This is a genomic window from Pseudomonas sp. VI4.1 (assembly GCF_002029345.1).
Classification (GTDB): domain Bacteria; phylum Pseudomonadota; class Gammaproteobacteria; order Pseudomonadales; family Pseudomonadaceae; genus Aquipseudomonas.
This window is the reverse complement of the sequence record NZ_MULM01000163.1, coordinates 1-57671: the sequence shown is the minus strand read 5'-3', so window position 1 is coordinate 57671 and position 57671 is coordinate 1. Positions and strand designations below refer to the sequence as shown.

Sequence of the window (57671 nt, the reverse complement as noted above, 5' to 3'; positions counted from 1 at the left end):
CTGGCGGTGCAGAATGAAGCCGTTTCCAGGTACATCGATCTGGTTGCGCAACAGCCGGAGTCCGATCGGACACTGTTCAACGATTACCTGGACTATGCCGAGCAGCATCAGCAGGTGATTGCGCGGTTTGGGCGGTTTCCGCACAGGAATGCGGTGTTGGGAAGGGAGTCTACTGCTGAGGAGTTGGCGTTTCTCTCCAGGCCGGGCTCTCGGTTTTAGTTTTCGATTGCTGCTGATGCCGCCTTCGCGGGCAAGCCTCGCGCCTACAGGGCTAGTGCAGTATTTGATACCGCGCATAACCTGTAGGAGCGAGGCTTGCCCGCGAAGAGGCCGATTCAGACACTAGATCCTGAAACTGCCCACCAACTGTTTAAGCCGCGCCGCCTGCTGCTCAAGATCGGAACACGCACGCAAGGTCGCCTGCAAGTTCTCCACCCCTTCCTGATTCAGCGTGTTGATCTCGGTAATGTCGACGTTGATCGACTCCACCACGGCCGTCTGCTCTTCCGTCGCCGTCGCCACCGACTGGTTCATCCCGTCGATCTCGCCGATGCGCGCAGTGACGCTGCCCAGGCGTTCGCCAGCCTGATTGGCGATGCCGACGCTGCTTTCGCTCTGGCGCTGGCTGTCGGTCATGATGCTGACCGCTTCCCGGGCGCCCACTTGCAGTTCCTCGATCATCTTCTGCACTTGCTGCGCCGAATCCTGAGTGCGATGGGCGAGGTTGCGCACTTCGTCGGCGACCACGGCAAACCCGCGTCCGGCTTCGCCCGCACGCGCCGCTTCAATGGCTGCGTTGAGCGCCAACAGGTTGGTCTGCTGCGAGATGCTGGTGATCACTTCCAGAATCTGCCCGATGTTGACCGTGTTGCTGTTGAGCGTCTCGATGTTGCCGCACGAATCGCTGATCTTCGCCGAGAGCTGTTGCATCGCCGCGATGGTTTTATCCACCACTTGCTGACCATCCTCGGCCAGGCTGCGGGCATCGCTCGAGTGCTGGGAGGCGAGGGCGGCGTTCTGGGCGATTTCCTGGGCGGCAGCGCCCAATTCGTTGATGGCCGCGGCGACGCTGCTGGTGCGCGAGGCTTGCTGATCGGAGTTGAACATCGACGAGTTCGACGCGGCCACCACCCGCAAGGCCACTTCGTTGACCTGGCCGGTCGCCGAGGCCACTTCCCGAATCGAGCTGTGGATACGTTCGACAAAACGGTTGAACGAGGTGCCCAGCGCGCCGAATTCGTCATGGCCGTGGATGGTCAGGCGTTTGGTCAGGTCGCCTTCGCCTTCGGCGATGTCATGCATCGCGCGACCCATGGTCAACAGCGGCTGCATCAGGAAGCTGATCAACATACCCAGCAGCGCGATGATGATCACCACCGCGATCACCATGGCAATGATCGCCGAGGTGCGAAATTCGCTGAGCATCGCGAAGGCGGTTTCCTGGTCCAGTACCAGCGCGACATACCAGTCCGCCGACGGCACGCCGTTGACGTGGGTGAAGGAGATGAACTGGCGCTTGCCGTCGATCTCGACTTCTTTCATCCCCGGGCTGACTTTTGGCGTGCCGTTCGGGTAAGCGTCGACCAGACCCTTGAGTACCAGTGTGCTGTCCGGGTGGATCAGGATCTTGCCGTCGGCGCTGACGATGAACGCATGGCCGTGACCGCCGAAATTCAGCGAGTTGATGATGGCGCTGACACGGGACAGATCGATGTCTGCGCCGACGACGCCAATCATCTGGTTCTGATGCTTCACCGGGGTGGCGACGGTGATCACCAGTTTGCCTGACGAGGCCGCGATGTAGGGTTCGGTAACGATTGTCTGTTGCGCACTAGTGGCCGCCTTGTACCAGCCACGGGTACGGGGATCATAGTCCGCGGCGCGATTGCCGGCCGGAATCGAGAACATCACGCCATCTATGCCGCCGAAGTAACTCAGTTGGAAGTTGCTGGTGTAGGCCGGCAGGTCGATGGCGCGCTTGAGGCTGGCCTGGGCGCTGCCATCGACGGCGAGTTGCTGGGACAGCGATTGCAGCAACTGGATGCGGCTTTCCAGCCAGGTCTGAATATTGCTGGTGGTCAGGCTGCCGAGTTCCTGCATCGAGGCTTCGGTACTGCTGCGCAAGGTCTGGCGCTGGCGGTAGTCGTTGAACAGGATGAAACAAGCGAATGCAACGGCCACCACGAGGGCGGCAGCCAACAAGATCTTGTGGCTGAACTTCATGTTTCTGGTCATTAAATGATCTACCGCGGAGGGGGCTGGTGTAGGAGCAAGCTCGCTCCTACCTGTGTCGACTGGCCGGCGTCAAAGATTAGGCGTCTTTTGTCAAAATCGACGAAATATCCAACAGCAAAGCAAAGGGGCTGATTTTGCGGAAATAACCCAGACCAATGGCGAAACAAATAGCCGAACGGTCGGGGAACCACATGAGGGTTTTCTCTTCTAAGCTACTGCTTGGCAGACATGCCATTCCCCTTCGCCCCAGGAGCCACACCATGTCGCTGCGTTCCATCGCCCTGCTTTCGTTCTGCGTGTTGTTGGCTGCGTGCAGCAAGGTCAATCAGGAAAACTATTCGAAGCTGTCGGCAGGCATGCCCAAGGCCGAGGTTGAAACCTTGCTGGGTAAACCCGCCGACTGCTCGGGTGCGCTCGGCATGTCCAGCTGCACCTGGGGCGACAAAAACAGCTTCATCAGCGTGCAGTACGCCGGTGACAAAGTGCTGATGTTTTCCGGCCAAGGCCTGAAGTAATCCGGGGCTATACGCCCACGGGAGAAAAACAATGAAGCGGTTACTGATTTTACTTTTTGCCGGCCTGATACTAGCCGGCTGCGCCACTTCCGGCGAAGACCCGTTGGCGCCCAAGACCGTCGACAGTGTCAACCTCAAGCGTTACCAAGGCACCTGGTACGAGCTGGCTCGTCTGCCCATGTACTTCCAGCGCAACTGCGCGCAATCCGAAGCCCATTACACCCTCAAGCCTGACGGCAACGTGCTGGTGTTGAACCGCTGCCTGACGTCGGACTGGCAATGGGAAGAGATCAAGGGCACGGCGTCTCCGCAGGTGCCCGGCAAGACTGACAAGCTCTTGGTCGAATTCGACACCTGGGTCTCGCGTTTGCTGCCAGGTATGGTGAAGGGAGAATACTGGGTGTTGTACGTCAGCGAAGACTACAAGACGGCAATCGTTGGCGACTCGAGCCGCAAATATCTGTGGCTGCTGTCGCGGACTCCGACGGTTAACGGTGTAGTGCGTGAAGAACTGCTGAGCAAGGCGCGTCAGCAGGGCTACGACACCACGCGTCTGATCTGGCGCGCATCGGATGCGCAGATGGCCAAGACCTCGAACTGAGCACGCATATCCCCCCTGTAGGAGCTGGCTTGTGTAGGAGCTGGCTTGCCAGCGAAGGCGGTTTACCAGTCAACATCATCGTTGAACCTGATCGCCTCTTCGCTGGCAGGCCAGCTCCTACAGGAGGTTTGCATCAACCAGGGTGTTTGCGTCAGCCGAGGAGATCGCGCAAGACCTGGGTGAACGCTCGGTTGCTCTCTTCTTCGTCGGCATGACGCCCGTCACGCACAACCCACTGGCCATTGACCAGCACATCGCGCACCTGCCGATCACCACCGGCAAACAACCAACGGTTCAAGATCCCGTCACCACTGGCCGTCGCCAGGTACGGATCATTGCCGTCCAGCACCAGCCAATCCGCACGCTTGCCAACTTCCAGTGCGCCGATCGGCTGCCCCATTGCCTGAGCCCCGCCCTCCAGCGCCGCGTCATACAGCGTGCGGCCAACCATTGGCTGATCCGCGCCATACAACCGGTTACGCCGCTGATCACGCAGCCGCTGGCCGTATTCCAGCCAACGCAATTCTTCCACCACGCTGAGCGACACATGGCTGTCGGAACCGATGCCCATGCGCCCGCCCTGGGCCAGGAAATCCACCGCAGGGAAAATCCCGTCGCCGAGGTTGGCTTCGGTGGTCAGGCACAGGCCGGCAATGGCGCGGCTCTTGGCCATCAGCGTGACTTCTTCCGGGTTGGCGTGGGTGGCGTGGACCAGGCACCAGCGTTGATCGACTTCGGTATTTTCGTACAGCCATTGCAGCGGACGCCGGCCACTCCAGCCCAGGCAGTCATCGACTTCCTTCTGCTGTTCGGCGATGTGAATGTGTACCGGGCACTGTGGGTCGCTGGCTGCCAGCACTTCGCTGATCTGCTGCGGTGTGACTGCACGCAACGAGTGGAAACACAGCCCCAGCGACTGTGCCGGCTGTTGCGCCAGGATCGGCTGCAAGCGCGACTGCAGCTTGAGATAGTTTTCGGTGCTGTTGATAAAGCGCCGCTGGCCATCGTTCGGGGCCTGGCCGCCGAAACCGGAATGGCTGTACAGCACGGGCAACAGCGTCAGGCCGATGCCGGCGGCACTGGCAGCCTGGCTGATGCGCAGGGCCAGTTCGGCCGGGTCGGCGTAAGGCTGACCATTGCTGTCGTGATGCACGTAATGAAATTCCGCGACCGAGGTATAACCGGCCTTGAGCATTTCGATGTACAGCTGACGCGCGATGACGCCGAGTTGATCCGGGCTGATTTTTCCGACGAGGCGATACATCAAATCGCGCCAGGTCCAGAAACTGTCGTTCGGATTACCCGCCACTTCCGCCAGCCCGGCCATGGCCCGCTGGAAGGCGTGGGAGTGCAGGTTGGGCATTCCCGGCAGCAGCGGACCGCTTAGCCGTTCGGCGCCATCTGCGTGAGAATCGGCCTGGATATGGGTCAGGATGCCCTCGGCATTGACCTCAAGACGTACATTGTTGGCCCATCCACTAGGCAGCAGCGCGCGATCGGCAAAGAAGGCGGACATGGTTCAGCACCCCATCGTGTGTTATTTGTATATACATATACAGACGTTTGCCTGCCCGGTAAACTCCGGCAAGCTAGCAATCTCTATCAGATGAACAAGGATTACCCGTGCCGACTCCGCCAGCCACATTGCCGCCAAATGCCAATCTGAGCGCCAATCTGGGCGACAGTCCGGCGCCCTTGTATGCCCGCGTCAAACAAATGATCACCCAGCAGATCGACAGTGGAAACTGGCCGCCGCACTACCGCGTTCCGTCGGAAAGCGAGCTGGTCAGCCAGCTGGGTTTCAGCCGCATGACCATCAACCGGGCCTTGCGCGAGATGACCGCCGACGGTCTGCTGGTGCGCATGCAGGGCGTCGGGACCTTCGTCGCCGAGCCGAAAAGCCAGTCCGCGCTGTTTGAAGTGCACAACATCGCCGATGAGATCGCCTCTCGTGGCCATCGCCACGCCTGCAAGGTGATCATCCTTGAAGAAGAGGCCGCCGGTTCCGAGCGGGCGCTGGCGCTGGACATGCGTGAAGGCCAGAAGGTGTTCCACTCGTTGATCGTGCATTACGAGAACGATATCCCGGTGCAAATCGAAGACCGTTTCGTCAACGCACTGGTGGCGCCGGACTACCTCAAGCAGGATTTCACCCTGCAAACGCCCTACGCCTACCTGAATCAGGTCGCGCCGCTGACCGAAGGCGAGCACGTGGTCGAGGCGATTCTGGCCGAGCCGTCCGAATGCAAATTGCTGCAGATTGAAAAAGGCGAGCCGTGCCTGCTGATTCGTCGCCGGACCTGGTCCGGCCGTCAGCCGGTGACGGCCGCCCGTTTGATCCACCCGGGTTCGCGCCATCGTCTGGAAGGGCGCTTTCATAAGTAAGGGGCAAAGATGAGTCAGTTGAAAGTCTTGCGCGCGGCCGATTACCCGCGCATGCCGTGGAAAAACGGTGGCGGCAGCACTGAAGAAATTACCCGTGATGCCGGCGCCGGTCTCGATGGTTTCGGTTGGCGTCTTTCGATTGCCGATATCGGCGAATCGGGCGGCTTCTCGACGTTCGCCGGTTATGAGCGGGTGATCACCGTGCTGCAGGGCGAGGGCATGATCTTGCGCGTTGACGGCCAGGACACTCGGCCATTGTTACCGCTGGACCCGTTCGCCTTCAGCGGCGAGAGCCAGGTGTCGTGCGCGCTGCTCGGCGGGCCGATTCGCGATTTCAACCTGATTTATGCGCCGCAGCGTTACAGCGCGCGGTTGCAGTGGCTGGCGGGCGAGCAGCGGTTTTTCAGTTCGGCGGGTACGGTGTTGGTGTTCAGCGTGGCCGATGCGCTGGAAGTGAAGGTCGGTAACAACGCCTCACAACTGGATCGCCATGATTGCCTGCGACTGGACGGTAACGCGGGTTTGCTGGACGTCTCCGTGAACGGCCAATGCTGCGTGATTGAACTGACTGCACGCTGATCCATCACCCTGTCGCGGGCAAACATGACCCCCTGTAGGAGCGAGCTTGCTCGCGAAGGTCGCTAACGATAACGCGTTAAAACCAGATGCCCGCGGTGCATTGAGATTCTTCGCGAGCAAGCTCGCTCCTACAGGGGGTGATCTTTGCCCGCGATGTCGTTTCCCTCCCCCAAATCCGTTTCTTACAGCGCACCAACTTGTTACCGAACGCCCCAGCGTGGCGCAAAAACCATGCTCAAGTAACAGCCGTCACCCTCCCGCAAAAACTCCCCCGAAAAATTTCATCTTCGTCAGAGCCCTTGATCCAGGCCTCTTTCAGCCCTTTCAAAGCTCTTCTTGAATCCTCATCCAGCAAGTTGGCCGCATGATTGCATATGCTTGTATGTACAAGTAAAGACGTATGCGTATGAGTCACGAAGACTCGACCGGCGTCCACTGATTCGCTGGTGTGCCTTTCTGCTCACCGGCTTGCTCGCCCACTGGGTTGGTTTGGATTGATTGCTGAGGAGTTCTTTTCGTGACTGAGAATAAACCTACAAAGTTTCGTGACGTTGAAATCCGCGCAGCCCGCGGTAACAAACTGACCGCCAAGAGCTGGCTGACTGAAGCGCCGCTGCGCATGCTGATGAACAACCTCGACCCGGAAGTCGCCGAGAACCCTAAGGAATTGGTGGTTTATGGTGGTATCGGTCGTGCGGCACGCAACTGGGAATGCTACGACAAGATCGTTGAAAGCCTGACCAACCTGAACGACGACGAGACCCTGCTGGTGCAATCCGGCAAGCCGGTCGGCGTGTTCAAGACCCACACCAATGCCCCGCGCGTACTGATCGCCAACTCCAACCTGGTGCCGCACTGGGCGAGCTGGGAACACTTCAACGAACTGGACGCCAAAGGCCTGGCCATGTATGGCCAGATGACCGCCGGCAGCTGGATCTACATCGGCAGCCAGGGCATCGTCCAGGGCACCTACGAAACCTTCGTCGAAGCCGGTCGCCAACACTACAACGATGACCTCAAAGGTCGTTGGGTCCTGACCGCCGGCCTCGGCGGCATGGGCGGCGCTCAACCACTGGCTGCGACCCTGGCCGGCGCTTGCTCGCTGAACATCGAATGCCAGCAGGTCAGCATCGATTTCCGCCTGAACAGCCGTTATGTCGATGAACAAGCCACCGACCTCGACGACGCGCTGGCCCGCATCGCCAAATACACCAAGGAAGGCAAGGCGATCTCCATCGCGCTGCTGGGCAACGCGGCGGAAATCCTGCCGGAACTGGTCAAGCGCGGCGTGCGCCCGGACATGGTCACCGACCAGACCAGCGCCCACGATCCGCTCAACGGTTACCTGCCGGCCGGCTGGACCTGGGAAGAGTACCGCGCTCGTGCCAAGACCGAGCCTGCTGCCGTGGTCAAAGCCGCCAAGCAATCGATGGCCGTGCACGTCAAAGCGATGCTCGAATTCCAGAAAATGGGCATTCCGACCTTCGACTACGGCAACAACATCCGTCAGATGGCCCAGGAAGAAGGCGTGGAAAACGCATTCGACTTCCCGGGTTTCGTGCCGGCTTACATCCGTCCGCTGTTCTGCCGCGGCATCGGTCCATTCCGTTGGGCTGCACTGTCGGGCAACGCTGAAGACATTTACAAAACCGACGCCAAGGTCAAGGAACTGATCCCGGACGACGCGCACCTGCACAACTGGCTGGACATGGCTCGCGAGCGCATCAGCTTCCAGGGTCTGCCGGCACGTATCTGCTGGGTTGGCCTGGGCCTGCGCGCCAAGCTGGGTCTGGCATTCAACGAAATGGTGCGTAGTGGTGAATTGTCCGCACCGATCGTGATCGGTCGTGACCACCTGGACTCCGGTTCCGTAGCCAGCCCGAACCGCGAAACCGAGTCGATGCAGGACGGTTCCGACGCTGTGTCCGACTGGCCACTGCTCAACGCCCTGCTCAACACTGCGAGCGGCGCGACCTGGGTTTCCCTGCACCACGGCGGCGGCGTCGGCATGGGCTTCTCCCAGCATTCGGGCATGGTGATTGTCTGCGACGGTACTGACGAAGCGGCCGAGCGTATCGCTCGCGTGCTGCACAACGACCCGGCGACCGGTGTCATGCGTCACGCCGATGCGGGTTATCAGATCGCGATCGATTGCGCCAAGGAACAGGGGCTGAACCTGCCGATGATTACCGGCAAATAAAACAGGCCTTGGCTTGACGCAAAACCTGTAGGAGCTGGCTTGCCAGCGAATGATGCACCTCGGTGTGCCAGGAAGGCGCCTTCGCGAGCAAGCTCGCTCCTACAGGGATCACCAACCCAGAATAACAATCCACAGAGGTTGAACAATGGCTGTTAATGACGATCGTGCAGGCAACAAACCGTTGATCGAGAAACGTTCGATCGACTACATCCCGGAAGCGGAGAGACACGGTCGTCTGTTGAGCCAGTTCACCCTGTGGATGGGCGCCAACCTGCAAATCACCGCGATTGTCACCGGGGCCCTGGCCGTGGTGCTGGGCGGTGACGTGTTCTGGTCGTTGATCGGTCTGTTGATCGGTCAACTGCTCGGCGGTGGCGTAATGGCGCTGCATGCCGCGCAAGGGCCCAAGCTTGGCCTGCCGCAGATGATCTCCAGCCGGGTGCAGTTCGGCGTGTATGGCGCGGCCATCCCGATCGTGCTGGTCTGTCTGATGTACCTCGGTTTCACCGCAACGGGCACCGTGCTTTCCGGCCAGGCGCTGGGCCAGTTGTTTGGCGTCAGCGACAGCGTCGGTATCCTCATCTTCGCCAGTGTCATCGTGCTGGTCACGGTGCTCGGTTATCGGGTGATCCATTTCATCGGCCGTGTCGCCAGCGTCATTGGCGTGATTGCCTTCGTTTACCTGTTCAGTCGCCTGATGAGCCAGACTGATGTTGGCGCGCTCCTGCAAATCCGCCACTTCAGCTGGACCAGCTTTCTGCTCGCGGTGTCGCTCGCGGCGTCCTGGCAGATCGCCTTCGGCCCCTACGTGGCTGACTATTCACGCTACCTGCCGAGCAAGACTTCCTCGGTGAAGACCTTTTTCGCCGCCGGTGCGGGTTCGGTGATTGGCGCACAGGTGGCGATGATCCTCGGCGTGCTTGCCGCCGCCTCGGCCAACGGGCAGTTCGCCGGCCACGAAGTGGCCTACATCGTGGGTCTGGGCGGTACCGGTGCCACCGCTGCGCTGCTGTACTTCAGTATCGCGTTCGGCAAGGTCACCATCTCCACGCTGAACTCCTACGGCAGCTTCATGTGCATTGCGACCGTCATCAGCGGTTTCCGTGGTGACCTGAAAGTAACGCGCTTGCAGCGTCTGGTCTTCGTGCTGGTCATCGTCGGCACGGCGACCCTGATCGCGTTGCTCGGTCAGCACTCGTTCCTCGGTGCGTTCAAGTCCTTCATCCTGTTCTTGCTGGCGTTCTTTACGCCATGGAGCGCGATCAACCTGGTGGACTACTACTGCATCACTCGCGAGCGCTATGACGTGCCGGCGCTGGCCGATCCGAACGGTCGCTACGGCCGTTGGAACCCCCTCGGCATCAGCGTCTATGTCTTCGGTGTGCTGGTGCAACTGCCGTTCATCTCCACCAAGTTCTATACCGGTCCGCTGGTGGACGCTCTGGGTGGGGTGGATATTTCCTGGATCATCGGGCTGGTGCTTCCCGCAGCCTTGTATTACGTGTGTGCGAAAAAATGGCACAGCGCAGTACCCGATCAACTGATCCTGCCGATCGAGCAGGACAGCGTTGTACAACCCAAAACAAGCGGGGCCTGTCGCACTGCGGTGCAGGCCTGATTGGACGTGGACAGGGCTGGATGCCTCTTGACTGCCGTAAGCCAATTCATGATTAGGAGCGTCACACAATGAAATCGAACAAGACCCTGCTGACCACATTGCTTTCCATGGGCCTGCTCGCCAGTGCCGGCGCCACTCAGGCAGCCGGTTGGTGCGAGTCGGGCAAACCGGTGAAATTCGCCGGCCTGAACTGGGAAAGCGGCATGCTGCTGACCGATGTCATGCAAGTGGTGCTGGAGAAAGGCTACGACTGCAAGACGGACAGCCTGCCAGGCAACTCCATCACCATGGAAAACGCCCTGAGCAGCAACGATATTCAAGTGTTCGCCGAAGAATGGGTCGGCCGCAGCGAAGTCTGGAACAAGGCCGAGAAGGCCGGCAAGGTGGTCGGTGTCGGCGCTCCGGTCGTTGGCGCGGTCGAAGGCTGGTATGTGCCGCGTTACGTGATCGAAGGCGACGCCAAGCGCAAGCTGGAGCCAAAAGCCCCGGACCTCAAGGCGATCGCCGATCTGGGCAAATACGCCACCGTGTTCAAGGACCAGGAAGAGCCATCCAAGGGCCGCTTCTATAACTGCCCGGCCGGCTGGACCTGTGAGCTGGACAACAGCGAAATGCTCAAAAGCTACGGCCTGGAAAGCACCTACACCAACTTCCGCCCAGGCACCGGCCCGGCGCTGGATGCAGCGGTGCTGTCGAGCTACAAGCGTGGCGAGCCGATCCTGTTCTACTACTGGTCGCCAACCCCGCTGATGGGCCAGGTCGACCTGGTCAAGCTTGAAGAAAAACCGGGTGTGGACAAGAGCGTGACCATCAAGGTCGGCCTGTCCAAAACCTTCCACGAGCAAGCCCCGGAACTGGTGGCCGTGCTGGAAAAGGTCAACCTGCCGATCGACCTGCTGAACCAGAACCTCGGGCGCATGGCCAAAGAGCGGATCGAGTCACCAAAACTGGCGAAAATCTTCCTCAAGGAACATCCTGAAGTCTGGCACGCATGGGTGAGCGAAGACGCAGCCAAAAAGATCGACGCGGCCTTGTAGGTCGAGCTTTACCGGCTGCCGTCAGCGGCAGTCGGATGCTTGATCGCAACCCCTTGATTGAGAGTCTCTTATGTTTCCCGAAAACTTTACTTTTTCCATCGCCGACTGGGTCAACAGTTGGGTCGATTCGCTGGTCACCAACTACGGCGATGTGTTCCGCAGCATCTCCGACACCCTGTTGTGGGCCATCGTCAATCTTGAAGGGCTGCTGCGTGCGGCCCCCTGGTGGCTGATGCTGGCGATCGTGGCGGGCGTTGCCTGGCACGCGACCCGCAAAGTCGTGACCACGTCCGTCATCGTCGGCCTGCTGTTCCTGGTGGGGGCGGTCGGCCTCTGGGACAAGCTGATGCAGACCCTGGCGCTGATGATGGTGGCGACGGTCATCTCGGTGCTGATCGGCATTCCGCTGGGCATTCTCTCGGCGCGCAGCAATCGCCTGCGTTCGGTGTTGATGCCGCTGCTGGACATCATGCAGACCATGCCGAGCTTCGTGTACCTGATCCCGGTGCTGATGCTGTTCGGCCTGGGCAAGGTCCCGGCGATTTTCGCCACCGTCATTTACGCGGCGCCACCGCTGATCCGTCTGACCGACCTGGGCATTCGCCAGGTCGACGGTGAAGTGATGGAAGCGATCAACGCCTTCGGTGCCAACCGCTGGCAGCAACTGTTTGGCGTGCAACTGCCGCTGGCCCTGCCGAGCATCATGGCCGGGATAAACCAGACCACCATGATGGCCCTGTCGATGGTAGTGATTGCCTCGATGATCGGTGCCCGTGGCCTGGGCGAAGACGTGTTGGTGGGGATTCAGACCCTCAACGTCGGACGAGGCCTCGAAGCCGGTCTGGCGATCGTGATTCTGGCAGTGGTCATCGACCGCATTACTCAGGCGTATGGTCGGCCACGGCATGAGGTGAGCAAATGAACAACGAAGCCATCAGCAAGATTGAAGTCAAGAACGTCTTCAAGATTTTCGGCAACCGCTCCAAGGAAGCGCTGGCCATGGTCGGCCAGGGCAAGACCAAGGACCAGGTTTTGGCCGAAACCGGCTGCGTGGTCGGCGTCAACGACCTGTCGCTGAGCATCGGCACCGGCGAGATCTTCGTGATCATGGGCCTGTCGGGTTCCGGCAAGTCGACGCTGGTGCGCCACTTCAATCGCCTGATCGACCCGACCAGCGGCGCGATCCTGGTGGACGGCGTGGACATCCTGCAATACGACATGGACGCCCTGCGCGAATTTCGCCGACACAAGATCAGCATGGTGTTCCAGAGCTTCGGCCTGTTGCCGCACAAAACCGTGGTGGACAACGTCGCCTACGGCCTGAAAGTGCGTGGCGAGAGCAAGCAGATGTGCACCGAGCGCGCGCTGCACTGGATCAACACCGTGGGCCTCAAGGGCTACGAAAACAAATACCCGCATCAGTTGTCGGGCGGCATGCGCCAGCGTGTGGGCCTGGCCCGCGCACTCGCGGCGGACACCGACATCATCCTGATGGACGAAGCGTTCAGCGCCCTTGATCCACTCATCCGCGCTGAAATGCAGGATCAGTTGCTGGAGCTGCAAAAGACCCTGCACAAGACCATCGTCTTCATCACCCACGACCTCGACGAGGCCGTGCGGATCGGCAACCGCATTGCGATCCTCAAGGACGGCCGGCTGATTCAGGTCGGTACGCCGAGAGAGATCCTGCATTCGCCGGCGGATGAGTATGTCGACCGGTTCGTGCAGCGGCGGGCTGCGGTGGTTTAAAGAGATTTGCGGTGATAGTGCCGGCCTCTTCGCGAGCAAGCCCGCTCCCACATTTGTTCGACGTTGTGCCGAAAATTTGTGAACACCACAGATCTAATGTGGGAGCGGGCTTGCTCGCGAAGGCGTCAGTGAAGCTGCATCAATATTCAGGTTGTACGCACGAGGTTGAAGATGTCCCAGGTTGAAAGAATCGTTATCGCCGACGCCCCGTTGCGCTGGCAGGATGTGGTCGCAGTCGCTCGCCGTGGCGCACAACTGGAGCTGTCGACCCAGACCTGGGCGCGGATCGAGAATGCCCAGGCCATTGTCCAGCGCATCGTCGCCAGCGGCGAACGCGCCTATGGCGTCAACACCGGTCTGGGAGCGTTGTGCAACGTCTCGCTCAAAGACGAGCAACTCAGCCAACTGTCGCGCAACACCTTGCTCAGTCACGCCTGCGGCGTTGGCGCTCCGCTGGCCGACGAACAGACCCGCGCGATCATGTGCGCCGCGATCCATGTGTACTCCTATGGCAAATCCGGCATTCATCGCCAGGTCGTCGAAGCCCTGCTGGCACTGCTCAACCGCGGCATAACCCCGCAAGTGCCATCCCAGGGTTCGGTCGGTTACCTGACCCACATGGCTCACATCGGCATCGCGCTGCTGGGAGTCGGCAATGTCAGCTATCGCGGGCAGATCATTGGCGCGCAGCAGGCACTGGCAGAAGAAGGTCTGCAACCGGTTCAGCTCGGCGCCAAGGACGGTTTGTGCCTGGTCAACGGCACGCCGTGCATGACCGGCCTCAGCTGCCTGGCGATTGCCGACGCCACGCGCCTGGTGCAGTGGGCTGACGTGATCGGCGCGATGAGCTTCGAAGCCCAGCGCGGCCAGATCGCGGCGTTCGATGCCGAAATCATCGCGCTTAAACCGCATCCGGGCATGCAACGGGTCGGGGTCAACCTGCGCGCCTTGCTCGATGGCAGTGAAGTGATCGCCAGCAGCAAAGGCATTCGCACCCAGGACGCGTTGAGCATCCGGTCGATCCCGCAAGTCCACGGCGCCGCACGGGATCAACTGGCGCACGCGATTCAACAGATTGAAATCGAACTCAACTCGGTCACGGACAACCCGATGCTGCTGGGCACTCCGGACAATTTCCGTATCGTGTCCCAGGCCAACCCGCACGGTCAGTCCGTGGCAATGGCGGCCGACCTGCTGGCCATCGCCATGGCAGAAATCGGCTCCATCGCCGAGCGGCGTCTGGACCGTTTGATCAACCCGCACGTCAGCGGTCTCCCGGCCTTTCTGGTGGCCAACCCGGGGGTGAACTCCGGGATGATGATCGTCCAGTATGTCGCCGCTTCCCTGTGCGCGGAAAACCGCCAGTTGGCGCAACCGGCGGTGCTCGACAACTACGTCACCTCGGGTCTGCAGGAAGACCACCTGAGCCTGGGCACCAACGCGGCGCTGAAGCTGCATCGCGCGCTGGAAAACTGCACGCAGATCCTCGCCATCGAATATCTTCTGGCGGCCCAGGCGTTTGAATTCCTCAAGGAACAACGCTTCGGCGCCGGCACCGATGCCGCATGGCGTCTGCTGCGCGAACGGGTTCCAGCCTACGATCAGGACCGCTGGCTGGCGCCGGACATCGCCGCCGCCGCGGGCGTTTTGAAAGACCCGGTCTTGCTGCAAAAAGCCTTGCCGAATTTGCACTGATTTCCATACAAAACCAGCGTGCCAAGGCGCCAGCCCCCTCAGAAAGGCGGGAAGCGACGGACAACGGATATCTCCGGAGCGTCTGGTAGTTAATAACACTCTCAAAAGGAGCAAAAAATGACTGCGCTTAATTTGATTCCCGGCCAACTGAGCCTTGCCCAACTGCGTGATGTCTATCAGCAGCCGGTGAAACTGACCCTCGACAACAGCGCCTCGGCGCAGATCGAGGCCAGTGTCGCCTGCGTGGAACAGATCCTCGCCGAGAACCGCACTGCCTACGGCATCAACACCGGGTTCGGCCTGCTGGCCTCGACCCGCATCGCCAGCGAAGACCTGGAAAACCTCCAGCGCTCGCTGGTGCTGTCCCACGCCGCCGGTGTCGGCGAGCCGATCAGCGATGCCCTGGTGCGCCTGGTCATGGTGCTCAAGGTCAACAGCCTGAGCCGTGGTTTCTCCGGCATTCGCCGCGTGGTGATCGACGCGTTGATCGCGCTGATCAACGCCGAGGTGTATCCGCACATTCCGTTGAAAGGTTCGGTCGGTGCCTCCGGTGACCTGGCGCCGTTGGCCCATATGTCGCTGGTGCTGCTGGGCGAGGGCAAGGCGCGCTACAAAGGCGAATGGATGGAAGCGACCGAAGCGCTGAAAGTGGCCGGCTTGACCCCGCTGACCCTGGCGGCGAAAGAAGGCCTGGCGCTGCTCAACGGCACTCAGGTTTCGACCGCTTATGCATTGCGCGGTTTGTTCGAAGGCGAAGACCTGTTTGCTGGCGCCCTGGCCATTGGTGGCATGACTGTTGAAGCCGTGCTGGGCTCGCGCTCGCCGTTCGATGCGCGCATCCACGCCGCTCGCGGCCAGAAAGGCCAGATCGACGCCGCTGCCGCTTACCGCGATCTGTTGGGTGAGCGCAGCGAAGTCTCCAACTCGCACCAGAACTGCGACAAGGTCCAGGACCCGTACTCCCTGCGCTGCCAGCCGCAAGTCATGGGTGCCTGCCTGACCCAGTTCCGTCAGGCCGCCGAAGTGCTTGCCGTCGAGGCGAACGCGGTCTCCGACAACCCGCTGGTGTTCGCCGCTGAAGGCGACGTGATCTCCGGCGGTAACTTCCACGCCGAACCGGTGGCCATGGCCGCCGACAACATGGCCCTGGCCATCGCTGAAATCGGCTCCCTGAGCGAGCGCCGTATCTCGCTGATGATGGACAAGCACATGTCGCAACTGCCGCCGTTCCTGGTGGCCAACGGCGGGGTCAACTCCGGCTTCATGATCGCCCAGGTGACGGCGGCGGCACTGGCCAGCGAGAACAAGGCGTTGTCCCACCCGCATTCGGTGGACAGCCTGCCGACGTCGGCGAACCAGGAAGACCACGTGTCCATGGCGCCGGCGGCCGGCAAGCGTCTGTGGGAAATGGCGGAAAATACTCGCGGGGTGCTGGCCGTGGAATGGTTGGCGGCGTGCCAGGGGCTGGATTTGCGTGAGGGTCTGAAGACTTCGCCGAAGCTGGAGCAGGCTCGGGCGATTCTGCGTAAAGAAGTGCCGTTTTATGAGAAAGACCGGTTCTTTGCGCCGGACATCAATGCGGCCAGCGAGTTGTTGGCGACGCGTTGCCTGAACGAACTGGTGTCGGCGAAGTTGCTGCCGAGCCTGTAAGGGCCTCTTCGCTGGCAAGCCAGCTCCTACAGGTGTTGTGTCGTGTGCATGTTATGTACCCAACACCACCCTGTAGGAGCTGGCTTGCCAGCGAATCGATTTTGAACAAGACGAGGAACTCGGGATGAAAACTCTCTGGCAACACTGCCACGTCGCAACCATGGCGCAGGGCGTCTACTCGATCATCGAGGATGCGGCCATCGTGACGTCCGGTGCGCACATTGAGTGGATCGGCCCACGCGCTGAACTGCCGCCCGGTGAATACCCGGCCGTCAACGATTTGAACGGGGCCTGGGTAACGCCGGGCCTGATCGACTGCCACACCCATACGGTGTTCGGCGGTAACCGCAGCGGTGAATTCGAACAGCGGCTGCAAGGCGTCAGCTACTCGGAAATCGCGGCGGCCGGCGGCGGCATCGCCAGCACCGTGCGTGCCACTCGCGCGGCGACCGAGGACGAACTGTTCACCAGTGCCGCCAAGCGTCTGAAAAGCCTGATCCACGACGGCGTGACCACGGTCGAGATGAAATCCGGCTACGGTCTGGACCTGGCCAGCGAGCGCAAGATTCTGCGGGTGATCCGCCGCCTCGGCGCCGAACTGCCGGTCAGCGTGCGCAGCACCTGCCTGGCCGCCCACGCCTTGCCACCGGAGTACGCCGATCGCGCCGACGACTACATCGATCACATCTGCGCTGAAATGCTCCCGGCCCTGGCCGCCGAAGGCCTGGTGGATGCGGTGGATGCGTTCTGCGAATACCTGGCGTTCTCGCCGGCGCAGGTCGAACGCGTGTTCATCGCTGCGCAAGCGCTGGGCCTGCCGGTGAAGCTGCATGCCGAGCAACTGTCGTCCCTGCACGGTTCGAGTCTGGCAGCGCGTTACCATGCACTGTCGGCCGATCACCTGGAATTCATGACCGAAGACGACGCCATCGCCATGGCCGAGTCCGGCACCGTTGCGGTGTTGCTGCCAGGGGCGTTCTACTTCCTGCGGGAAACCCAATTGCCGCCGATGGACGCCCTGCGCAAACACGGGGTGAAAATCGCCATCGCCAGCGACCTCAACCCCGGCACTTCACCGGCGTTGTCGTTGCGCTTGATGCTGAACATGGCGTGCACCTGTTTCCGCATGACCCCGGAAGAAGCCCTGGCGGGCGCTACGATTCATGCCGCCAGCGCATTGGGCATGGCCCAGACCCACGGTTCGCTGGAAGCCGGCAAGGTCGCGGACTTTGTCGCCTGGCAAATCGATCGGCCCGCCGACCTGGCGTACTGGCTGGGCGGCGACCTGGAAAAACGCGTCGTGCGTCACGGCGTTGAAACCAGCATTCAGGAGAGCAGTCGTGGATAAAGTTCTTAACTTCCAACAAGGCCGCGTGCCGCTGCTGATCAGCATGCCCCACGCCGGTCTGCGGCTGACCCCGGCGGTCGAAGCCGGGTTGATAGCCGACGCGAAAAGCCTGCCGGACACCGACTGGCACATCCCGAGGCTTTACGAATTTGCTGCAGAATTGGGTGCCAGCACCCTGGCTGCCGAGTACTCGCGGTTTGTCATCGACCTGAACCGACCGTCGGACGACAAACCGCTGTATGTCGGCGCGACCACCGGCCTGTACCCGGCGACGCTGTTCGACGGCATTCCATTGTTCCGTGAGGGCATGCAGCCCTCGGCGGCCGAACGGGCGACGTATCTGGAGCAGATCTGGACGCCGTACCACAGCACCTTGCAAAACGAGTTGGCGCGATTGAAGGCCAAATTCGGCTATGCGCTGCTGTTCGATGCGCACTCGATCCGCTCGATCATCCCGCACCTCTTCGACGGCAAGCTGCCGGACTTCAACCTTGGCACCTTCAATGGCGCCAGTTGCGATCCGCAGTTGGCCACTCAGCTCGAAGCGATCTGCGCGCGTCATGCCGATTACAGCCATGTCCTGAACGGTCGCTTCAAGGGCGGCCACATCACCCGGCATTACGGGAATCCAGCCGAGAACATTCATGCGGTGCAACTGGAGCTGGGCCAGTGCACGTACATGGAAGAGTTCGAACCGTTCCGCTATCGCCCGGACTTGGCAGGGCCGACGCAGGTTGTGCTCAAGGAATTGTTGCAAGGGTTGTTGGCCTGGGGTGAAAAGCACTACGGATAATAGTTCGACGCGACCACCAGCCCCTGTAGGAGCGTGCTTGCTCGCGATGGTCGTTAACGAAAACGCGCCAAGTCTGACACTCTGCGGCGCCCTCAAGTTTTTCGCGAGCAAGCTCGCTCCTACAGGGGATCGTGCTCTGACGTAATTCGGGTTTATGATGCCGGACGGCAGAATAATAGATGTCCCCCCAGGGATGACCTCGACCCCTTACGGAGCGCGCAATGCAGACTTTGTACCCGCAGATCAAACCCCACGCCCGGCATGATCTGGCTGTCGATGCAACTCACACGCTCTATGTCGACGAAAGCGGTTCACCGGAAGGTTTGCCGGTAGTGTTCATCCACGGCGGCCCAGGCGCAGGGTGTGATGCCCAGAGCCGCCGGTATTTCGATCCGAACCTGTATCGCATTGTGACGTTCGACCAGCGCGGTTGCGGTCGCTCCACCCCCCACGCCAACCTGGAAAACAACACCACCTGGGATCTGGTCGCCGACCTCGAGCGCATCCGCAAACACCTGGGCATCGACAAATGGGTGTTGTTCGGTGGTTCGTGGGGTTCGACCCTGGCCCTTGCCTACGCGCAAACCCACCCGGAGCGTGTCCACGGCCTGATTCTGCGCGGGGTTTTTCTCTGCCGTCCGCAGGAAATCGAGTGGTTCTACCAGGCGGGTGCGAGCCGACTGTTTCCCGACTACTGGCAAGACTACATCGCGCCGATCCCGCAGGATGAGCGCGACGATTTGCTCTCGGCATTCCACAAGCGCCTGGTGGGCACCGACCAGATCGCCCAGATGCACGCGGCCAAGGCCTGGTCCATGTGGGAAGGCCGGACGGCGACCCTGCGTCCGAACCCGCTGGTGGTCGACCGTTTTTCCGAGCCACAGCGCGCGTTGTCCATCGCCCGCATCGAATGTCACTACTTCACCAACAACGCGTTCCTCGAGCCGAACCAGCTGATCCGCGACATGGGCAAGATCGCCCATCTGCCCGGGGTCATCGTCCACGGTCGCTACGACGTGATCTGCCCGCTGGATAATGCCTGGGAACTGCATCAGAACTGGCCGAACAGTGAATTGCAGGTGATCCGTGACGCAGGCCATGCCGCTTCCGAGCCCGGCATTACCGATGCGCTGGTGCGTGCCGCCGATCTGATGGCCCGGCGTCTGCTCGATCTGGCGCCTGAAGAAGCATGAAGGCTCTGCTGCAACGCGTGCGAGGCGCGCGAGTCGAGGTAGCGGGGGAGGTGGTTGGCGCAGTGGACCAGGGTTTGCTGGTGCTGGTGGCGGTCGAACCAGAGGATACTCGGGCCAGTGCCGACAAACTTCTGCATAAGCTGCTTAACTATCGAGTATTCAGCGATGCCGAGGGCAAGATGAATCTGTCCCTGGCAGATGTCGACGGCGGGCTGCTGCTGGTCTCTCAGTTCACCCTGGCCGCCGATACCCGAAGCGGGTTGCGTCCGGGTTTTTCGACTGCGGCGCCCCCGGCCCTGGGAGAGGAACTTTTCGGCTATCTTTTAGAGAAGGCGAAACAGGTGCATGGCACTGTGGCATCAGGTAGATTCGGCGCGGATATGCAGGTGCACCTGGTCAACGATGGCCCGGTGACCTTTCTGTTACAGACCTGAAAGCGCTTGAAACATGTTTTTGAGCGCTTTTCGACTGAAAACAGGGTTTTTTCGCGAGAAATACTGGGTTGCCCCTGATGTGTTGTAACGCGGCATACTAGATAATCGCGCGTTACGGGGATCAGCGTTCGTTGGCCCATTTTGACTTAGGTAGAGACTTGTCCGAGACCTGTTGGGGAATCATTTAGCCCCAGAGGAGTCGGAACAATGCTCGCCAACTTGGCAAGAGTGTTTCGCAGGGTCGGTTTTTTACACCGCACACCGTGCTGGCGCTTTAACTGGCCGTTGGTTTTTTGATCTGTTTTCGGCGAGGGTTGCTCGTGATTGTTAGTCCCTGTAATGCACCAAAATTGTCTGCCAAACGGTTCCGAAGCGCTCTGGTAGCGGGCTCTGCACTGCTCTGCCTGCTCAGCGCCGGCCAGCTATGGGCATTCAATCTGGATGATGTATCGGTCAAGGCAAAAGAGCTGGCCGGGCAGAAATACGAAGCCCCGCGCAGTAACCTGCCGAACGAATTCCGCGAGATGAAATTCGCGGACTATCAGAAAATTCGTTTCCGCACCGAGAAAGCCGAGTGGGCCGATCAGAAAACCCCGTTCAAGCTGTCGTTCTATCACCAGGGCATGCACTTCGATACTCCGGTGAAAATCAACGAAATCACGGCTAACACCGTCGAAGAGATCAAATACGACCCTGAGCGGTTTGATTTTGGCGACGTCAAGTTCGACCCTAAAGCCACCGAACAACTGGGTTATGCCGGTTTCCGTGTGCTGTACCCGATCAACAAGGCCGACAAGCAAGACGAGATCATGACGATGCTCGGCGCGAGCTACTTCCGCGTGGTCGGCAAGGGGCATACCTATGGCTTGTCCGCCCGCGGCATGGCCATCGATACCGCGTTGCCGTCCGGCGAAGAGTTCCCGCGTTTCACCGAGTTCTGGATTCAGCAGCCAAGACCGGGTGACAAGCACCTGGTGATCTTCGCCCTGCTGGATTCGCCGCGCGCCACCGGTGCGTATCGCCTGACCCTGCGTCCGGGCAGCGATACCGTGGTCGACGTCAAGGCTAGAATGTTCCTGCGTGACAAAGTCACCAAGCTTGGCGTCGCGCCGTTGACCAGCATGTTCCTGTTCGGTGCCAACCAGCCGTCGAAGGTGCTGAACTACCGTCGCGAGCTGCATGACTCCAGCGGCCTGTCGATCCATGCCGGCAACGGCGAGTGGATCTGGCGCCCACTGAACAACCCGAAACACCTGGCTGTCAGCAACTTCTCCATCGAAAACCCGCGCGGTTTCGGTCTGCTGCAACGTGGCCGCGACTTCAGCCATTACGAAGACCTCGATGACCGCTACGACAAGCGCCCGAGTGCCTGGATCGAACCGAAAGGCGATTGGGGCAAGGGTTCTGTAGACCTGGTCGAGATTCCGACCGCCGACGAAACCAACGACAACATCGTGGCGTTCTGGAGCCCGGAAAAGCTGCCTGAGCCTGGCCAGCCGCTCGACGTTGCCTACCGCATGCACTGGACCATCGACGAAGCCTCCCTTCATGCGCCGGACAGCGCTTGGGTACAACAGACCCTGCGTTCCACCGGTGACGTGAAACAGTCCAACCTGATCCGTCAGCCCGATGGCAGCGTTGCCTACCTGGTGGACTTCGAAGGCCCGTCGCTGTTGGCATTGCCTGCAGATACGGAAGTTCGCAGCCAGGTCAGCGTTGGCGAGAATGCCGAGCTGGTCGAGAACAGCGTGCGCTACAACCCTGAAACCAAGGGCTGGCGCCTGACCCTGCGCATGAAGATCAAGGACCCGAGCAAGGCCACGGAAATGCGTGCAGCACTGGTCAAGAACATCGTGACTGCCGACCTTGCCAAGGCCGTGCCGGCCTCCAACTCTTCCGTTGCCAAGGCCGACAAGGTCGCCGCCAAGCAGCAGGAGAAGCTGGACAAGGAAGCCAAGGACGCCAAGCAAGCTGAAGCCAAACAGGCCGAAGCCAAGCCTGTCGCGGATTCCAAGGACAAGGACAACAAAGACGCCAAGCAGCCTGCAGCTGCCGACGCGGCCCCAGTCACACCGGAATCGGCGCCGACTGAAGAAGTCCTGACCGAGACCTGGAGCTACCAGTTGCCTGCCGATGAGTAATTCTCAAGTACAGCCAGAGACGCTTGCCGAGTATCTGGCGCATTTACCGATGACCGACGAGCAGCGCGCGGAACTCGCGGGCTGCCAGTCCTTCAGCGAATTGCACGAACGCCTGTCGTCTTCGACGTTCGACGCACCGACCGAGGCTGCCCAAGCCTCGGTGGGGCGTCGCCTGACCCTGAACACCGCCGAAGAACTGGCGGACGCCGAAATGCTGGCGCTCGACGCCAGCGGCCGGGTCTGCCTGCGGGCGACCCCGCCGATTCGTCGGACCAAAGTCGTGCCGGAGCCGTGGCGCACCAATATTCTGGTACGTGGCTGGCGTCGCCTGACCGGCCGCACCAACCCGCCGAAGCCACCGAAAGACGAAAACGTGCTGCCGGCGGCTCGCTGGCGCACTGTCGGTTCGATCCGGCGTTACATTCTGTTGGTACTGATGCTCGGTCAGACCATCGTCGCCGGCTGGTACATGAAAGGCATCATGCCGTACCAGGGCTGGTCGTTCGTCGACCTGGATGAAGTCCTGCACCAGCCGTTCCTGCAAACCGTCACGCAAGTGCTGCCATATGCGCTTCAAACCAGCATCCTGATCCTGTTCGGGATTCTGTTCTGCTGGGTATCGGCCGGTTTCTGGACCGCATTGATGGGCTTCCTCGAGTTGCTCACCGGCCATGACAAATACCGGATTTCCGGTAAAAGCGCCGGTAACGAGCCGATCCCCAAGGACGCGCGCACCGCACTGGTCATGCCGATCTGCAACGAAGACGTGCCGCGGGTGTTTGCCGGTTTGCGAGCGACCTTCGAGTCGGTCGCTGCCACGGGTAACCTTGATCGCTTCGACTTCTTCGTGCTCAGCGACAGTAACGAAGCCGACATCTGCGTGGCCGAGCAACAAGCCTGGCTGGACGTCTGCCGCGAAGCCAAGGGCTTCGGCAAGATCTTCTATCGCCGCCGTCGCCGCCGCGTGAAACGTAAAAGCGGCAACCTCGACGACTTCTGCCGTCGTTGGGGGGGTGACTACAAATATATGGTCGTGCTCGACGCTGACTCGGTGATGAGCGGCGAATGCCTGACCAGCCTGGTGCGCTTGATGGAAGCCACGCCGGACGCCGGGATCATCCAGACCGCGCCGCGCGCGTCGGGTATGGATACGCTGTATGCGCGCATGCAGCAGTTCGCGACCCGTGTATACGGTCCATTGTTTACCGCCGGCCTGCACTTCTGGCAGTTGGGCGAATCCCATTACTGGGGCCACAACGCGATCATCCGCATGAAGCCGTTCATCGAGCACTGCGCCCTGGCGCCGTTGCCCGGTAAAGGCGCGTTCGCCGGTGCGATTCTGTCCCACGACTTCGTCGAAGCCGCGCTGATGCGCCGTGCCGGCTGGGGTGTGTGGATCGCTTATGATTTGCCGGGCAGCTACGAAGAGCTGCCGCCGAACCTGCTGGACGAACTCAAGCGTGACCGTCGCTGGTGCCACGGTAACCTGATGAACTTCCGCCTGTTCCTGGTCAAGGGCATGCACCCGGTTCACCGGGCAGTGTTCTTGACCGGTGTGATGTCGTACCTGTCGGCGCCGTTGTGGTTCTTCTTCCTGGTATTGTCGACGGCGCTGCTGGCGGTCAACACGCTGATGGAGCCGCAGTACTTCCTCGAACCACGCCAGCTTTATCCACTGTGGCCACAATGGCACCCGGACAAGGCGATCGCGCTGTTCTCGACCACCGTCGTGCTGCTGTTCCTGCCGAAGTTGTTGAGCATCATCCTGATCTGGGCCAAGGGCGCGAAAGAGTTCGGTGGCAAGTTCAAGGTGACGTTGTCGATGCTGCTGGAGATGTTGTTCTCCATGCTGCTGGCACCGGTGCGGATGATTTTCCATACCCGTTTCGTGCTCGCCGCGTTCCTCGGTTGGGCCGCGACCTGGAACTCGCCGCAACGTGACGATGACTCCACACCCTGGAGCGAAGCGGTCAAACGCCACGGTCCGCAAACCTTGCTGGGCTTTTTCTGGGCGCTGTTGGTGATCTGGCTGAACCCGAGCTTCCTCTGGTGGCTGGTGCCGATCGTCGGTTCGTTGATGCTGTCGATCCCGGTGTCGGTGATCTCCAGTCGTGTCGGCCTGGGCCTCAAGTCCCGTGACGAAAGCCTGTTCCTGATCCCTGAGGAATACAATCCGCCACAGGAATTGCTGGCCACCGACCAGTACACCCACGAAAACCGCTGGCATGCGCTGAACGACGGCTTTGTCCGGGCAGTGGTCGATCCACAGCAGAACGCCTTGGCGTGCTCGCTGGCGACTTCGCGCCATCGTCAGGCCGAGCCGATCGAATGGCTGCGCATCGAGCGGGTCCGTCACGCAATGAAAGTCGGGCCAGACGGGCTGACCAACAAAGAGCGAGTGGAGTTGCTGAGTGATCCGGTGGCCTTGGGTCGCTTGCACGAGCAGATCTGGGACGAAAGTCACCCCGAGTGGCTGCAGGCGTGGCGCAAATCGGTGAAGGCCGATCCCCATGCACCGTTGTTGCCGCTCAAACCGCTGAGCGTGCAGCCTCAGTTGGCGTGATCAAAGCCCCCGCTTCTGATAAGGAAGCGGGGGAGCCTTTAATAGATCGCAGCCTTCGACAGCTCCTACAGGATCCGGTTTACACGCGGACAATGTAGGAGCTGCCGAAGGCTGCGATCTTTTGCTTTCCGGCCCCGCTCGAACCAACAAATCCTGTGTAAACCCTTGTGCAAACGCCCGAGTGCGTTAGCATCCGTCCCCGAATTGGTGCGCCCGGACAACTTTCTGTTCGTATCTGCCGGTTTCCCAAGGGAAACCCGCCGTTTGCGCGCTTCACAACGCAATGGTTTTGGGGACTTGATGATGAAGAAGTATCTCTCGATGCTGCTGGTCGGCGTCACGGCACTGGTTGCCGTCAGCGCGGCGCAGGCCGGTGCCATCGACGACGCGGTCAAGCGTGGCACGTTGAAAGTCGGCATGGACCCGACCTACATGCCGTTCGAAATGACCAACAAACGCGGCGAGATCATCGGCTTTGAAGTCGACATTCTCAAAGCCATGACCAAAGCCATGGGCGTCAAGCTGGAACTGGTGTCCACCGGCTACGACGGCATCATCCCGGCGTTGCTCACCGACAAGTTCGACATGATCGGCAGCGGCATGACCCTGACCCAGGAACGCAACCTGCGCCTGAACTTCAGCGAACCCTTCATCGTGGTCGGCCAGACCCTGCTGATCCGCAAGGAGCTGGAAGGCACGATCAAGTCGTACAAAGACCTGAATACCGCCGACTACCGGATCACCTCCAAGCTCGGCACCACCGGCGAGATGGTCGCCCGCAAGCTGATCTCCAAAGCCCAATACCACGGCTACGACAACGAGCAGGAAGCGGTGCTCGACGTGGTCAACGGCAAGGCCGACGCCTTTATCTACGACGCGCCCTACAACGTGGTCGCGGTCAACAAGTTCGGCAACGGCAAGCTGGTGTTCCTCGACAAGCCGTTCACCTACGAGCCGCTGGCGTTCGGTCTGAAGAAGGGTGACTACGACAGCATCAACTTCATCAACAATTTCCTGCACCAGATCCACGAAGACGGCACCTACGATCGTATTCATGACAAGTGGTTCAAAGACACCGCTTGGCTCAAGGACATGGAATAAGGCCCGGTCAGATAGACCGCGTCGCCCCATTCGCGAGCAAGCCCGCTCCCACATTAGACCGAGTCGCCAGCTGAGCATGCGATCAAATGTGGGAGCGGGCTTGCTCGCGAAGACGGCCTCCCTGGCGACACAGAATTCGGAATTGCTGATAAATGAAACATAAAAAAGCCCAATGGCCCTGGCACGTTCTAACCGTGCTGGTGCTCATCGGCCTGGCCGGCGCCCTGTACTACGCCACCTCGCTGATGTCCTACGAATGGCGCTGGAACCGTATACCGCAATACTTCGCCTACCACGCCGAAGAATCCCAACGCGCCGCCGACATCTCCACCGTCAGCGAGTTGGTGCGCAAGGGTGACAAGGCTGAAGTCACCCTGCGCAACGATGCTGGCGACGAGCAACGCCTGGTCGTCGACGACAACAGCCTGCAAGTCGCCCAGGGCGACGATGTGGCTGAAGGCGATGTGATTGGTGTCACCCGCCAGTGGGCCGCAGGACCACTGATGTGGGGCCTTTGGACCACCTTGTGGTTGTCCGTGGTGTCCGGCGTGCTCGGTCTCCTGATCGGCCTCGCCACCGGCCTGTGCCGGCTGTCGAACAACCCGACCCTGCGCGACCTCTCGACGATTTACGTCGAACTGGTACGCGGTACGCCGCTGCTGGTGCAGATCTTCATTTTCTACTTCTTCATCGGCACCGTGATGAACCTGTCCCGGGAATTCGCCGGGATCGCCGCACTGTCGTTGTTCACCGGCGCCTACGTGGCGGAGATCATCCGTTCCGGTGTGCAGTCGATCGCCCGCGGCCAGAACGAAGCGGCGCGCTCCCTGGGCCTGAGCGCTGGCCAGTCGATGCGTCATGTGGTGCTGCCGCAAGCCTTCAAGCGCGTATTGCCGCCGCTGGCCGGGCAATTCATCAGTCTGGTCAAGGACACCTCGCTGGTGTCGGTGATCGCGATTACCGAACTGCTCAAAAGCGGTCGCGAAGTCATCACCACCTCGTTCTCGCCGTTCGAAATCCTGTTCTGCGTGGCTGGGTTGTACCTGTTGATCAACCTGCCGCTGTCGAAAATCGCCAGCCGGCTTGAGCGGAGGCTCGCGCAAAGTGATTGAAGTCCGCGATCTGGTAAAAGTCTTCGACACCCGCGGCCAGGTGGTTCGCGCGGTGGACAACGTCACCACACAAGTGGCCAAGGGTGAAGTGCTGGTGGTGATCGGCCCGTCCGGTTCCGGCAAGTCGACCTTCCTGCGTTGCCTCAATGGCCTGGAAGAATTCGACTCGGGCTCGGTCAGCATCGACGGCCTGCAGCTGGCCGACCCGAAAACCGACGTCAACGCCTACCGCCGCGAAGTCGGCATGGTGTTCCAGCATTTCAACCTGTTCCCGCACATGACCGTGCTGGAAAACCTCTGCCTGGCGCAGAAAGTCGTGCGCCAGCGCGGCAAGAAAGAGCGTGAGGCCAAGGCTCTGGCGTTGCTGGAGAAGGTCGGTATTGCGCAAAAGGCCAACGAATTTCCATCGCGTCTTTCCGGCGGTCAGCAGCAGCGGGTGGCGATTGCTCGTGCGTTGGCGATGGATCCGAAGGTGATGCTGTTCGATGAGCCAACCTCGGCGCTCGACCCGGAAATGGTCGGCGAGGTGTTGGACGTGATGAAAACCTTGGCGCTGGAAGGCATGACCATGGTCTGCGTGACCCACGAAATGGGCTTCGCGCGGGAAGTGGCGGACCGGGTACTGTTTTTTGATCATGGCAAATTGCTGGAAGACGCTTCGCCGGACGAGTTCTTTGCCTCGCCGAGGGATCCAAGGGCTCGGGCGTTTCTAAAGCAGGTACTGTAAGGTTCCTGCGCGAAAAAGGCCGTGAAGATCACGGCCTTCCTGTACCGTCAATCAACCCCTGATGGAGGCTGGGACAGAGTACATTCCATCGCGTATCGCGCGCACCTCGAAGAGATACGTAGTACCCCCCTTCAAATTAGTGAACATGAAACTAAGTTGCGAAAGCTCCCGGATGACTTGTCCATCACGAGACAGTTGATAACCGGTAACACCGCCACTCTCAGTCGGTGGTTCCCATTGGATAGTTCCGACCTGATTGGAAAGCCGATGGAATTGCAGGTTGGTCGGCGGATTCATGTTCGAACCTGCAGTGTGGACCGTAAGATATTCAAAATCGCCAGTATTTCCGGCGGCATCCACCGCACAGATTTTGAAGACGTACGTGGTACCACTGGCCAGGTTCATCACCCAGTGACGGATATAGGTATCCGTGCTGTCGATATCTGCGAGCCATTCGTCGCCACGGAAGAGCTTATGCCTGGTTACTCCGACGTTATCGGTCGCTGCCTTCCAGTCCAGAATGGCTGAGTTGTGAGTGACGTAATAGGCTCTGAAATCGGTTGGCTTGGAAGGGGCGGTTGTGTCTAGTGTCTTGACTGTCAGTGGATCGGAGTCGGCAAAGTTCCCGGCAGCATCCAGCGCCCGCACCTTGAAAATATAGGAGGTCGCATTGGTCAAGCCACTGGCGGTGTAACGGGTGTTGTTAATCGTGGCGATCGGATCGTTGTTGCGGAAGATTTGATAGCCCGTGACCGCGACGTTATCACTGGATGCGGCCCACTCCAGGAAGGCGGAGTTGCCGGTGACAGCGAGGGATCGCAGGTGGGTTGGCTTGGAAGGGGCGGTTGTGTCTGGTAACGGGTCGCCGATCGGTGTCACCGGATCAGAGTCGACATAGTCCCCTGCAAAATTCCATGCTCGCACCACGATTGATGACGGAACGACCACGTTTTCGGTCAGAAAGCTTTGCATTCCCGAATGGTGGTCGACCGTGCCGAGCGGAACCTCGTTTCGGTAAATCTCATAGAAGAAACCAACATTGGCCGCTGGACCGTCCCACGCAATGTAGGTTTTACCAGCAAAGTCCGTTGCCCTGAGCTGGGTTGGTTTGGAGGGGCGTCCAATCTTGAGCGTCGCCCCATCGGAAAAGGTAGAGCGGTTTCCACTCGCATCCCGCGCGCGCACGTTGTAAGTGTAGGTACCGTCATTGACGATTTCGCTGAAAAAGTTACTGTCAGTGACTCCAAGTGGTATCTGGTCGCGGAAAATCTGGTAGTTGTCGACTGCGACGTTATCACTGGACGGATTCCATGTCAGAGTGACGGTGTTATAGTTCGTAACAGTGGCTTTAAAGTTGCCAGGTTGGCTGGGTGGGAGAAAGTCGCCGATCGCTATCAGCGGATCAGAGTCAGCATAGTTGCCGCTGGCATCCACTGCGCGGACTACATATGTAACGTCAGACGTTTTTTCGACGATGATGCTCAAATCTGTAGTTGTACGTATGGGTGTCGGTTCGTCGTCACGATAAATCTCGTAGTGACTGACGGCGATATTATCAATCGACTTTTCCCATACAAGGGACGCTATCGTTGTGAAGTCATAGGTCAGAAGTCGGAGGTCATAGGGTCTGCTGGGGTTTGTGACGTCTGGAATGACCACGGTGGCTTCAGCAGCAGCACCGATTCCATCGGTGAAGGCGGCGATAACCTGGAAGTGATAGGTTCTGCCGTCAGCTAATCCTGCGATCGAATATTTTCTGGGGTGGGATGAAGGGATGGTAGCAAGATATGTTCCGTTCTGGAAAATATTGTAGCCGGAAAGGCGTCCAGTTTCTGCTGGGTTGCCCCATTCCAATTGAACGTCACGGGTGCCTATCCGGGTGATGTAAAGGTGCGAGGCGGCAGATTGCGCGGCTTTACTTGCCCTGGCTCGTGTGGCATTTATACATTTGTCGACAGCACCAGTTCCAGCGAAAAAATCAATGTTAATCATATTGCCCCTGGTGGGCTGGCGATAATTATCCGATCCCACTCTGCTAAAAAAAAAGCTCCCAGAAAATCGCTGAAGAGTTATAACGTACAGGCCCGAAAACGTATCGTAGCCGCATGCAAACATTGACCAAAGTCCGGTTGGCAGCGGTTCGCTCCAGATTTTGTCCATGTGCATGGCAATTTGGCCTGCGCCGTTGTCTGGCTGTCCAGTCCATGTCTGATGAACTTTTTTCCAGCAAAGTGGATGTGGATAGTCCCACGCGATAACAATATTTGCTCCAGGGTATCGGCTGCGGATTTGTTTGATCGTAAGGTCGTGTGCGTCGGCGGGGATACAACGATTACGGATTCTGAATAGCAGTTCACTTAAGGCGTCTTTCGCAAACTCGCCCACGAATACTTCATGAAAGTCTAAAATCACTATTTCGCCAGGATTTTGTTCTGTGAAACGATCGACTGCGATGTTGCATCCGGATAAGTAACGATGTGCGTGATAACCGTTGTGTTCAAACCTGCGCGTGGACCTGTCTCCGTACATTCGCAGATCGAGCGCTCGAATACCACCGTTCAATTGATAGGCAAAAGTGTCGTCCTGACAAGCCGCCCACCAATCAGCCGGCCACCCCGCCCCTTCCTGGTCGACGCCCGAATTATGGGCTTCGGGTAGTATCAGATCACGTATTTTCAAGTGTTCCAGGGAGGTGCCGATATCTGTCATCCAGCGGCTGTAATTGGTCAGGGCTATAGGGTGTTGAAACATCAGGTTGTAGCGGATACTGCTGAAGGATTGTTTTTCCTCTGCGCCATCGATACTGACCGTCAGGATGATGGCAAGGTTAGTGTTGTCGCCCAACTTGGCCAGCTCATCAAGTGGCAGTTCACAGGAGAATATTGATGCGTCTGTCGCATCGCCCACGGGTACGGCTTCTGCCAGCTCAATGACACCGCCGCGCCCATCGGCGTATGTGCATTCACAATGCATCCATAATTTTGATTGGCTGTTGACTCCAATCCAGGGCGGAACCTTTACGACAGGGCTGATGGTGAGGTTGTTGTAGTTCAACACATCATTTTCTGTGTCAGACACAATGGGAGGGAATAAAAAAGAGTCAGGTGTTTGCAGTTCGTGGTCTTGCTCTTGGATTGACATGATGGCACCTGTTCATGCGTTGATATCAGGATTGATTTAACGCTCGAAGAGGCCCATCGACTACTATCAGAACTGTTAGTGGAGAGAGTGATTGAAGCGGTCTAGCCTCCAATATTTTAATTTTTCCGTTGTGCCCCTGGTGGACGAACTGTGGGCTTTGATCAGGTTAGTTCGCCGCTGCGATCTTTTGATCCTGGCGATTGTGGAACCGTCGAAGATCAAAAGATCGCAGCCTGCGGCAGCTCCTGCAGGGGAGTGTGCGGTTGTTATGCCCTTTAAACCTTGAACCGGCCCACCAGCATCTGCAAATGCGTCCCCAACCGCGCCAGCTCAACGCTGGACGCCGCGGTTTCCTCACTCGCAGCCGAAGTCTGCTCGGACACATCGCGCACGTTCAGCACGCTGCGGTTGATCTCTTCGGCCACGGCGCTTTGTTGCTCGGCTGCAGCGGCGATCTGCTGGTTCATCGACTGGATCGCCGACACGGTGCGGGTGATGTTGGCCAGCGATCCACCGGCGCGGCGGGTCAGTTCGACGCTGCTGTCGGTCAGGCTGCGGCTGTTGTCCATGATGGTCGCCACTTGCTGGGTGCCGCTTTGCAGGCCAACGATCAACTCTTCGATTTCTTCGGTGGACTTCTGGGTCCGCTGGGCGAGGCTGCGGACTTCGTCGGCGACCACCGCAAAACCGCGTCCGGCCTCACCGGCACGAGCGGCTTCGATGGCGGCGTTGAGGGCCAGCAGGTTGGTTTGCTGTGCCACGGATTTGATCACGTCGAGCACGCTGCCGATCTTGTCGCTTTCGCGCTTGAGATCGCCCATGGCGACGGTGGAGTTACCCACCTCGATAGCCAGGCGCTCGATCTGGGCGATGGCTTCGCTGACCACCTTGTCACCTTCGCGGGCCTGCTGGTCGGCAGCGACTGCGGCCTCGGAGGCTTCTTCAGCGTTGCGTGCGACCTCCTGCACCGTGGCGGTCATCTCGTTCATGGCGGTCGCGACCTGGTCGGTCTCGACCTTCTGGCTGTTGACCCCGGCGCTGGTCTGCTCGGTGACGGCGGATAGCTCTTCAGCAGCGCTGGCGATTTGCGTGACGCCATCGCTGATGCCACCGATCAGTTCGCGCAAGCCTTGGGTCATGCTCTGGATGGCGCGTTGCAGCTGGCCGAGTTCGTCCTGACGCTGCGACACGAGATTGTGCGTCAGATCACCCGCGGCGATGCGCTCGGCGACTTTGAGTGTCTGGTTGAGGGGAACCACGATCTGACGGGTGATGGCCCAAGCCGCGAGCAAGCCAAAAGCCAGGGCCAGCAGGGCCGCCAGCAACAGCATGTTTTTCGCGTGGGCGGCATCGGTGTCGCGCACCACGGTCTGCGACGCCGTCAGCTTTTTGCTCAGGTCGATGAGGATGTCGCCTTGGGCCGCCATGTGTTTCAGGGCGGTGGCGTTCGCCACCTGCGAGTCACGGAACTGGCCGACGGCAGCGCGATAACCTTTCAGCGATTCGCTGGCTTGTTGCAGATTGGCGAGGTGCTGTTCCGGCACCTTGGACGGCAGGTTTGCCAGGCTTTGCAGGGCCATGTCGATAGCGTCCAGCGCCGGTTGTTCGGCTTCGGCCTTGCCGCTGTAGGTATAACCGCGAACCTGATAACGCGCTTGCTGGAGCAGTTTGCTCAGCTCGATCACGTTGTTGTAGTCGGCGACGCTTTCGCCGTGCAGCAAGGATTGCTCCACGGCGGCGATCTGGGCCACGGCGTTGTCGGCGGTCGCTCCCAGCTTGCTGCGGGCATCTTCGCGAGTGACGGTGGCCTGGGTCATGTCGGCAAAGGCGCGCTTGTACTCGGCGACGGCAGCCAGTTGCTGGTCGAGCATGGCGGCGTCGGTGGGTTGTTCGATCAGCGTACGCGCGGTCTTCAAGCCGGTTTCGAGCTGGCCCAGCAGGTCATTGACCGCCCCCGGGCCCTGTTCGCCGCGACGCATGTCGTAGTCCAGGCGGGCAATGCGCAGGTCTTTGGTCAGCTCATTGAGGCTGGAAATGAACCCGAGTTTGTCGCCACGGCTTGTCACCTCGTTCAGGCCGGACCAGCCGGTGAAGGTGGTTAACAACGTCAGCAGGAGCACCAGACCGAAGCCGACACCCAGTTTGCGATTGACGCTGATGTTCCCCAGTTTCTCGGCTAGCCATTGGTACATGCTGCAACTCCCCAGAACCAAACGTTGGTTTTATGGGAGGTGTATCGGCAGGGTCACGACATTCTGTAGGAGCAGCCGGTCGACGCTCGATTGCTCGCGATGGGCGTAAAGTCGCCGCGCTCATCCAGGCCGCCTTCGTCATCGTTAACGACCTTCGCGAGCAAGCTCGCTCCTACAGGGGATAGAGGCGGTGTCAGAAGAGGCGTGAAAGCAGCGCGGTGACGGCGGTTTCGACCCGCAGGATGCGTTCGCCGAGCTGCACCGGTTGCAGCCCGGACTTGCCCAGCAGGTCTATTTCGTAGGGGATCCAGCCGCCTTCGGGGCCGATGGCCAGGGTCACCGGCTCATCCAGGCCACGGGGGCAGGGCGGGTAGTTGCCGGGATGACCGACCAGGCCGAGGGTGCCTTCGGTCGTCGCTGGCAGGCGATCTTCGACAAAGGGCTTGAAGCGCTTCTCGATGACGATCTGCGGCAACACGCTGTCCCGCGCCTGTTCGAGGCCGAGGATCAGTTGCTCGCGAATCGCCTCGGGCTCCAGGAAGGGTGTTTGCCAGAAGCTCTTCTCGACGCGGTAGCTGTTCACCAGCACGATGCGCGGCACACCCATGGCCGCCACGGTCTGGAACACCCTGCGCAGCATTTTCGGGCGTGGCAGGGCCAGTATCAGGGTCAATGGCAGCTTGGCGGGTGGGGGCTGATCGAGGATGACGCGCAACTCTGCTTCATCGGCGTCCAGGCGCAGCAATTCGGCCGAGCCCATCAAGCCGTCGATACGCCCGACCCGCAGGCTGTCGCCGACGACCGAACGATGAACTTCCTGCATGTGAGTCAACCGGCGATCACGCAGGATCACGCGGTCGGCCGCTATGAAATCGGCCTCTTCCAGGAGCAGCAGGTTCACGGCTGGGTCGCTGGCGGCTGGTCGTTGTGATCGTCAACCGGCTGGTCGTCCGGGTGCTCGCCGCGTTTGCTGATCAGGCCGCTGAACAGGATGCCGATCTCGAACAGCAGCCACATCGGCACGGCCAGCAGGGTCTGCGAGAAGATGTCCGGCGGAGTGAGGATCATGCCGACCACGAAGCAGCCGATGATCACATACGGCCGGATCTTCTTCAGGTAGACGACGTTGACCACGCCGATCCACACCAGCAGCACCACGGCTACCGGGATTTCGAACGCCACGCCAAAGGCGAAGAACAGCGTCATGACAAAATCGAGGTAGCTGCTGATGTCGGTCATCATTTCCACGCCGGCCGGGGTGGCGGCGGCGAAGAATTTGAAGATCAGCGGGAACACCAGGTAATAGGCGAACGCCATGCCGGTGTAGAACAGCAGGATGCTGGACACCAGCAATGGCACCGCGATGCGCTTCTCATGCTTGTACAGCCCCGGCGCGATGAAGCCCCAGATCTGATGCAGGATCACCGGGATGGCCAGGAACAGCGACACCATCATGGTCAGCTTCAGCGGCGTCAGGAACGGCGAGGACACGTCGGTGGCGATCATCGTCGCGCCGACCGGCAGGTACTGGCGCAGGGGCGTGGAGACGAAGGTGTAGATCTGCTGGGTGAAGGCGAACAACCCGGCGAAGATGATGAAAATCGCCGCTACACAGCGCAGCAGGCGGGTACGCAACTCGGTGAGGTGCGAAACCAGCGGCATGTGCTGGTCGTTTTCGGGGAGATCGCTCATGAGACTCGCGGCGGCAAAGTGGTGTCGTGAGGAGCCGGCGTTGTCGGCGCGGCGGCAGGAGCAACAGGTTCTACGGACGCGATAACCGGCGGCGGTTCAACAGCTTTCACCGTTTCCGTCGTTACCTGGGCAGGCGCAGGGTCTGCAGTCGGAGCATGAATCGTCTGCTCCGCCACAGGTTCAACCGGCTGAACCGGTGCGGCCTCTTGCTGAGTCGGCGTGAAAATCTTCCGCGCCTCCTGCTCCAGCGACAGAATGTGCTCGTTGTGCAGCTGCCGACGAATCTCGTCGGCACCGATTTCACGTTCAACTTCCTGTTTGATCGCGTTGAAGCTGCGCTTCAACCGCCCGACCCACAGGCCAGCGGTGCGCGCTGCACCCGGCAGGCGCTCGGGGCCCAGCACCAGCAGGGCCACGAGGCCGACGAGCAGCAGTTCAGGGAAGCTGATACCAAACATTAGTCAGTGCTCACACGTCTTTGCGGATCGGCTCTTCGACTTTTTGCGCCTGCACGTCGATGGTGTGCGGCTGGTTCACGGACTGTGCGGTCTGTGGTTGAGCAGGTGGAACCGGTTGTTGCGGGGTCACCGTCGGATCAGCCGGCTTGTCTTCATCGTTCATGGCCTTGCGAAAGCCCTTGATCGACTCGCCCACGTCGGTGCCGAGGTTTTTCAGCTTCTTGGTACCGAATACCAGCACCACGACAACCAGGATGACGACCCAGTGCTTCCAGTCAAAAATACCCATGATGCTGCTCCTCTCTAATAGTTGTTCAGGCGGACGGGCGCGAGGCTTTCTCGGCGTGTCCGGACAGACCGAAGCGACGGTCCAGTTCATCGAGTACAGCCTGTGGATGTTGCCCCAGTTGGGCGAGCATGACCATGCTGTGGAACCACAAATCGGCGGTCTCGTAGATCACATCGCTGCAGTCGCCGCTGATGGCGGCGTCCTTGGCGGCAATGATGGTTTCGACCGACTCTTCGCCGACTTTTTCCAGAATCTTGTTCAAGCCCTTGTGGTACAGGCTGGCGACATACGAGCTGTCGGCGGCGGCGCCTTTGCGCTCTTCCAGTACCTGGGCCAGACGGGTCAACGTATCACTCATGGGTGTGTCCTGCGCTGTAGATGGCGTGCGGGTCTTTCAGGACCGGGTCGACGGTTTTCCAGTCGCCGTTCTCGAAGACACGGTAGAAGCAGCTCTGGCGGCCGGTATGGCAAGCGATGTCGCCGATCTGCTCGACCATCAGGATGATCACGTCGGCATCACAGTCCAGGCGCATCTCATGCAGGGTTTGCACGTGCCCGGATTCTTCGCCCTTGCGCCACAATTTGCCACGGGAGCGCGACCAGTAAATGGCGCGGTTCTCGGCAGCGCTCAGTTCCAGCGCTTCCCGGTTCATCCAGGCCATCATCAGGACGCGTCCGGTCTTGTGATCCTGGGCAATCGCCGGCACCAGGCCATCGGCGTCCCACTTGATCTCGTCCAGCCAGTTTTTCATCATCGACTCCGACAGCGGGCCCGACACTTCATTAGTCGGGCACAGGCGTTGAAACAGTGTGCCAGCGTGCGGGGGCGCTGGCTATCGGCGAACGACCAGATACAAGCCGACGGCCACCATGATGCCAGCCGGCCAATGGCCCATTTCGTTCAATGGCCCACCCGCGGCGAGTATCGTGCCGCCGGCCAGGTGCGCACAACCGAGCAGGCGCAGGAGCCAGTCGTCCTTGCGTCGATGCCACGGCGGTGGAGGATCATGGGCGTGGGGCTGGGACATGCGCTCGAGCAGGTCGCGGGCCATGTTCGCCAGGTGCGGCAACTGTTCGAACTGGCTCTGCACATTGCCGAGTAAGGCTTTGGGGCTGACCCGCTCGCGCATCCAGCGTTCGAGGAATGGCTGGGCGGTGTTCCACAGGTCAAGGTCCGGGTACAACTGACGGCCCAGGCCTTCGATGTTCAACAGGGTTTTTTGCAGCAGCACGAGCTGCGGCTGCACTTCCATGTTGAAACGTCGAGCGGTCTGGAACAGGCGCATCAGCACCTGGCCGAAGGAAATATCTTTTAACGGTTTTTCGAAAATCGGCTCGCACACGGTGCGGATCGCCGCTTCGAATTCGTTGAGTTTGGTTTCCGCCGGCACCCAGCCCGAATCGATGTGCAATTGCGCCACGCGACGATAATCGCGCTTGAAGAACGCAAACAGGTTGCGCGCCAGATAGTCCTGATCTTCCGGGGTCAGGCTGCCGACGATGCCGCAGTCGATCGCAATGTATTGCGGGCTCCATGGGTTGACGGTGCTGACGAAGATGTTGCCCGGGTGCATGTCGGCGTGGAAGAAGCTGTCGCGGAACACTTGGGTGAAGAAGATCTCCACGCCGCGCTCGGCGAGCATTTTCATGTCGGTGCGCTGGTCGGCGAGGGTGGCCAGGTCGGTGACCTGGATTCCGTAGATACGCTCCATCACCAGCACTTTCGGCCGGCACCAATCCCAATAGACTTGTGGTACGTAGAGCAGGTCCGAGCCGTCGAAGTTGCGCTTCAACTGGCTGGCGTTGGCCGCTTCGCGCAACAGGTCGAGTTCGTCGTAGATGGTTTTTTCGTAATCCTGGACCACGTCCACCGGGTGCAGCAGGCGCGCATCGGCCGAGAGCTTTTCGGCGGCGCGGGCGAGGATGAACAGCCACGCCAGGTCCTGGGCAATGATCGGTTTCAGGCCCGGGCGGATGACCTTGACCACCACTTCTTCGCCGGTTTTCAGTTGCGCGGCATGCACCTGCGCCACCGAGGCCGAGGCCAGCGGTTCGACGTCGAAGCGGCTGAACACTTCACTGATTTTTTTGCCGAGCTGTTCTTCGATCAGATTGACCGACACTTGCGAGTCGAACGGCGGCACCCGGTCCTGCAGCTTCATCAGCTCATCGGCGATGTCTTCCGGCAGCAGGTCGCGGCGAGTGGAGAGAATCTGCCCGAACTTGATGAAAATCGGTCCCAGGTCCTGCAGCGCCAGGCGCAATCGCGCACCACGGCTCAGGTCCAGGGTCTTGCGCGGAAACCAGCGCCACGGCAAGGCATAGCGCAGCGCCAGCAGAAACCAGGGCAGCGGCAGGGCGAACAGCAGGTCATCGAGGCGGTAGCGGATCACAACGCGCTGGATGCGCAACAAACGGCGGACGGCAAGCAGCTTCATGCGTTATCGCTTGGGTCGAGGGATCGGGAAAGGCGCTCGAAGCGCGCCTCGAGACGTTCCAGATCGAGTTTGATCTGGTCCAGTTCACTGAAACGGGCTTCAGCTTCGCGCTGACCGACGAGGGTGCGCGATTCTTCGGCCAGGTATTCGCCCAGGTTCTGATTCAGGCTGGCGAACCCTTGCTGATACCAGCGTGCGCGGCTGCGCAGATGACCACCGACCAATTGCGTGGCGACCGGGCCCAGCCAGCGCGAGAGCTCGTACTCCCAGTCCAGTTCCAGGTCCTGGAGGATCGCCGCCAGTTCCAGCAATACGCCGCTGTCGCCGTCGAGTTCGACTTCAGGACCATGCAGGACCGAGGTCTTGTCCTTGCTCATCGCCAGTTTCAACAGGCTCGAGGCCGGTGCACGCAAGGTGCAGTCGGCGCCGGTTTCCCAGTGGGCGGCGAGCATCAGGCCTTCATCGCTGGGCAGGATGAACAGTTGCAGCGCCGGGCTGCGGCAGTCGACGGCAATCACCTTGCCGCTCAAATGCGCCAGCCGCGGCAACGCCGTGCTGTCGAGCCGCAGCACCCGGTTCAGACCAAGTTCGACGCTGGCGAGCAGACCGGCCAGCAACATCAGGGTTTGATGCCGCGGTGCAGGGCCACGATGCCTGCGGTCATGTTGTGATAGGTCACGCGGTCGAAACCGGCCTCGACCATCATCGACTTCAAGGTTTCCTGATTCGGGTGCATGCGGATCGATTCGGCCAGGTAGCGATAGCTCTCCGAGTCGTTGGTGATCAACTTGCCCATCAGTGGCATGAAGGCGAACGAGTAGGCGTCGTAGGCCTTGGACATCAGCGCGTTGGTGGGCTTGGAGAACTCCAGCACCAGCAAGCGGCCACCCGGTTTCAGCACGCGCAGCATCGAGCGCAGCGCGTCTTCTTTGTGAGTGACGTTGCGCAGGCCGAAGGCGATGGTCACGCAGTCGAAATGGTTGTCCGGGAACGGCAGCTTTTCCGCATCGGCCTGGACGAATTCGACGTTGCCGGCCACACCCAGGTCCAGCAGGCGGTCACGACCGACCTTGAGCATCGATTCGTTGATGTCGGCCAGCACGACCTGGCCGGTCGGGCCAACGAGGTGCGAGAATTTCTTGGTCAGGTCGCCGGTGCCGCCGGCGATATCCAGCACTCGGTTGCCGGTGCGAACGCCCGACAGTTCGATCGCAAAACGCTTCCACAAACGGTGCATGCCGCCCGACAGGAGGTCGTTCATCAAGTCGTACTTGGCCGCTACCGAGTGGAAAACCTCAGCGACTTTTTCCGCCTTCTGGCTTTCCGGAACGTTTTTGAAGCCGAAGTGAGTGGTGGGTTCGGCATCGCTGCCTTTGCGCTGATCAGTCATATCGCTGTCACCAAAAGAGAATGCGGGACATTCTAATCCCGGTGGCCTGCTTTGTCTTGGCAAGGCTGAAGGTAAGATAGGCAATCGCCGGGACGTTTTGCCGCAGCAGCGGTCAAGATGCTTCAGGAAAGTATCCATAAAGCAGGAGTCATTCGATGGCCCGTATTAGTGTTGAGCGTGCCCACGGCCTGGGCAAGGAAGCGGCCCGCGAGAAGGCCGACAAGTTGGCGCAGAAGCTGTCCGAGCAATATGGCCTGGTACCGCAATGGTCCGGCGATACGCTGAACCTCAAGCGTTCGGGTGTGAAAGGCGAGGTGCATGTCAGCGAAGACTCGATCCGCGTCGATGTGGAGTTGGGCCTGATGATGTCGGCCATGAGCGGCATGATCAAATCGGAAATCGAGAAGGCGCTCGATAAAGCGTTGGCCTGATCCGCGACCTTCTATGAAATGCGATCAGTGTGGGAGCGGGCTTGCTCGCGAATGCGGTGTGTCATTCAGCACTGATGTCGACTGATTTACCGCATTCGTCGGAACGCCGCCCGGAGCAAGCCCGCTCCCACAGTTGGTTGCGGTGTGCTCGAAGTTTTATGTCAGTTGTTAGGGTGCCGTTTCTAATTATTCTCACTACTTTGTGCCTGAGCCCGACGCTTTCGCGGGCAGTTCCTCAAACCTTCTGCGCGTGAGGTGCACCATGGCCAAAGTTATTTTGAAGAAAAAAATCGACGCTTCGACAACGGCTCTGAGCGACGTCAAATCCTATGCTCGCAAAATCTGGCTGGCAGGCCTGGGGGCTTACGCCAGGGTCGGCCAAGAGGGTAGCGAGTACTTTCAAGAGCTGATCGTGGCCGGTCAAGCTGTTGAAAAGAAAGGCAAAGAAGCCGTTGCCGAGAAGCTCGAAGCGGCTAATGCCGAGATTGATGAAGCCAAGACTGAAGTCAGCTCTTTCAAAGGCAAGGTCGAAGTTCAACTCGACAAAGTCGAGAAGGCTTTTGACTCGCGTGTCGCAAGTACCTTGAATCGTATCGGCATTCCGTCTAAACATGACGTGGAGACACTCTCTGCCAAGCTCGATGAGCTGACGGCATTGCTCGAACGCGTCGCGCATAAATCTTAAGGAGAACGGGATGGCTGGTAAAAAGAACACCGATAAAGAAGGCAGCTCGTGGATCGGGAAAGTCGAAGACTACTCCCGCAAAATCTGGCTGGCTGGTTTGGGCGTGTACTCGAAGATCGACACTGACGGCAGCAAGCTCTTCGATGCATTGGTTAAAGACGGCGAGAAAGCCGAGAAGCTCACCAAGAGCGCTGTCGATAAGAAAGTCGATGCCGCCAAGGATTCCGCTTCGTCGGCCAAGTCGCGTATCAGCGGCGTGAAAGATCGTGCAATGGGCAAGTGGGATGAGCTGGAAGGGGCTTTCGACAAGCGCCTGAACAGCGCCATTTCGCGCCTGGGTGTACCAAGCCGCAATGAGGTCAAGGCACTGCACAGCAAGGTCGATACCCTGACCAAGCAAATCGAAAAACTCACCGGTGCCAAGGTTGCGCCTGTTGCGGCCAAAACCGCAGCAGCGAAACCGGCTGCCAAGCCGCTGGCCAAGGCTGCCGCTAAACCAGCCGCCAAGACCGCCGCCGCCAAACCTGCAGCAGCCAAGCCAGCGGCCAAACCGGTCGCTGCCAAAGCGGCGGCTAAACCGGCAGCCAAGCCTGCAGCCAAGCCTGCAGCGAAAACCGCAGCAGCCAAACCGGCCACCAAGGCAGCAGCAAAACCTGCCGCCGCGAAGAAGCCGGCCGTGAAAAAACCGGCAGCGCCGAAAGCTGCTGCACCAAAACCAGCAGTGGCTGCCGCCACCCCGGCAACCCCGGTCAGCACATCGAACTCCGCTGCTGCACCGACCCCTGCTGCAACCCCGACTGCCGCGCCAGCGCCATCGACGCCAACCAGTCAGTCCTGATTTTTCCGGGACTCAAGAGAACGCCCGACCTGCAAAGGTCGGGCGTTTTTGTTTGTGATCCACTGTAGGAGCTGGCTTGCCAGCGAAGACGTCGTCACAGCCAACAAAATGCTGAATGACACACCCCTTTCTCCGTAGGAGCCGGCTTGCTGGCGAAGGGATCGCTGGATTTTGCGGTGATTTTTCGATCGCCTTCGCTGGCAAGCCAGCTCCTGCAGGGGGGTTATTCGTGTTCTTCGAGATATTGAAGTGCCATTTGCTCGGTCGCCACCTTGATCGGTGGCAACAGATGCGGCGCCACCAGCATCATGATCTGATATACCACCAGCCTCACCTCACCCTCGCGATCAAGAATCCGTTGGTAATCCAGCGAGAACAACAGTGTCATGGTGATCTGCTCCACCAACTGGCCCAGCGCCTGGGTGTCGCTGACCAACTGCCCCTGAGCCTTCAACTGCGCCAGCAATGAAGCCAGCGTGCGCTTGAGCGCGTTGAGCAGGTTGCGGATGCCCTTGGCCAGCTTCGGCAGGCGCCCGGCCAGGTTCGACAGGTCCTGGAACAGAAACCGGTAGTGCGCCAGGCGCTCGACGATCAGGTGCAGGAACAGCCAGTAATCTTCGGGGGCCAATTCGACATCGGCCGGCGGATCGAGCAGTGGTGCAAGTTCAGCCTGAAAGCGCTCGAACAAGCCGAGTATCAGCGGTTCCTTGCCGTGGAAGTGGTAGTAAAGATTACCCGGGCTAATCCCCATTTCATTGGCAACTTCCATGGTGGAGACGTTCGGTTCGCCCTTCTGATTGAACAACTGCAGGGCACATTCGAGGATCCGGTCGCGGGTTTTCATCCAGTCTTCTTATTGATCGAGTCATGCCACAGCCAACGCCTGTCCCTGTAGGAGCGAGCTTGCTCGCGAAAAACGAGGGGAACACGCGGTTGACCAGGCAGCACGCGTTATCGTTAACGTCCATCGCGAGCAAGCTCGCTCCTACAGGATTGAAGGCTGGCTGCAGCGTTTTAAGGTTCAGCGCACGCGCACGTAAGTGCCGGGCGCTGCCTCCATCGGTGGATAATTCTGGTTGCCCAGCGTCATCCGGGTTTCTTTCAGTGCGCCTGAACGCTCCTGAATCCAGCCCAGCCATTGAGTCCACCAGCTGCCGTCGACTTGCTTGGCGTCGTAATACCAGGCTCGTGGGTCGCCGCTCAGCTTCGTGCTTTCGACGAAATTGGCTTTCGGGTTGGAGGGCGGATTGAGAATGCTCTGCACATGCCCGCTGTTGGAGAGTATGAAGCGCCGCTCTCCACCCAGTAGCAGGGTGGAGCGGTACACCGCGTCCCAGGGGGTGATGTGGTCATTGATACCGGCCACACTGAAGCTGTCGACCGTGACTTTCTGCAAGTCGATCGGCGTACCGCACACTTCAAGGCCGCCCGGATGACTCAGCGGATTGTGCTTGAAGAAGTCCAGCAGGTCGCCATGGAGGGCCGCTGGCAGGCGCGTGCTGTCGTTGTTCCAGTAGAGAATGTCGAACGGCGGCGGTTCCTTGCCCAACAGGTAGTTGTTGACGAAGTAACTCCAGATCAAATCGTTGGGGCGCATCCAGGCGAAGACCTTGGCCATGTCTCGACCGTCCAGCACGCCTTTCTGATAGGACCGGCGCTTGGCTGCCTCGAGGGTTTGCTCATCGGCGAACAGGGTCGCGGGCGTGTCCATCTGACTGTCGAGCAGGCTCACCAGGTACGTCGCGCTGGATACCCTGCGCAGTTGTCGCTTGGCTTGCAAATGCCCTTGCAGGGCGGCGATGGTCAGGCCGCCGGCGCAGGCGCCCATCAGGTTGACCTCGCGGGCGCCGGTGATCGCCCGGCAAACGTTCATCGCTTCTTCCACGGCTTCAACGTAGGTCGACAGCCCCCATTCGCGATGGCGCACATCAGGATTGCGCCAACTGATCATGAAGGTTTGCAGGCCGTTTTTCAGGGCGAACTGGACGAAGCTGTTGTGGGGGCTCAGGTCGAAAATGTAGTACTTGTTGATCTGCGGCGGCACCACCAGCAAGGGTTTGGAATACTGTTTTTCGCTCATTGGCTTGTACTGGATCAGCTCCAGCAGCTCATTGCGAAACACCACGGAGCCGGTGGTGGTGGCGACCGTTTTGCCCACTTCGAAAGCTTGTTTGGTGACCTGCCTGGGCAGGCCGTCGTTGTGCAGCAGGTCGTCGACCAGGTGGCTGATACCGCGCACCAGGCTGTTGCCGCCGGAATTGAAGATCTCTTTGATCGCCAGCGGATTGAGCAAGGTATTGGACGGGGCCAGGGCATCGTTGAGCAACGCGAACGCGAAGTGGGCACGGGCGCGATCGTCCGGGCTCATGTTGCTGTCGTCGATCCAGTGTTTGACTTGCTTTTGCCAGCTCAGATAAGCCTGCAGGCTGCGACGATAAAAAGGGTTGAGGCTCCATGCGGGGTCGGCAAAGCGATTGTCCTGCGGATTGGTCGGGTGCAGGGTTTCACCCAGCAGCACTCGACCCAACTGGCCGCCCAGTTTCAAGGCGTGTCGGGCGGTGTGCACCGGGTTGCGCAAACCATGGGCGGCAACGCTGCGCAGGGTTGAAAACAGATCCCGACCCCGCAGGCCGGTAATCGCACTCTGTGCATTGATGAACGCGGCGGGAGTCGGTAAAAATTCCCTCGCTGGTTTATCGCGCATGACTCAACACTCCTTGGTCTTCAGGCCCAAAACAAATACGTCGAACCAGAACACCATAGTCGCTGTTACGGGTTGTTGCGCGCAGCGGCGTCCTGCCGGCCGACAATGGGCCGGTTAACCGCCCAATGGCGCCGGATGCGGATGCATGACCGCGCGCTGCCTTTCTTCCTCAAGGAATTTCATGATGATCGGTGCCACTGCTTCGGCCCGGGTAATCAGGAACAGATGCCCGTCATCGATGATGTGCAACTGAGCGTTGGGAATCCGCCACGCCAGCACACGCATGTTGATCAGCGGGATCAGCGGATCGTCGTCGCCGGCCAGCACCAGGGTTGGCTGATGGATCTTGTGCAGCCAGTGAATGCTGGTCCAGCCGACGCCCGCGAACAACTGCCAGTAGTAACCGAGCTTGCCCGCGGAGCGCACCTTGGCGGCGTGGCTGGCGGCGAGGGTTGGATCGCGCCGGAACGCACCGCCGTAAATCATCGGCGCAATGCGGATGACATGAGACGGCTGGATATAGCGCCGTGGGCTGGCCATCAGCCATAGCACTTTGGGCTTGCCCGGCACCATCACCGCGCCAGCCGCCGTGGCCGCCAGAACGAGTTTTTTGCACCGCTCGGGGTAGTCGAAGGCGAACTGCTGGGCGAGGGCGCCACCCCAGGACACGCCGATCACGTTGACTTTTCCATAGTCGAGATAGTCGAGCATCCGCGCCGTGAGTTTCGCCAGGCCCGGAAAACGATACGGTCGGTTTGGCGTCGACGAGCCGCCGACCCCGGGTACATCGAAGGCGATGACTTCCAGGTCCGGGTCCAGCGCTGCGATGAACGGAAACACCAGCTCCAGGTTGGCGCCAATGCCGTTGAAAATCAGCAAGGGCGTCAAGTGAGGCTTGCCGGGGCGTACCGCCGTGCGGAGGGTCTGGCCATCCAGGTCGACGGTACGAAATATGAACTGTTGCGGCATGCTTCAAACCCTGTGGGTGAATTCGTACTCGATCCCCTGTAGGAGCGAGCTTGCTCGCGAAAAACGACAGGACAACGCGTGATCCAGGGAGTATGCGTTCTCGTTGACGTCCATCGCGAGCAAGCTCGCTCCTACAGGTAGAGCGAGGTGCGTCGATTACCGCTCGTGTACGTAAGTGCCCGGTGCCGCCTCGCCTGGCGGATACGCCTTGTTGCCCAGTTTCGCCGGAGCCTTTTTCAGGTCGCCCGAACGCTCGGCCTGCCAGGCCTGCCAATGCAGCCACCAGGAGTCAGTGTGCTTGGTGGAGTTTTCTTGCCAGTCCTCGGCCTTGACCGGCATTTCGCTGCTGGTCATGTAGCGCGATTTCGGATTGCCCGGCGGGTTCAGAATGCTCTGGATATGCCCGCTGCTGGACAGCACGAACTCGACCTTGCCGCCGAACAGTTGCGCCGATTTGTAGCAGGACTTCCACGGCGTGATGTGGTCGTTGGTCCCGGCCAGGGAAAAGATGTCGACAGTGACCTGCTTCAGGTCGATCGGCGTACCGCACACTTCCAGTGCGTCGGGGCGAATCAGCGGGTTGTTCTTGAACAGTTCGATCAGGTCGCCGTGGAATGCCGCAGGCAACCGCGTGGTGTCGTTGTTCCAGAACAGGATGTCGAACACCGGCGGCTCGTTGCCCAGCAGGTAGTTGTTGACCCAGTAGTTCCAGATCAGATCGTTGGGGCGCATCCAGGCGAAGACTTTCGCCATGTCGCGGCCTTCCAGCACACCGGCCTGATATGAGTGGCGCTTGGCGGATTCGAGGGTTTGTTCATTGACGAATAGCGCCACGTCGCTGTCCAGCGTGGTATCGAGCACGCTGACCAGCAAGGTGAGCGCATTGACCTTGGTTTCGCCAAGCGCCGCATAGTGACCCAGCAGCGCGGTGCAGGTGATGCCGCCGGAGCAGGCGCCGAGCATGTTCACGTCTTTGCTGCCAGTGATCGCGGTGACCACGTCGACCGCTTCCTTGAGCGCCTCGATGTAGGTCGACAGCCCCCACTCGCGCTGCTCCTTGGTCGGGTTGCGCCAGCTGACGATGAAGGTCTGCACGTTATTGCGCAGGCAGAACCGCGCCAGGCTCTTGTCCGGGCTCAGGTCGAACACATAGAACTTGTTGATCTGCGGCGGCACCACCAGCAAGGGCCGCTCGTGCACCTGCTCGGTGGTCGGCCGGTACTGGATCAACTCCAGCACGTCGTTGCGGAAGACGACTGCGCCTTCGGTCACGCCCAGGCTTTTGCCGACTTCAAATGCGCCCATGTTGACCTGGCTCGGCATGCCGCCGTTGTGCACCAGATCCTTGGCCAGATGCGAGAGGCCGTCGAGCAGGCTTTTGCCGCCGGTTTCGAAGAAGCGTTTGACCGCTGCCGGGTTGGCCGCGCTGTTGGTCGGCGCCATGGCTTCGGTCATGAGATTGATCACGAAATGCCCGCGACTGGCATCATTGGGCGACAGATTGCTCTCGTCGATCCAGTCGTGGAGCTCCTTGCGCCACGCCAGATAAGTTTGCAGATAACGTTTGTAGAGCGGGTTCTGGCTCCAGGCCGGATCCGCGAAGCGACGGTCATCGCTTGCCGGTTGCAGCCCGGACTTGCCGAGCAGCACGTGCGTGAGTTCACGACCGAAATGGGCGACATGTTTGGCACTGTGAATGGGTTGTTTGATGGCTTGCCTGAGCACCATCCGAGCAGACGCCAGCAGATCCTTGCCACGCAATCCAACGACAGGATTCAGTCCCAAGGTGTTTTCCGAGGCCTGATACTTCAAGTCATCGTTATTCTTGTTACTCATCTACGACGCTCCATTGTCCCGAGACGAGTACCCGGGCCGGCTGCGCAGTCTCACAGCCAATGCCAGGTACTACTGCTCGGGTGACCGTTAATTCTGCATCGCTGCTTTTCAGTACAGCGAGCACTGCAGGGACCTTGCCAGTTCCATTGGTTACCCGAGTTTAATTTTTTTCGCAAGCAGGCCAATCGTCGGCCTGTAAGCCGAGCATTCAAACAGATGAAATTAGAAAATGCCTTCTAAAGAACGAGAGGCCCGACCTAGAGCATCAGCTTGACGATGGACTCGCTTGGGTCACGGGTTTTTCCGGCCGCCTTGAGCTCGGCAAGATAATCGTTCCAGAGATCCTCTTGGCGCATGCCCAACTGGTACAGGTATTCCCAGGTGAACAGGCCGCTGTCGTGGCCGTCGTCGAAGGTCAGTTTCAGTGCGTACTGGCCGGCCGGTTCGACCTTGGACAGGCCTACGCCGATCTTGCCAAATTGCAGGATGGGTTTGCCGTGGCCCTGGACCTCGGCGGAGGGAGAGTGCACCCGAAGGAATTCGGCGGGCAGGTGAAATTCCTCGCCGGTCGCGTATTTCAGCGACAGGGTTTTCGAGGCTTTGTGCAGTTTGATGTCGGTGGGGAGTTGGGTCATGGCCTGAGTTCCGTTATGGGTGGAACCCTGCAGGAGCGAGCTTGCTCGCGATGGACGTTAACGATAACGCGTACTTACTGAATACACGCGTCGCCCTCAGGTTCATCGCGAGCAAGCTCGCTCCTACAAGTGTGGCTTACAGGATATAACGGGACAGGTCTTCGTTCTGCGCCAATTCGCCCAGGTGGTTGTTGACGTAGTCGGCGTCGATCAGGATCGCCTTCTCCTCGTGGGCGCTGGCCAGATCGCCGGCGCTGAACGACACCTCTTCAAGCAGGCGCTCGAGCAGGGTGTGCAGGCGGCGGGCACCGATGTTCTCGGTCTTCTCGTTGACCTGCCAGGCGATCTCGGCGATTCGCTTGATGCCGTCCGGCTGGAACTCGATGACCAGGCCTTCGGTTTTCAGCAAAGCGCAATACTGCTCGGTGAGCGAGGCGTGCGGCTCGCTGAGAATGCGTTCGAAGTCTTCAGGCGTCAGCGCCTTCAGCTCGACGCGAATCGGCAGGCGACCTTGCAGCTCGGGCACCAGGTCGCTCGGCTTGCTCAAGTGGAACGCACCGGAGGCGATGAACAGGATGTGGTCGGTCTTGACCATGCCCAGCTTGGTGTTGACGGTGCAGCCTTCGATCAGCGGCAGCAAATCGCGCTGCACGCCTTCACGGGACACGTCGACTCCACCGGAGTTGCCGCGCTTGGCGACCTTGTCGATTTCGTCGATGAACACGATGCCGTGCTGCTCGACCGCTTCCAGGGCCTTGGCCTTCAACTCTTCTTCGTTGACCAGGCGACCGGCTTCTTCGTCACGCACCAGTTTCAGTGCTTCCTTGACCTTGATCTTGCGGCTTTTCTTTTTGCCCTTGCCCATGTTGGCGAACAGGCTCTGCAACTGGTTGGTCATTTCTTCCATGCCCGGCGGCGCGGAGATATCGACGCCGACCACTTCGGCAACTTCGATTTCGATCTCCTTGTCGTCCAGCTGACCTTCGCGCAGGCGCTTGCGGAACAGCTGGCGGGTGTTGGAATCGGCCGACGGCGCGGCGTCTTCGTTGAAACCCATGCGTGCCGGTGGCAACAGGGCGTCAAGGATGCGTTCTTCGGCGGCGTCTTCGGCGCGATGGCGAACCTTGGTGATTTCCTGTTCGCGCAGCAGTTTGATGGCCGCGTCAGCCAGGTCGCGAATGATCGATTCTACGTCGCGACCGACATAACCGACTTCGGTGAACTTGGTCGCTTCGACTTTGATGAACGGTGCGTTGGCCAGTTTGGCCAGGCGCCGGGCGATCTCGGTTTTACCGACGCCGGTCGGGCCGATCATCAGGATGTTCTTGGGGGTCACTTCAACGCGCAGCTCTTCAGGCAGCTGCATCCGACGCCAGCGGTTACGCAGCGCGATGGCGACGGCGCGCTTGGCATCGTCCTGGCCGATGATATGGCGATTGAGTTCGTGGACGATTTCACGGGGAGTCATGGACATAAGTATTTGGCGGACCTCAAGCAAGAATGAGCCGTGGCACAAAGGCCTGAACAGGCTTACTCGGCGCAGTCCTGCTCCTCAATGGTCTGGGTGTGGTTGGTGAATACACAGATGTCGCCGGCGATGCCAAGTGCGGTTTCGACGATTTCCCGGGCGGACAGATCGGTTTTCTTCAGCAGCGCGCTGGCGGCGGCCTGGGCATAACCACCCCCGGAACCCATGGCGATCAGCCCTTCTTCGGGTTCGACCACGTCGCCGTTGCCGGTAATGATCAGGGACGCGTCTTTGTTGGCGACCGCGAGCATGGCTTCGAGGCGGCTGAGGGTGCGGTCGGTGCGCCACTCTTTGGCGAGTTCGACGGCGGCGCGAACCAGATGACCCTGATGTTTCTCGAGCTGGCCTTCGAAACGCTCGAACAGGGTGAAGGCGTCGGCAGTGGCGCCGGCAAAGCCGGCGATCACCTGGCCGTGGTACAGGCGGCGAACTTTCTTCGCGTTGCCTTTCATCACGGTATTGCCCAGAGAAACCTGGCCGTCGCCGCCCATGACGACTTTGCCGTGGCGGCGAACTGAAACGATGGTGGTCAAGGGAGAGTCTCCACGCAGTGGGGCGAAAATGCCTTATGCCAACTCATATGGGGGTGGTGATGCGTTTTTCAACTGCGGGGAGGGAGAGAGGACGAGCGGTGTGGTTTTGGCGAGGTGTGTGTTGCGTGTGCTGACGCCATTCGCGAGCAAGCCCGCTCCCACACTGGATTTGTGTTGTTTGCAGGTTCTATGGCAAACGGAGATTCAATGTGGGAGCGGGCTTGCTCGCGAAGGAGGCGACCCGGTATTCCAGGCCGCCCAGAGCATTTGCCCCGTTATTATCTCTTGAGGCTGTGTCCTTTAACGGCTCTGGCGTTGTTGTAACAACAGGTTGCTGAAACCGCTGCCGGCCAGTTGTTTCTGGGCGGTGGTCAGTTGCTCGCGGTTGCTGAACGGTCCGACCAGTACCCGATACCAGGTTTCATCTTTCACGGTGCCGGATTCAACCGCCACCGCCTGACCGAGCAGGATGATCTGCGCGCGAACCTTGTCCGCGTCAGCTTCTTTGCGGAACGAGCCGGCCTGCAGGAAGAACTTGGTCACCGGTGCCGCTTTGGACACCGGCGGCGCTGGCGGCGGAGTAATCCCGGCCAGTGCGGCCTGAGCCCGCGCGGTATCGATCTTCGCCGCTTGCTCCGGCGTCACCGGCGTGGTCGGAATGGCCGGCACTTGTGGCGTCGGCAGGGTTTTCTCCGGCACCGCGTCCGGCGGCACGATCACTTCCGATTCCGGCAGCAAGGTATAGAAGTCGTATTTCGGCTTCACCGGCTGTGTCGGGCTCGGCGGGGTCTTGTTGGCCTCGGCGATCCGGGTGGCTTTCTGCTGCTCGATTTTCTCGCGCTTGACGCTCTCGCTGCCCTTGCCCGGTTCCAGCTTCATCAGGAACACGATAAACGCGCCGACCGTGAGGCCGATGGCCATCCACAGCCAGCCCGGAATCGGTTGCTTTGCAGGAGCTTGGTAACGGCTGGCGCCACGCTTGGGTGCAGGTTTTTTCTTGGCGGCCAACTTACATACGCTCCAGAGTTTCCAGACCCAAGAGTTCCAGGCCTTGCTTGAGAGTGCGGCCGGTCAGCGCGGCGAGGCGCAGGCGGCTCTGCATTTGCGCCGGGGTGTCGGCGCCGAGGATCGGGCAGTTCTCGTAGAAACTGGAGAACAGGCCTGCGACATCGTACAGGTAGGTGCACAGAATGTGCGGCGTACCTTTGTCGGACACGTTATTCAACACTTCGCCGAACTGCGCCAGTTTCGCGGCCAGTTCGTGTTCGTGTGCCGCCTCGAGGACGATCTGGCCTTCGACTTCGCTGAAATCCTTGCCGAGTTTGCGGAACACTCCGGCCACGCGGGTGTAGGCGTACAGCAGATACGGTGCGGTGTTGCCTTCGAAGTTCAGCATCAGGTCGAAGTTGAAGCTGTAGTCGCTGGTGCGATGCTTGGACAGATCGGCGTACTTCACCGCGCCAATGCCCACGACCCTGGCGATGTTGCGCAGTTCGTCCTCAGCCAGTTCCGGGTTTTTCTCTTTCACCAGGTTGTAGGCCCGTTCCTGGGCTTCGGTCAGCAGGTCGATCAGCTTCACGGTGCCGCCGTCACGGGTCTTGAACGGACGGCCGTCGGCGCCGTTCATGGTGCCGAAGCCCATGTGTTCCATCTCCATCGGGTGCGTCACGAAGCCGGCCTTGCGCGCCACGGCGAACACTTGCTGGAAGTGCAGGGCCTGACGTTGATCGACGAAATACAGTGCGCGATCGGCCTTGAGCTTGCCGCTGCGGTAACGCACAGCCGCCAGGTCGGTGGTGGCATACAGGTAGCCGCCGTCGGCCTTGACGATGATCACCGGCAGCGGGTCGCCATCGGCGTTCTTGAACTCGTCGAGGAACACGCACTGGGCGCCGTTACTTTCGACCAGCATGCCGGCGGCCTTGAGGTCGTTGACCACGTTGATCAGGTCGTCGTTGTAGGCGCTTTCGCCCATCACGTCGGCCATGGTCAGTTTGACGTTCAACAGCTCGTAGATTTTCTGGCAGTGGGACAGCGAGATGTCCTTGAACTTGGTCCACAGCGCCAGGCAGTCCGGGTCACCGGCTTGCAGCTTGACCACCAGGCCTCGAGCCCGGTCGGCGAATTCTTCGGATTCATCGAAACGTTGCTTGGCCGCGCGGTAGAAGTTTTCCAGGTCCGACAGCTCGTCGCTGGTGACCGGGTTTTCCTGCAGGTACGCCATCAGCATGCCGAACTGGGTGCCCCAGTCGCCAACGTGGTTCTGGCGGATCACTTCGTCGCCGAGGAACTCGAGGACCCGCGCCACGCCGTCGCCGATGATGGTCGAGCGCAAGTGGCCGACGTGCATCTCTTTGGCCAGGTTCGGCGCCGACAGGTCGACCACGGTGCGCTGCGCCGCACCCGCCTTGCGCACGCCGATGTGAGCGTCGGCCAGGGCGGCATCCAGGCGAGTGGCCAGGGCCTGGGTGTTCTGGAAGAAATTGAGGAAGCCCGGGCCGGCGATTTCGGCTTTGGAGACGTTTTCGTCGGCCGGCAGCGCGGCGATGATTTTCTCGGCCAGGTCGCGCGGCTTCATGCCGGCCGGTTTGGCCAGCATCATCGCGATGTTGCTGGCGAAATCGCCGTGAGTCTTGTCACGGGAGTTTTCCACCTGAATCGCCGGCGACAGGCCTTCAGGCAACACACCTTCGTTGACGAGTTGGGTGATGGCTTGTTGGATCAGCTGGCGAATGGTGTCTTTCATGGTCTTCTCTTTCGACCGCAAGCGCGGCGGCGCTTCAATGCGCTGGTGGAAAAACTGGGCATTATCCGTGGCGAAGGCGGGCTTGCCAACTATAGCGGGCAGGTTGTGGATATGTGGTGACTATTCGGCCGCTTTCGCTGTAGGAGCGGGCTTGCTCGCGAATAACCTGAGAACGCCGCGGGGTGTCAGGTTTGCAGCGTTATCGTTGACGACCATCGCGAGCAAGCTCGCTCCTACAGGGGGATATGCATCGATCACACAACCGATGAACACCACAGGCCCGTTGTGGGAGCGAGACCGGCTTGCCCGCGATGGCGATCTTGAAATCAATACAAATCCACCGGATCCACATCCAACGACCAGCGCACCGCCCGCCCACCAGGCATCTGCTCCAAAATCAGCAGCCAGCTACTTAATAGTCGATGCAGTGGTGCGCGAGCCGTCGCTTGTAGCAACAACTGCGCACGATAGCGCCCGGCCCGTCGTTCCATCGGTGCCGGTACCGGCCCGAGCAGCTCGATCCCGGTCAGGTTCTGTTCGGCCAGCAAACGCTCGGCCTCGCTGCACGCTTCATCGAGAAAACCTTCGGCCTGCCCCGGTTTGTGCGCTTCGGCCCGCAGCAGCGCCAAGTGCGCAAACGGCGGTAGTCCTGCCGAGCGACGTTCGCTCAACGCCTGCTCGGCAAACGCGAAATACCCCTGTTCGGTCAATTGCACCAGCAGCGGATGGTCTGCAAGGTGGGTTTGAATGATCACCTTGCCCGGCTCTTCAGCCCGGCCTGCGCGGCCTGCGACCTGGACGATCAGCTGCGCCATGCGTTCGCTGGCGCGGAAGTCGCCGGAGAACAGGCCGCCATCGGCATCGAGTATCGACACCAGGGTCACCCGTGGGAAGTGGTGCCCTTTGGCAAGCATCTGCGTGCCTACCAGAATGCAGGGATGGCCTTTCTGGATAGTGGCGAACAGCTGGTTCATCGCGTCCTTGCGTGAAGTGCTGTCGCGGTCGACCCGCAGCACCGGGACGTCGGGGAACAAAATAGCCAGGCGTTCCTCGGCGCGCTCGGTGCCGGCCCCTACCGGGCGCAGGTCGACTTTCCCGCACTTGGGGCAATGCCGGGGCACGCGTTCGACGTAGCCGCAATGGTGGCAGCGCAACTCGCCGGAGCGCTGGTGCACGGTCATCCGTGCATCGCAGCGTTGGCATTCGGACATCCAGCCGCAGTCGTGACACAGCAGCGTCGGCGCAAAACCGCGGCGGTTGAGAAAAACCAACACCTGCTGACCCGCCGCCAGTGTCTGGCCGATGGCCTGCTGCATCGGCCCGGAAATGCCGCTGTCCAGGGGGCGGCTTTTCACGTCGAGACGCAGAAAGCGCGGTTGCTTGGCGCCACCGGCGCGTTCATTCAGGCGCAGGAGTCCGTACCGACCGGTATAGGCGTTATGCAGGCTTTCCAGTGACGGCGTGGCGGAGCCGAGGACAATCGGAATATTTTCCTGCCGTGCCCGCACCAACGCCAGGTCGCGAGCGTGATAGCGCAGGCCCTCCTGCTGTTTATAGGAGCTGTCGTGCTCTTCATCGATGATGATCAGGCCGGGGTTCTTCATCGGGGTGAACAGCGCCGAGCGGGTGCCGATAATGATGTCGGCCTCGCCGTCCCGCGCGGCAAGCCAGGCGTCCAGGCGCTCACGATCATTGACCGCCGAGTGGATCAGCGCGATGCGTGCATTGAAACGCTGCTCGAAGCGCGCCAGGGTCTGCGGGCCGAGGTTGATCTCCGGGATCAGCACCAGTGCCTGCTTGCCCGCTTCAAGAGTTTCGCGAATGAGCTGCAGATACACTTCGGTCTTGCCGCTGCCGGTGACGCCGGCCAGTAAAAACGCATGATAACTGTCGAAACCGGCGCGAATCGCTTCATAAGCCGCACGCTGCTCGGGATTGAGCGGCAGCTCCGGTTGCGCCAGCCAGCGTTCGTGGCGCGCGCCGGGGGCGTGCCTGCGGATTTCCACCTGTACCAGGTCTTTGGCCAGCAACAGGTCGAGGCTGTCCTTGCTCAACATCAGTTTGCTCAGCAGCTGATGGGCGACGCCGTGGGGATGCTGGGCCAGGGTCGCCAGGGCCTCACGCTGGCGCGGGGCGCGGGCGATGCGTGGGTCATCGAGGCTGGCGCCCGGCGCAGCGGACCAGAAACGCTCCTGGCGCGCTTCGGCCAGTTCGCCCTGGCGCAACAACACCGGCAGCGCCCAGCTCAAGGTATCGCCGAGGCTGTGTTGATAATACTGGGAGGTCCACAGGCACAGCTTGAACAGCGCCGGCGGCAATGGCGGCGTGGCGTCGAGCAGGGCCAGGGCCGGTTTGAGCTTTTCTGCCGGGACTTCGCTGGTGTCGGTGACCTCCACCAGAATCCCGATCATCTCCCGTCGGCCGAACGGCACCCGCAGGCGCATGCCCGGATGCAACTGGGCGCGCAGCACGCCGGCCGGGGCACGGTAATCGAACAGGCGGCGCAGCGGCGAGGGCAGGGCGAGGCGCAATATGGCGTCGGGCACGCGGGGGGATCTCTTTGGGCGGGCAATAAATGCAAGGCTGGACGCAATACCTGTAGGAGCGAGCTTGCTCGCGAAGGTATTCCAGCCGCTGAGTGGCGTCGGTTGTACCTTTTTCGCGAGCAAGCTCGCTCCTACAGAGCAATGTGCTTTGGACCGGGAGCCTAGCAGACGGTCGGTGTGAGGGACAGCTTGCGTGATTTGAAACCTCTGGTAGAATCCGCGGCCTAATTACGTGCGGTATTCAACAATGGTGTTGAGTGGCGGCACGCTAGCCTGAGGAATACACCATGAAAGCCGATATCCATCCAGCATACGAAACCATCGAAGTAACTTGCAGCTGCGGCAACAAGTTCGAAACCCGTTCGAACCTGTGCAAGCCACTGGGTACTGACGTATGCAACGAGTGCCACCCGTTCTACACCGGTAAGCAGAAGACTCTGGATACTGGCGGCCGTGTACAGCGCTTCGCAGACCGTTTCGGTGCGTTTGGCAAAGCCAAGGCTCCTGCTGCGGCAGAGTAAGGTTACAAAGCCCCATGGGCTTTACCTTGCTGATGAAAAAGGCGTCCCTTGCGGGCGCCTTTTTTGTGTCTGCGTTTTGGCTATGTGCTGCCCAGGCCTTCTGCCCGGCGCCGGACGGCCTGGCCTCGGTCACGGTGCAGCGGGTGGTGGACGGCGACACGCTGCGCCTGAGCGATGGCCGCAGTGTGCGCATGATCGGTTTGAATACCCCGGAGCTGGGCAGGAAAGGCCGTGCCGACGAGCCGCTCGCCGTGACGGCCCGCAAACGCCTGCAAGCGCTGGTTGCGGCCAGCGACGGACGGCTCGCAGTGCTGCCCGGCAAGGAAAGCAAGGATAACTACGGCCGTACCCTGGCTCATCTCTACAGCGCGGATGGCGCCAACCTCGAAGCGCAAATGCTCGCTGAGGGCCTGGGATTCCAGGTGGCCGTCGCGCCCAATGTCGATCTGGTCGCCTGCCAGCAAGCCGCGGAACGCAGTGCCCGTCAGGCCGGGCTGGGCGTGTGGCGACAATCACCTGTTTTGAAAGCGGAGCAGATCAACACGTCCGGTTTTGCCGTGCTCAGCGGTCGTGTGAGCAAGGTACAGCGCAATCGCGGCGGGGTTTGGATCGAGTTGCAGGATGCAGTTGTATTGCGCGTTGCACCCAATATGCTTGGCCAGTTCGATGTGGCGGCGCTTGAGCGGCTCAAGGGCAAGCAGATCGAGGCGCGCGGCTGGGTAGTGGATCGTTCGCGCCGCGGTGGGCGCAAAAACGGGCAGGCGCGCTGGTTATTGCCACTGACCCATCCGGCGATGCTGCAAGCGCTACCCTGATAAAAAATTGTAGACATTTTTTATGTCGATTGTGAACAGTCCATCCCTTGTGTTCCGTGGCTCTTGGCCCAAAGTCGTAGGGCAGGCCGCTTGACAGCGGTGACTGGTCAGTCTTGTGGGGACTTTGCGACACGAGTATCCTCGGCGATCCGTCTGTCCAACAGTAAAAGCGGAATGCCCACATGTCTGATCTGAAAACTGCCGCTCTCGAATATCACGCCCATCCTCGTCCAGGGAAGCTGAGTGTCGAGCTCACCAAGGCCACCGCTACCGCCCGCGACCTGTCGCTGGCCTACAGCCCCGGCGTAGCCGAACCAGTACGCGAAATCGCCCGCGATCCTGAACTGGCCTACAAATACACCGGCAAGGGCAATCTGGTTGCAGTCATTTCCGATGGCACAGCGATTCTCGGCCTGGGTAACCTCGGCCCATTGGCTTCCAAGCCAGTGATGGAAGGTAAAGGCGTGCTGTTCAAGCGCTTCGCCGGCATCGACGTTTTCGACATCGAAGTCGACTCCGAAAGCCCGCAAGCCTTCATCGACACCGTCAAGCGCATCTCCATCACGTTTGGTGGCATCAACCTGGAAGACATCAAGGCACCCGAGTGCTTTGAGATCGAACGCGCCCTGATCGAACAGTGCGACATTCCGGTCTTCCACGATGACCAGCACGGCACCGCGATCGTGACCGCAGCCGGCATGATCAACGCCCTGGAAATCGCTGGCAAAACCCTGGCTGACGCCAAGATCGTCTGCCTGGGCGCCGGTGCTGCCGCCATCTCCTGCATGAAATTGCTGGTGAGCATGGGCGCCAACATCGAAAACATCTACATGGTTGACCGCACCGGCGTGATCCACTCCGGCCGTGACGACCTGAACCAGTACAAGGCTGTTTTCGCTCACGCGACCGAGAAACGCACCCTGGCTGACGCGCTGGAAGGCGCTGACGTGTTCGTAGGCCTGTCCGGTCCGAACCTGCTGAGCGCTGAAGGCCTGAAATCCATGGCGGCCAACCCGATCGTGTTCGCGTGCTCGAACCCGGATCCGGAAATCTCCCCGGAACTGGCGCATGCCACCCGCGACGACGTGATCATGGCCACCGGCCGTTCGGACTACCCGAACCAGGTCAACAACGTACTGGGCTTCCCGTTCATCTTCCGCGGTGCCCTGGACGTTCGCGCCAAGCGCATCAACGAAGAAATGAAAGTGGCTGCGGCCAACGCCCTGCGTGAACTGGCCAAACTGCCAGTGCCTCAGGAAGTGTGCGACGCCTATGGCGGCATCAAGCTGGAATTCGGTCGTGAGTACATCATTCCGAAACCAATGGATGCCCGCCTGATCACCCTGATCTCCGATGCCGTGGCCAAGGCTGCGATCGAGACCGGTGTGGCGACCCTGCCGTATCCGAAGAACTACCCGCTGAAAAGCGTGGATGATGTGTTCAACGGTTAAGTCGTTGTAGCGCTTCAACCGAAAGCCCCGATTCGTATGAGTCGGGGCTTTTTTTTTTTATGTCTGAGAGGTTTGTGTCGTTTGTGAGGGCCTCTTCGCTGGCAAGCCAGCTCCTACAGGATCAGAGGCATTTCGGCGGACCCCTGTAGGAGCTGGC

At 60.2% G+C, this 57671-nt stretch carries 51 protein-coding genes and 3 pseudogenes (1 of these 54 running past the window's edge); 28 read left to right on the top strand and 26 right to left on the bottom strand.

Features of this window, described 5'->3' with window-relative positions; genetic code table 11:
* On the top strand, positions 1 to 219 hold the 3' portion of the coding sequence (locus BZ163_RS19265; RefSeq protein WP_128872239.1) for a DUF924 family protein. 384 nt of this gene lie to the left of the window's left edge; 219 of the gene's 603 nt are visible here — the last part of the coding sequence; its start codon lies beyond the left edge, outside the window; its stop codon occupies positions 217 to 219.
* 123 nt (positions 220 to 342) lie between these two features.
* Here the strand turns inward: BZ163_RS19265 and BZ163_RS36505 are convergent, their stop codons facing one another.
* The 3 genes and pseudogenes from BZ163_RS36505 to BZ163_RS19255 form a co-directional block, all read right to left on the bottom strand.
* Positions 343 to 1107: a methyl-accepting chemotaxis protein gene (locus tag BZ163_RS36505; protein ID WP_371916821.1), complete on the bottom strand. Its 765-nt coding sequence runs from the start codon at positions 1105 to 1107 to the stop codon at positions 343 to 345.
* 93 nt (positions 1108 to 1200) lie between these two features.
* Positions 1201 to 2223 (bottom strand): annotated as a pseudogene (locus BZ163_RS36500) (cache domain-containing protein); the annotation flags it as partial.
* Positions 2224 to 2311: 88 nt separating this feature from the next.
* The gene (locus tag BZ163_RS19255; protein ID WP_128872237.1) at positions 2312 to 2512 is read right to left on the bottom strand and encodes a hypothetical protein; all 201 of its coding nucleotides are present in this window, start codon (positions 2510 to 2512) and stop codon (positions 2312 to 2314) included.
* Between BZ163_RS19255 and BZ163_RS19250 the strand changes: the two genes are divergently transcribed.
* Together BZ163_RS19250 and BZ163_RS19245 are read left to right on the top strand one after the other, a co-directional pair.
* Positions 2496 to 2750, top strand: a complete 255-nt coding sequence (locus tag BZ163_RS19250; protein ID WP_128872236.1) for a hypothetical protein — start codon at positions 2496 to 2498, stop codon at positions 2748 to 2750. The genes BZ163_RS19255 and BZ163_RS19250 overlap by 17 nt on opposite strands.
* A gap of 31 nt (positions 2751 to 2781) precedes the next feature.
* Positions 2782 to 3351 carry a lipocalin family protein gene (locus BZ163_RS19245; protein ID WP_128872235.1) on the top strand — a complete coding sequence of 190 codons (570 nt, stop codon included), beginning with the start codon at positions 2782 to 2784 and terminating at the stop codon, positions 3349 to 3351.
* Positions 3352 to 3502: 151 nt separating this feature from the next.
* Here the strand turns inward: BZ163_RS19245 and BZ163_RS19240 are convergent, their stop codons facing one another.
* Complete coding sequence (locus tag BZ163_RS19240) at positions 3503 to 4867, bottom strand: formimidoylglutamate deiminase (protein WP_128872234.1); 1365 nt, start codon at positions 4865 to 4867, stop codon at positions 3503 to 3505.
* Between the two features lie 200 nt (positions 4868 to 5067).
* Here BZ163_RS19240 and hutC point away from each other — a divergent pair, with 200 nt between their 5' ends.
* The 19 genes and pseudogenes from hutC to BZ163_RS19145 all read left to right on the top strand — a co-directional run bounded on the left by hutC (position 5068) and on the right by BZ163_RS19145 (position 27676).
* Positions 5068 to 5736, top strand: coding sequence for a histidine utilization repressor (gene hutC / locus BZ163_RS19235; RefSeq protein ID WP_228761636.1), 669 nt, complete (start codon positions 5068 to 5070; stop codon positions 5734 to 5736).
* Between the two features lie 9 nt (positions 5737 to 5745).
* Complete coding sequence (locus BZ163_RS19230; protein WP_128872232.1) at positions 5746 to 6315, top strand: HutD family protein; 570 nt, start codon at positions 5746 to 5748, stop codon at positions 6313 to 6315.
* A gap of 517 nt (positions 6316 to 6832) precedes the next feature.
* Positions 6833 to 8515, top strand: coding sequence for a urocanate hydratase (gene hutU / locus BZ163_RS19220; RefSeq protein WP_128872231.1), 1683 nt, complete (start codon positions 6833 to 6835; stop codon positions 8513 to 8515).
* Between the two features lie 145 nt (positions 8516 to 8660).
* Entirely contained in the window at positions 8661 to 10133 is a 1473-nt protein-coding gene (locus tag BZ163_RS19215) for a cytosine permease (protein WP_128872230.1), read from the top strand.
* Positions 10134 to 10201: 68 nt separating this feature from the next.
* A complete protein-coding gene (locus BZ163_RS19210; protein WP_128872229.1) occupies positions 10202 to 11170 on the top strand; it encodes an ABC transporter substrate-binding protein in 969 nt (322 codons plus the stop codon).
* Positions 11171 to 11240: 70 nt separating this feature from the next.
* The gene (locus BZ163_RS19205) at positions 11241 to 12092 is read left to right on the top strand and encodes a proline/glycine betaine ABC transporter permease (RefSeq protein WP_128872228.1); all 852 of its coding nucleotides are present in this window, start codon (positions 11241 to 11243) and stop codon (positions 12090 to 12092) included.
* The gene (locus tag BZ163_RS19200) at positions 12089 to 12919 is read left to right on the top strand and encodes a glycine betaine/L-proline ABC transporter ATP-binding protein (protein WP_128872227.1); all 831 of its coding nucleotides are present in this window, start codon (positions 12089 to 12091) and stop codon (positions 12917 to 12919) included. The genes BZ163_RS19205 and BZ163_RS19200 overlap by 4 nt, the downstream gene beginning before the upstream one ends.
* A 171-nt stretch (positions 12920 to 13090) precedes the next feature.
* Positions 13091 to 14614 (top strand): histidine ammonia-lyase, encoded by a 1524-nt coding sequence (hutH, locus tag BZ163_RS19195; RefSeq protein ID WP_128872226.1) that lies wholly within the window; start codon positions 13091 to 13093, stop codon positions 14612 to 14614.
* A 117-nt stretch (positions 14615 to 14731) separates the two neighbouring features.
* Entirely contained in the window at positions 14732 to 16264 is a 1533-nt protein-coding gene (gene hutH / locus BZ163_RS19190) for a histidine ammonia-lyase (RefSeq protein WP_128872225.1), read from the top strand.
* Between the two features lie 124 nt (positions 16265 to 16388).
* Positions 16389 to 17612: an imidazolonepropionase gene (gene hutI, locus BZ163_RS19185; protein ID WP_128872224.1), complete on the top strand. Its 1224-nt coding sequence runs from the start codon at positions 16389 to 16391 to the stop codon at positions 17610 to 17612.
* A complete protein-coding gene (hutG, locus tag BZ163_RS19180) occupies positions 17605 to 18405 on the top strand; it encodes an N-formylglutamate deformylase (protein WP_128872223.1) in 801 nt (266 codons plus the stop codon). The genes hutI and hutG overlap by 8 nt, the downstream gene beginning before the upstream one ends.
* A 46-nt stretch (positions 18406 to 18451) precedes the next feature.
* Positions 18452 to 18529, top strand: a pseudogene (locus tag BZ163_RS35770) (outer membrane lipoprotein carrier protein LolA); the annotation flags it as partial.
* Between the two features lie 97 nt (positions 18530 to 18626).
* Positions 18627 to 19598 carry a prolyl aminopeptidase gene (gene pip, locus BZ163_RS19175; protein WP_128872222.1) on the top strand — a complete coding sequence of 324 codons (972 nt, stop codon included), beginning with the start codon at positions 18627 to 18629 and terminating at the stop codon, positions 19596 to 19598.
* Complete coding sequence (dtd, locus tag BZ163_RS19170; protein ID WP_128872221.1) at positions 19595 to 20032, top strand: D-aminoacyl-tRNA deacylase; 438 nt, start codon at positions 19595 to 19597, stop codon at positions 20030 to 20032. Before pip ends, dtd begins: the two co-directional genes overlap by 4 nt.
* A gap of 320 nt (positions 20033 to 20352) precedes the next feature.
* Entirely contained in the window at positions 20353 to 22173 is a 1821-nt protein-coding gene (locus BZ163_RS19165) for a glucan biosynthesis protein (RefSeq protein WP_128872220.1), read from the top strand.
* On the top strand, positions 22166 to 24736 hold the full coding sequence (gene mdoH, locus BZ163_RS19160) for a glucans biosynthesis glucosyltransferase MdoH (RefSeq protein ID WP_128872219.1): 2571 nt from the start codon (positions 22166 to 22168) through the stop codon (positions 24734 to 24736). Before BZ163_RS19165 ends, mdoH begins: the two co-directional genes overlap by 8 nt.
* 303 nt (positions 24737 to 25039) lie before the next feature.
* A complete protein-coding gene (locus BZ163_RS19155; RefSeq protein WP_128872218.1) occupies positions 25040 to 25837 on the top strand; it encodes a transporter substrate-binding domain-containing protein in 798 nt (265 codons plus the stop codon).
* A gap of 152 nt (positions 25838 to 25989) precedes the next feature.
* Positions 25990 to 26949 carry an amino acid ABC transporter permease gene (locus BZ163_RS19150; RefSeq protein WP_128872217.1) on the top strand — a complete coding sequence of 320 codons (960 nt, stop codon included), beginning with the start codon at positions 25990 to 25992 and terminating at the stop codon, positions 26947 to 26949.
* On the top strand, positions 26942 to 27676 hold the full coding sequence (locus BZ163_RS19145; protein WP_128872216.1) for an amino acid ABC transporter ATP-binding protein: 735 nt from the start codon (positions 26942 to 26944) through the stop codon (positions 27674 to 27676). Before BZ163_RS19150 ends, BZ163_RS19145 begins: the two co-directional genes overlap by 8 nt.
* Positions 27677 to 27727: 51 nt before the next feature.
* On the opposite strand, the gene BZ163_RS19140 is transcribed toward BZ163_RS19145, so the two are convergent.
* The 12 genes and pseudogenes from BZ163_RS19140 to ubiE all read right to left on the bottom strand — a co-directional run bounded on the left by BZ163_RS19140 (position 27728) and on the right by ubiE (position 39276).
* Positions 27728 to 30817, bottom strand: a complete 3090-nt coding sequence (locus BZ163_RS19140) for a fibronectin type III domain-containing protein (protein WP_128872215.1) — start codon at positions 30815 to 30817, stop codon at positions 27728 to 27730.
* Between the two features lie 275 nt (positions 30818 to 31092).
* Positions 31093 to 31806 (bottom strand): methyl-accepting chemotaxis protein, encoded by a 714-nt coding sequence (locus BZ163_RS36495; RefSeq protein WP_371916820.1) that lies wholly within the window; start codon positions 31804 to 31806, stop codon positions 31093 to 31095.
* A 141-nt stretch (positions 31807 to 31947) separates the two neighbouring features.
* A pseudogene (locus tag BZ163_RS36490) lies at positions 31948 to 33009 on the bottom strand (methyl-accepting chemotaxis protein); the annotation flags it as partial.
* A gap of 193 nt (positions 33010 to 33202) precedes the next feature.
* On the bottom strand, positions 33203 to 33910 hold the full coding sequence (locus tag BZ163_RS19130; RefSeq protein ID WP_128872213.1) for a 16S rRNA (uracil(1498)-N(3))-methyltransferase: 708 nt from the start codon (positions 33908 to 33910) through the stop codon (positions 33203 to 33205).
* A complete protein-coding gene (tatC, locus tag BZ163_RS19125) occupies positions 33907 to 34701 on the bottom strand; it encodes a twin-arginine translocase subunit TatC (protein WP_128872212.1) in 795 nt (264 codons plus the stop codon). The genes BZ163_RS19130 and tatC overlap by 4 nt, the downstream gene beginning before the upstream one ends.
* Positions 34698 to 35159 (bottom strand): Sec-independent protein translocase protein TatB, encoded by a 462-nt coding sequence (tatB, locus tag BZ163_RS19120; RefSeq protein WP_128872211.1) that lies wholly within the window; start codon positions 35157 to 35159, stop codon positions 34698 to 34700. Before tatB ends, tatC begins: the two co-directional genes overlap by 4 nt.
* Positions 35160 to 35169: 10 nt before the next feature.
* Positions 35170 to 35448 (bottom strand): twin-arginine translocase TatA/TatE family subunit, encoded by a 279-nt coding sequence (locus BZ163_RS19115; RefSeq protein ID WP_128872210.1) that lies wholly within the window; start codon positions 35446 to 35448, stop codon positions 35170 to 35172.
* Between the two features lie 25 nt (positions 35449 to 35473).
* Positions 35474 to 35806, bottom strand: a complete 333-nt coding sequence (locus BZ163_RS19110) for a phosphoribosyl-ATP diphosphatase (RefSeq protein WP_007899279.1) — start codon at positions 35804 to 35806, stop codon at positions 35474 to 35476.
* Positions 35799 to 36200 carry a phosphoribosyl-AMP cyclohydrolase gene (gene hisI / locus BZ163_RS19105; protein WP_054054645.1) on the bottom strand — a complete coding sequence of 134 codons (402 nt, stop codon included), beginning with the start codon at positions 36198 to 36200 and terminating at the stop codon, positions 35799 to 35801. Before hisI ends, BZ163_RS19110 begins: the two co-directional genes overlap by 8 nt.
* A gap of 81 nt (positions 36201 to 36281) precedes the next feature.
* Positions 36282 to 37886 (bottom strand): ubiquinone biosynthesis regulatory protein kinase UbiB, encoded by a 1605-nt coding sequence (gene ubiB, locus BZ163_RS19100; protein ID WP_128872209.1) that lies wholly within the window; start codon positions 37884 to 37886, stop codon positions 36282 to 36284.
* Entirely contained in the window at positions 37883 to 38506 is a 624-nt protein-coding gene (locus BZ163_RS19095; RefSeq protein WP_128872208.1) for an SCP2 domain-containing protein, read from the bottom strand. The genes ubiB and BZ163_RS19095 overlap by 4 nt, the downstream gene beginning before the upstream one ends.
* Complete coding sequence (gene ubiE / locus BZ163_RS19090; RefSeq protein WP_007948968.1) at positions 38506 to 39276, bottom strand: bifunctional demethylmenaquinone methyltransferase/2-methoxy-6-polyprenyl-1,4-benzoquinol methylase UbiE; 771 nt, start codon at positions 39274 to 39276, stop codon at positions 38506 to 38508. The genes BZ163_RS19095 and ubiE overlap by 1 nt, the downstream gene beginning before the upstream one ends.
* A 155-nt stretch (positions 39277 to 39431) precedes the next feature.
* Between ubiE and BZ163_RS19085 the strand changes: the two genes are divergently transcribed.
* From BZ163_RS19085 to BZ163_RS19075, 3 genes are all read left to right on the top strand, one after another.
* Positions 39432 to 39707: a polyhydroxyalkanoic acid system family protein gene (locus BZ163_RS19085; RefSeq protein WP_128872207.1), complete on the top strand. Its 276-nt coding sequence runs from the start codon at positions 39432 to 39434 to the stop codon at positions 39705 to 39707.
* A gap of 262 nt (positions 39708 to 39969) precedes the next feature.
* Positions 39970 to 40392, top strand: a complete 423-nt coding sequence (locus BZ163_RS19080) for a phasin family protein (protein ID WP_128872206.1) — start codon at positions 39970 to 39972, stop codon at positions 40390 to 40392.
* Between the two features lie 10 nt (positions 40393 to 40402).
* Positions 40403 to 41230, top strand: a complete 828-nt coding sequence (locus BZ163_RS19075; protein WP_128872205.1) for a phasin family protein — start codon at positions 40403 to 40405, stop codon at positions 41228 to 41230.
* A gap of 223 nt (positions 41231 to 41453) precedes the next feature.
* On the opposite strand, the gene BZ163_RS19070 is transcribed toward BZ163_RS19075, so the two are convergent.
* The 10 genes from BZ163_RS19070 to BZ163_RS19020 form a co-directional block, all read right to left on the bottom strand.
* Positions 41454 to 42074, bottom strand: a complete 621-nt coding sequence (locus BZ163_RS19070; RefSeq protein WP_128872204.1) for a TetR/AcrR family transcriptional regulator — start codon at positions 42072 to 42074, stop codon at positions 41454 to 41456.
* Between the two features lie 177 nt (positions 42075 to 42251).
* Positions 42252 to 43934 (bottom strand): class II poly(R)-hydroxyalkanoic acid synthase, encoded by a 1683-nt coding sequence (phaC, locus tag BZ163_RS19060; protein ID WP_128872202.1) that lies wholly within the window; start codon positions 43932 to 43934, stop codon positions 42252 to 42254.
* A 114-nt stretch (positions 43935 to 44048) separates the two neighbouring features.
* Positions 44049 to 44903, bottom strand: a complete 855-nt coding sequence (phaZ, locus tag BZ163_RS19055) for a poly(3-hydroxyalkanoate) depolymerase (RefSeq protein WP_128872201.1) — start codon at positions 44901 to 44903, stop codon at positions 44049 to 44051.
* Positions 44904 to 45059: 156 nt separating this feature from the next.
* Positions 45060 to 46739: a class II poly(R)-hydroxyalkanoic acid synthase gene (gene phaC / locus BZ163_RS19050; protein WP_128872200.1), complete on the bottom strand. Its 1680-nt coding sequence runs from the start codon at positions 46737 to 46739 to the stop codon at positions 45060 to 45062.
* Between the two features lie 257 nt (positions 46740 to 46996).
* Positions 46997 to 47374 carry a gamma-butyrobetaine hydroxylase-like domain-containing protein gene (locus BZ163_RS19045; protein ID WP_128872199.1) on the bottom strand — a complete coding sequence of 126 codons (378 nt, stop codon included), beginning with the start codon at positions 47372 to 47374 and terminating at the stop codon, positions 46997 to 46999.
* 136 nt (positions 47375 to 47510) lie between these two features.
* Complete coding sequence (hslU, locus tag BZ163_RS19040; RefSeq protein ID WP_128872198.1) at positions 47511 to 48848, bottom strand: ATP-dependent protease ATPase subunit HslU; 1338 nt, start codon at positions 48846 to 48848, stop codon at positions 47511 to 47513.
* A 56-nt stretch (positions 48849 to 48904) separates the two neighbouring features.
* On the bottom strand, positions 48905 to 49435 hold the full coding sequence (hslV, locus tag BZ163_RS19035; RefSeq protein WP_007948954.1) for an ATP-dependent protease subunit HslV: 531 nt from the start codon (positions 49433 to 49435) through the stop codon (positions 48905 to 48907).
* Between the two features lie 300 nt (positions 49436 to 49735).
* Positions 49736 to 50443 (bottom strand): SPOR domain-containing protein, encoded by a 708-nt coding sequence (locus tag BZ163_RS19030; RefSeq protein WP_128872197.1) that lies wholly within the window; start codon positions 50441 to 50443, stop codon positions 49736 to 49738.
* Position 50444: 1 nt separating this feature from the next.
* Positions 50445 to 52181, bottom strand: coding sequence for an arginine--tRNA ligase (argS, locus tag BZ163_RS19025; RefSeq protein WP_128872196.1), 1737 nt, complete (start codon positions 52179 to 52181; stop codon positions 50445 to 50447).
* Between the two features lie 326 nt (positions 52182 to 52507).
* Positions 52508 to 54727: a primosomal protein N' gene (locus BZ163_RS19020; protein WP_128872195.1), complete on the bottom strand. Its 2220-nt coding sequence runs from the start codon at positions 54725 to 54727 to the stop codon at positions 52508 to 52510.
* A 287-nt stretch (positions 54728 to 55014) separates the two neighbouring features.
* Between BZ163_RS19020 and rpmE the strand changes: the two genes are divergently transcribed.
* From rpmE to BZ163_RS19005, 3 genes are all read left to right on the top strand, one after another.
* Positions 55015 to 55248 (top strand): 50S ribosomal protein L31, encoded by a 234-nt coding sequence (gene rpmE, locus BZ163_RS19015; protein ID WP_028621753.1) that lies wholly within the window; start codon positions 55015 to 55017, stop codon positions 55246 to 55248.
* Positions 55249 to 55262: 14 nt separating this feature from the next.
* The gene (locus tag BZ163_RS19010; protein WP_128872194.1) at positions 55263 to 56063 is read left to right on the top strand and encodes a thermonuclease family protein; all 801 of its coding nucleotides are present in this window, start codon (positions 55263 to 55265) and stop codon (positions 56061 to 56063) included.
* 182 nt (positions 56064 to 56245) lie between these two features.
* Positions 56246 to 57514, top strand: coding sequence for a malic enzyme-like NAD(P)-binding protein (locus BZ163_RS19005; protein ID WP_030129218.1), 1269 nt, complete (start codon positions 56246 to 56248; stop codon positions 57512 to 57514).
* Positions 57515 to 57671: the final 157 nt, after the last annotated feature.

Excerpts from the sequence above, each read along its gene's own strand:
- BZ163_RS19150 (WP_128872217.1), top strand. The coding sequence starts at position 25,990 with ATGAAACATAAAAAAGCCCAATGGCCCTGGCACGTTCTAACCGTGCTG.
- BZ163_RS19070 (WP_128872204.1), bottom strand. The coding sequence starts at position 42,074 with ATGAAAACCCGCGACCGGATCCTCGAATGTGCCCTGCAGTTGTTCAAT.
- hslU (WP_128872198.1), bottom strand. The coding sequence starts at position 48,848 with ATGTCCATGACTCCCCGTGAAATCGTCCACGAACTCAATCGCCATATC.
- hisI (WP_054054645.1), bottom strand. The coding sequence starts at position 36,200 with ATGAAAAACTGGCTGGACGAGATCAAGTGGGACGCCGATGGCCTGGTG.
- hutI (WP_128872224.1), top strand. The coding sequence starts at position 16,389 with ATGAAAACTCTCTGGCAACACTGCCACGTCGCAACCATGGCGCAGGGC.
- BZ163_RS19085 (WP_128872207.1), top strand. The coding sequence starts at position 39,432 with ATGGCCCGTATTAGTGTTGAGCGTGCCCACGGCCTGGGCAAGGAAGCG.
- tatC (WP_128872212.1), bottom strand. The coding sequence starts at position 34,701 with ATGAGCGATCTCCCCGAAAACGACCAGCACATGCCGCTGGTTTCGCAC.
- BZ163_RS19210 (WP_128872229.1), top strand. The coding sequence starts at position 10,202 with ATGAAATCGAACAAGACCCTGCTGACCACATTGCTTTCCATGGGCCTG.
- argS (WP_128872196.1), bottom strand. The coding sequence starts at position 52,181 with ATGAAAGACACCATTCGCCAGCTGATCCAACAAGCCATCACCCAACTC.
- BZ163_RS19230 (WP_128872232.1), top strand. The coding sequence starts at position 5,746 with ATGAGTCAGTTGAAAGTCTTGCGCGCGGCCGATTACCCGCGCATGCCG.
- hutH (WP_128872225.1), top strand. The coding sequence starts at position 14,732 with ATGACTGCGCTTAATTTGATTCCCGGCCAACTGAGCCTTGCCCAACTG.
- BZ163_RS19240 (WP_128872234.1), bottom strand. The coding sequence starts at position 4,867 with ATGTCCGCCTTCTTTGCCGATCGCGCGCTGCTGCCTAGTGGATGGGCC.
- BZ163_RS19205 (WP_128872228.1), top strand. The coding sequence starts at position 11,241 with ATGTTTCCCGAAAACTTTACTTTTTCCATCGCCGACTGGGTCAACAGT.
- rpmE (WP_028621753.1), top strand. The coding sequence starts at position 55,015 with ATGAAAGCCGATATCCATCCAGCATACGAAACCATCGAAGTAACTTGC.
- phaC (WP_128872202.1), bottom strand. The coding sequence starts at position 43,934 with ATGCGCGATAAACCAGCGAGGGAATTTTTACCGACTCCCGCCGCGTTC.
- BZ163_RS19255 (WP_128872237.1), bottom strand. The coding sequence starts at position 2,512 with ATGGAACGCAGCGACATGGTGTGGCTCCTGGGGCGAAGGGGAATGGCA.
- BZ163_RS19115 (WP_128872210.1), bottom strand. The coding sequence starts at position 35,448 with ATGGGTATTTTTGACTGGAAGCACTGGGTCGTCATCCTGGTTGTCGTG.
- BZ163_RS36495 (WP_371916820.1), bottom strand. The coding sequence starts at position 31,806 with ATGAACGAGATGACCGCCACGGTGCAGGAGGTCGCACGCAACGCTGAA.
- BZ163_RS19010 (WP_128872194.1), top strand. The coding sequence starts at position 55,263 with ATGGGCTTTACCTTGCTGATGAAAAAGGCGTCCCTTGCGGGCGCCTTT.
- BZ163_RS19140 (WP_128872215.1), bottom strand. The coding sequence starts at position 30,817 with ATGTCAATCCAAGAGCAAGACCACGAACTGCAAACACCTGACTCTTTT.
- BZ163_RS19075 (WP_128872205.1), top strand. The coding sequence starts at position 40,403 with ATGGCTGGTAAAAAGAACACCGATAAAGAAGGCAGCTCGTGGATCGGG.
- dtd (WP_128872221.1), top strand. The coding sequence starts at position 19,595 with ATGAAGGCTCTGCTGCAACGCGTGCGAGGCGCGCGAGTCGAGGTAGCG.
- mdoH (WP_128872219.1), top strand. The coding sequence starts at position 22,166 with ATGAGTAATTCTCAAGTACAGCCAGAGACGCTTGCCGAGTATCTGGCG.
- BZ163_RS19095 (WP_128872208.1), bottom strand. The coding sequence starts at position 38,506 with ATGTTGCTGGCCGGTCTGCTCGCCAGCGTCGAACTTGGTCTGAACCGG.
- BZ163_RS19155 (WP_128872218.1), top strand. The coding sequence starts at position 25,040 with ATGAAGAAGTATCTCTCGATGCTGCTGGTCGGCGTCACGGCACTGGTT.
- pip (WP_128872222.1), top strand. The coding sequence starts at position 18,627 with ATGCAGACTTTGTACCCGCAGATCAAACCCCACGCCCGGCATGATCTG.
- hutC (WP_228761636.1), top strand. The coding sequence starts at position 5,068 with ATGATCACCCAGCAGATCGACAGTGGAAACTGGCCGCCGCACTACCGC.
- BZ163_RS36505 (WP_371916821.1), bottom strand. The coding sequence starts at position 1,107 with ATGTTCAACTCCGATCAGCAAGCCTCGCGCACCAGCAGCGTCGCCGCG.
- BZ163_RS19200 (WP_128872227.1), top strand. The coding sequence starts at position 12,089 with ATGAACAACGAAGCCATCAGCAAGATTGAAGTCAAGAACGTCTTCAAG.
- BZ163_RS19005 (WP_030129218.1), top strand. The coding sequence starts at position 56,246 with ATGTCTGATCTGAAAACTGCCGCTCTCGAATATCACGCCCATCCTCGT.
- ubiE (WP_007948968.1), bottom strand. The coding sequence starts at position 39,276 with ATGACTGATCAGCGCAAAGGCAGCGATGCCGAACCCACCACTCACTTC.
- tatB (WP_128872211.1), bottom strand. The coding sequence starts at position 35,159 with ATGTTTGGTATCAGCTTCCCTGAACTGCTGCTCGTCGGCCTCGTGGCC.
- BZ163_RS19215 (WP_128872230.1), top strand. The coding sequence starts at position 8,661 with ATGGCTGTTAATGACGATCGTGCAGGCAACAAACCGTTGATCGAGAAA.
- ubiB (WP_128872209.1), bottom strand. The coding sequence starts at position 37,886 with ATGAAGCTGCTTGCCGTCCGCCGTTTGTTGCGCATCCAGCGCGTTGTG.
- phaC (WP_128872200.1), bottom strand. The coding sequence starts at position 46,739 with ATGAGTAACAAGAATAACGATGACTTGAAGTATCAGGCCTCGGAAAAC.
- BZ163_RS19045 (WP_128872199.1), bottom strand. The coding sequence starts at position 47,374 with ATGACCCAACTCCCCACCGACATCAAACTGCACAAAGCCTCGAAAACC.
- BZ163_RS19110 (WP_007899279.1), bottom strand. The coding sequence starts at position 35,806 with ATGAGTGATACGTTGACCCGTCTGGCCCAGGTACTGGAAGAGCGCAAA.
- BZ163_RS19245 (WP_128872235.1), top strand. The coding sequence starts at position 2,782 with ATGAAGCGGTTACTGATTTTACTTTTTGCCGGCCTGATACTAGCCGGC.
- BZ163_RS19080 (WP_128872206.1), top strand. The coding sequence starts at position 39,970 with ATGGCCAAAGTTATTTTGAAGAAAAAAATCGACGCTTCGACAACGGCT.
- BZ163_RS19250 (WP_128872236.1), top strand. The coding sequence starts at position 2,496 with ATGTCGCTGCGTTCCATCGCCCTGCTTTCGTTCTGCGTGTTGTTGGCT.
- hutH (WP_128872226.1), top strand. The coding sequence starts at position 13,091 with ATGTCCCAGGTTGAAAGAATCGTTATCGCCGACGCCCCGTTGCGCTGG.
- phaZ (WP_128872201.1), bottom strand. The coding sequence starts at position 44,903 with ATGCCGCAACAGTTCATATTTCGTACCGTCGACCTGGATGGCCAGACC.